This is a genomic window from Nocardia sp. NPDC051787 (assembly GCF_040681325.1).
GTDB lineage: Bacteria > Actinomycetota > Actinomycetes > Mycobacteriales > Mycobacteriaceae > Nocardia.
Window position 1 is genome coordinate 1 of sequence record NZ_JBFAYO010000030.1, and the last position, 56,071, is coordinate 56,071.

Annotated in this window: 56 protein-coding genes and 4 pseudogenes (1 of these 60 cut by a window edge); 28 read left to right on the forward strand and 32 right to left on the reverse strand. The window is 67.5% G+C overall.

Annotation, left to right across the window (positions count from 1 at the left end):
• Positions 1-310: 310 nt before the first annotated feature.
• The 4 genes from AB0M45_RS26600 (at position 311) to AB0M45_RS26615 (ending at position 2,047) form a co-directional block, all read left to right on the forward strand.
• Positions 311-610: a hypothetical protein gene (locus tag AB0M45_RS26600; protein ID WP_364334748.1), complete on the forward strand. Its 300-nt coding sequence runs from the start codon at positions 311-313 to the stop codon at positions 608-610.
• Positions 607-930 carry a hypothetical protein gene (locus AB0M45_RS26605; protein ID WP_364334751.1) on the forward strand — a complete coding sequence of 108 codons (324 nt, stop codon included), beginning with the start codon at positions 607-609 and terminating at the stop codon, positions 928-930. The genes AB0M45_RS26600 and AB0M45_RS26605 overlap by 4 nt, the downstream gene beginning before the upstream one ends.
• A 6-nt stretch (positions 931-936) precedes the next feature.
• A complete protein-coding gene (locus tag AB0M45_RS26610; protein WP_364334754.1) occupies positions 937-1,266 on the forward strand; it encodes a hypothetical protein in 330 nt (109 codons plus the stop codon).
• Positions 1,267-1,381: 115 nt separating this feature from the next.
• Positions 1,382-2,047, forward strand: coding sequence for a hypothetical protein (locus AB0M45_RS26615; RefSeq protein WP_364334757.1), 666 nt, complete (start codon positions 1,382-1,384; stop codon positions 2,045-2,047).
• A gap of 257 nt (positions 2,048-2,304) precedes the next feature.
• On the opposite strand, the gene AB0M45_RS26620 is transcribed toward AB0M45_RS26615, so the two are convergent.
• The 3 genes from AB0M45_RS26620 to AB0M45_RS26630 are packed head-to-tail and all read right to left on the reverse strand — an operon-like array spanning position 2,305 to position 4,759.
• Complete coding sequence (locus AB0M45_RS26620; protein ID WP_364334760.1) at positions 2,305-3,414, reverse strand: crosslink repair DNA glycosylase YcaQ family protein; 1,110 nt, start codon at positions 3,412-3,414, stop codon at positions 2,305-2,307.
• 17 nt (positions 3,415-3,431) lie between these two features.
• Complete coding sequence (locus AB0M45_RS26625) at positions 3,432-4,379, reverse strand: M56 family metallopeptidase (RefSeq protein ID WP_364334763.1); 948 nt, start codon at positions 4,377-4,379, stop codon at positions 3,432-3,434.
• On the reverse strand, positions 4,376-4,759 hold the full coding sequence (locus AB0M45_RS26630) for a BlaI/MecI/CopY family transcriptional regulator (RefSeq protein ID WP_040778742.1): 384 nt from the start codon (positions 4,757-4,759) through the stop codon (positions 4,376-4,378). The genes AB0M45_RS26625 and AB0M45_RS26630 overlap by 4 nt, the downstream gene beginning before the upstream one ends.
• A 136-nt stretch (positions 4,760-4,895) precedes the next feature.
• On the opposite strand from AB0M45_RS26630, the gene dinB reads away from it, so the two are divergent.
• Positions 4,896-6,137: a DNA polymerase IV gene (gene dinB / locus AB0M45_RS26635; RefSeq protein WP_364334767.1), complete on the forward strand. Its 1,242-nt coding sequence runs from the start codon at positions 4,896-4,898 to the stop codon at positions 6,135-6,137.
• Positions 6,138-6,149: 12 nt separating this feature from the next.
• Here dinB and AB0M45_RS26640 read toward each other — a convergent pair whose 3' ends face one another.
• The 6 genes from AB0M45_RS26640 to AB0M45_RS26665 form a co-directional block, all read right to left on the reverse strand.
• Positions 6,150-6,746 (reverse strand): Uma2 family endonuclease, encoded by a 597-nt coding sequence (locus AB0M45_RS26640; RefSeq protein WP_364334770.1) that lies wholly within the window; start codon positions 6,744-6,746, stop codon positions 6,150-6,152.
• A gap of 121 nt (positions 6,747-6,867) precedes the next feature.
• Positions 6,868-7,746, reverse strand: a complete 879-nt coding sequence (locus AB0M45_RS26645; protein WP_364334773.1) for a phosphoribulokinase — start codon at positions 7,744-7,746, stop codon at positions 6,868-6,870.
• Between the two features lie 12 nt (positions 7,747-7,758).
• Positions 7,759-8,850: a class 1 fructose-bisphosphatase gene (locus AB0M45_RS26650; protein WP_364334776.1), complete on the reverse strand. Its 1,092-nt coding sequence runs from the start codon at positions 8,848-8,850 to the stop codon at positions 7,759-7,761.
• 15 nt (positions 8,851-8,865) lie between these two features.
• Complete coding sequence (locus AB0M45_RS26655) at positions 8,866-9,882, reverse strand: AAA family ATPase (protein ID WP_364334779.1); 1,017 nt, start codon at positions 9,880-9,882, stop codon at positions 8,866-8,868.
• Complete coding sequence (locus AB0M45_RS26660; protein ID WP_364334782.1) at positions 9,872-10,294, reverse strand: ribulose bisphosphate carboxylase small subunit; 423 nt, start codon at positions 10,292-10,294, stop codon at positions 9,872-9,874. Before AB0M45_RS26660 ends, AB0M45_RS26655 begins: the two co-directional genes overlap by 11 nt.
• A gap of 20 nt (positions 10,295-10,314) precedes the next feature.
• Positions 10,315-11,757 (reverse strand): form I ribulose bisphosphate carboxylase large subunit, encoded by a 1,443-nt coding sequence (locus tag AB0M45_RS26665; RefSeq protein ID WP_364334785.1) that lies wholly within the window; start codon positions 11,755-11,757, stop codon positions 10,315-10,317.
• Between the two features lie 147 nt (positions 11,758-11,904).
• Between AB0M45_RS26665 and AB0M45_RS26670 the strand changes: the two genes are divergently transcribed.
• Positions 11,905-12,774 (forward strand): LysR family transcriptional regulator, encoded by an 870-nt coding sequence (locus AB0M45_RS26670; RefSeq protein WP_364334788.1) that lies wholly within the window; start codon positions 11,905-11,907, stop codon positions 12,772-12,774.
• A 161-nt stretch (positions 12,775-12,935) separates the two neighbouring features.
• Here AB0M45_RS26670 and AB0M45_RS26675 read toward each other — a convergent pair whose 3' ends face one another.
• From AB0M45_RS26675 to AB0M45_RS26685, 3 genes are read right to left on the reverse strand one after another with little or no spacing between them, the layout of a single operon-like run.
• The gene (locus AB0M45_RS26675) at positions 12,936-14,786 is read right to left on the reverse strand and encodes an FHA domain-containing protein (protein ID WP_364334791.1); all 1,851 of its coding nucleotides are present in this window, start codon (positions 14,784-14,786) and stop codon (positions 12,936-12,938) included.
• Positions 14,783-15,226: a hypothetical protein gene (locus AB0M45_RS26680; RefSeq protein WP_364334794.1), complete on the reverse strand. Its 444-nt coding sequence runs from the start codon at positions 15,224-15,226 to the stop codon at positions 14,783-14,785. Before AB0M45_RS26680 ends, AB0M45_RS26675 begins: the two co-directional genes overlap by 4 nt.
• 3 nt (positions 15,227-15,229) lie before the next feature.
• Entirely contained in the window at positions 15,230-16,771 is a 1,542-nt protein-coding gene (locus AB0M45_RS26685; protein ID WP_364334797.1) for a hypothetical protein, read from the reverse strand.
• A 149-nt stretch (positions 16,772-16,920) separates the two neighbouring features.
• On the opposite strand from AB0M45_RS26685, the gene AB0M45_RS26690 reads away from it, so the two are divergent.
• From AB0M45_RS26690 to nuoN, 14 genes are all read left to right on the forward strand, one after another.
• Complete coding sequence (locus AB0M45_RS26690) at positions 16,921-17,340, forward strand: hypothetical protein (protein WP_364334800.1); 420 nt, start codon at positions 16,921-16,923, stop codon at positions 17,338-17,340.
• Between the two features lie 490 nt (positions 17,341-17,830).
• A complete protein-coding gene (locus AB0M45_RS26695; protein WP_364334803.1) occupies positions 17,831-18,211 on the forward strand; it encodes an NADH-quinone oxidoreductase subunit A in 381 nt (126 codons plus the stop codon).
• 51 nt (positions 18,212-18,262) lie between these two features.
• The gene (locus AB0M45_RS26700) at positions 18,263-18,817 is read left to right on the forward strand and encodes an NADH-quinone oxidoreductase subunit B family protein (protein ID WP_364334806.1); all 555 of its coding nucleotides are present in this window, start codon (positions 18,263-18,265) and stop codon (positions 18,815-18,817) included.
• Positions 18,814-19,590, forward strand: a complete 777-nt coding sequence (locus tag AB0M45_RS26705) for an NADH-quinone oxidoreductase subunit C (protein WP_364334809.1) — start codon at positions 18,814-18,816, stop codon at positions 19,588-19,590. The genes AB0M45_RS26700 and AB0M45_RS26705 overlap by 4 nt, the downstream gene beginning before the upstream one ends.
• A 53-nt stretch (positions 19,591-19,643) precedes the next feature.
• On the forward strand, positions 19,644-20,978 hold the full coding sequence (locus AB0M45_RS26710; RefSeq protein ID WP_364334989.1) for an NADH-quinone oxidoreductase subunit D: 1,335 nt from the start codon (positions 19,644-19,646) through the stop codon (positions 20,976-20,978).
• Positions 20,975-21,742 carry an NADH-quinone oxidoreductase subunit NuoE gene (nuoE, locus tag AB0M45_RS26715; RefSeq protein ID WP_364334812.1) on the forward strand — a complete coding sequence of 256 codons (768 nt, stop codon included), beginning with the start codon at positions 20,975-20,977 and terminating at the stop codon, positions 21,740-21,742. The genes AB0M45_RS26710 and nuoE overlap by 4 nt, the downstream gene beginning before the upstream one ends.
• Positions 21,742-23,064, forward strand: a complete 1,323-nt coding sequence (gene nuoF / locus AB0M45_RS26720) for an NADH-quinone oxidoreductase subunit NuoF (protein ID WP_364334815.1) — start codon at positions 21,742-21,744, stop codon at positions 23,062-23,064. The genes nuoE and nuoF overlap by 1 nt, the downstream gene beginning before the upstream one ends.
• Positions 23,061-25,595, forward strand: coding sequence for an NADH-quinone oxidoreductase subunit G (locus tag AB0M45_RS26725; protein ID WP_364334818.1), 2,535 nt, complete (start codon positions 23,061-23,063; stop codon positions 25,593-25,595). Before nuoF ends, AB0M45_RS26725 begins: the two co-directional genes overlap by 4 nt.
• Positions 25,588-27,462, forward strand: coding sequence for an NADH-quinone oxidoreductase subunit NuoH (gene nuoH, locus AB0M45_RS26730; protein WP_364334821.1), 1,875 nt, complete (start codon positions 25,588-25,590; stop codon positions 27,460-27,462). Before AB0M45_RS26725 ends, nuoH begins: the two co-directional genes overlap by 8 nt.
• Positions 27,459-28,289 carry an NADH-quinone oxidoreductase subunit J gene (locus AB0M45_RS26735; protein ID WP_364334824.1) on the forward strand — a complete coding sequence of 277 codons (831 nt, stop codon included), beginning with the start codon at positions 27,459-27,461 and terminating at the stop codon, positions 28,287-28,289. Before nuoH ends, AB0M45_RS26735 begins: the two co-directional genes overlap by 4 nt.
• Entirely contained in the window at positions 28,286-28,585 is a 300-nt protein-coding gene (nuoK, locus tag AB0M45_RS26740) for an NADH-quinone oxidoreductase subunit NuoK (RefSeq protein WP_364334827.1), read from the forward strand. Before AB0M45_RS26735 ends, nuoK begins: the two co-directional genes overlap by 4 nt.
• 1 nt (position 28,586) lies before the next feature.
• Positions 28,587-30,473, forward strand: coding sequence for an NADH-quinone oxidoreductase subunit L (nuoL, locus tag AB0M45_RS26745; protein ID WP_364334830.1), 1,887 nt, complete (start codon positions 28,587-28,589; stop codon positions 30,471-30,473).
• Positions 30,470-32,092: an NADH-quinone oxidoreductase subunit M gene (locus AB0M45_RS26750; RefSeq protein WP_364334833.1), complete on the forward strand. Its 1,623-nt coding sequence runs from the start codon at positions 30,470-30,472 to the stop codon at positions 32,090-32,092. The genes nuoL and AB0M45_RS26750 overlap by 4 nt, the downstream gene beginning before the upstream one ends.
• Positions 32,089-33,702: an NADH-quinone oxidoreductase subunit NuoN gene (gene nuoN / locus AB0M45_RS26755; RefSeq protein WP_364334836.1), complete on the forward strand. Its 1,614-nt coding sequence runs from the start codon at positions 32,089-32,091 to the stop codon at positions 33,700-33,702. The genes AB0M45_RS26750 and nuoN overlap by 4 nt, the downstream gene beginning before the upstream one ends.
• 63 nt (positions 33,703-33,765) lie before the next feature.
• Here the strand turns inward: nuoN and AB0M45_RS26760 are convergent, their stop codons facing one another.
• The 3 genes from AB0M45_RS26760 to AB0M45_RS26770 are packed head-to-tail and all read right to left on the reverse strand — an operon-like array spanning position 33,766 to position 35,431.
• Positions 33,766-34,602: a helix-turn-helix transcriptional regulator gene (locus AB0M45_RS26760; protein WP_364334839.1), complete on the reverse strand. Its 837-nt coding sequence runs from the start codon at positions 34,600-34,602 to the stop codon at positions 33,766-33,768.
• Positions 34,599-35,147, reverse strand: coding sequence for a DUF6879 family protein (locus tag AB0M45_RS26765; RefSeq protein WP_364334842.1), 549 nt, complete (start codon positions 35,145-35,147; stop codon positions 34,599-34,601). Before AB0M45_RS26765 ends, AB0M45_RS26760 begins: the two co-directional genes overlap by 4 nt.
• Positions 35,147-35,431 (reverse strand): hypothetical protein, encoded by a 285-nt coding sequence (locus AB0M45_RS26770; protein ID WP_364334845.1) that lies wholly within the window; start codon positions 35,429-35,431, stop codon positions 35,147-35,149. The genes AB0M45_RS26765 and AB0M45_RS26770 overlap by 1 nt, the downstream gene beginning before the upstream one ends.
• 199 nt (positions 35,432-35,630) lie before the next feature.
• Between AB0M45_RS26770 and AB0M45_RS26775 the strand changes: the two genes are divergently transcribed.
• A complete protein-coding gene (locus AB0M45_RS26775) occupies positions 35,631-35,873 on the forward strand; it encodes a helix-turn-helix domain-containing protein (RefSeq protein WP_364334848.1) in 243 nt (80 codons plus the stop codon).
• Between the two features lie 61 nt (positions 35,874-35,934).
• On the opposite strand, the gene AB0M45_RS26780 is transcribed toward AB0M45_RS26775, so the two are convergent.
• Entirely contained in the window at positions 35,935-36,765 is an 831-nt protein-coding gene (locus AB0M45_RS26780) for an alpha/beta hydrolase (RefSeq protein ID WP_364334851.1), read from the reverse strand.
• Positions 36,766-36,973: 208 nt separating this feature from the next.
• On the opposite strand from AB0M45_RS26780, the gene AB0M45_RS26785 reads away from it, so the two are divergent.
• Positions 36,974-37,561, forward strand: coding sequence for a WHG domain-containing protein (locus AB0M45_RS26785; RefSeq protein WP_364334854.1), 588 nt, complete (start codon positions 36,974-36,976; stop codon positions 37,559-37,561).
• Positions 37,558-38,397, forward strand: coding sequence for an alpha/beta hydrolase (locus tag AB0M45_RS26790; RefSeq protein WP_364334857.1), 840 nt, complete (start codon positions 37,558-37,560; stop codon positions 38,395-38,397). Before AB0M45_RS26785 ends, AB0M45_RS26790 begins: the two co-directional genes overlap by 4 nt.
• Before the next feature lie 133 nt (positions 38,398-38,530).
• Here AB0M45_RS26790 and AB0M45_RS26795 read toward each other — a convergent pair whose 3' ends face one another.
• Entirely contained in the window at positions 38,531-38,929 is a 399-nt protein-coding gene (locus AB0M45_RS26795; RefSeq protein ID WP_364334860.1) for a helix-turn-helix domain-containing protein, read from the reverse strand.
• Between the two features lie 69 nt (positions 38,930-38,998).
• On the opposite strand from AB0M45_RS26795, the gene AB0M45_RS26800 reads away from it, so the two are divergent.
• Positions 38,999-39,640, forward strand: a complete 642-nt coding sequence (locus AB0M45_RS26800) for a nitroreductase family protein (protein WP_364334863.1) — start codon at positions 38,999-39,001, stop codon at positions 39,638-39,640.
• A gap of 236 nt (positions 39,641-39,876) precedes the next feature.
• Here AB0M45_RS26800 and AB0M45_RS26805 read toward each other — a convergent pair whose 3' ends face one another.
• The 7 genes and pseudogenes from AB0M45_RS26805 to AB0M45_RS26835 all read right to left on the reverse strand — a co-directional run bounded on the left by AB0M45_RS26805 (position 39,877) and on the right by AB0M45_RS26835 (position 46,010).
• Positions 39,877-40,797, reverse strand: a complete 921-nt coding sequence (locus tag AB0M45_RS26805; RefSeq protein ID WP_364334866.1) for a hypothetical protein — start codon at positions 40,795-40,797, stop codon at positions 39,877-39,879.
• Positions 40,755-41,435 (reverse strand): DUF308 domain-containing protein, encoded by a 681-nt coding sequence (locus tag AB0M45_RS26810; RefSeq protein WP_364334869.1) that lies wholly within the window; start codon positions 41,433-41,435, stop codon positions 40,755-40,757. The genes AB0M45_RS26805 and AB0M45_RS26810 overlap by 43 nt, the downstream gene beginning before the upstream one ends.
• A gap of 332 nt (positions 41,436-41,767) precedes the next feature.
• A complete protein-coding gene (locus tag AB0M45_RS26815) occupies positions 41,768-42,721 on the reverse strand; it encodes a hypothetical protein (protein WP_364334872.1) in 954 nt (317 codons plus the stop codon).
• A 323-nt stretch (positions 42,722-43,044) separates the two neighbouring features.
• Positions 43,045-43,599, reverse strand: a complete 555-nt coding sequence (locus tag AB0M45_RS26820; protein ID WP_364334875.1) for a nuclear transport factor 2 family protein — start codon at positions 43,597-43,599, stop codon at positions 43,045-43,047.
• Between the two features lie 695 nt (positions 43,600-44,294).
• On the reverse strand, positions 44,295-44,459 hold the full coding sequence (locus tag AB0M45_RS26825) for a Tn3 family transposase (RefSeq protein WP_364334878.1): 165 nt from the start codon (positions 44,457-44,459) through the stop codon (positions 44,295-44,297).
• 125 nt (positions 44,460-44,584) lie between these two features.
• Positions 44,585-44,847, reverse strand: a pseudogene (locus AB0M45_RS26830) (hypothetical protein); the annotation flags it as partial.
• A gap of 167 nt (positions 44,848-45,014) precedes the next feature.
• Complete coding sequence (locus AB0M45_RS26835; protein ID WP_364334881.1) at positions 45,015-46,010, reverse strand: YafY family protein; 996 nt, start codon at positions 46,008-46,010, stop codon at positions 45,015-45,017.
• Positions 46,011-46,113: 103 nt separating this feature from the next.
• On the opposite strand from AB0M45_RS26835, the gene AB0M45_RS26840 reads away from it, so the two are divergent.
• Complete coding sequence (locus tag AB0M45_RS26840; protein WP_364334884.1) at positions 46,114-46,512, forward strand: VOC family protein; 399 nt, start codon at positions 46,114-46,116, stop codon at positions 46,510-46,512.
• Positions 46,513-47,251: 739 nt separating this feature from the next.
• Positions 47,252-48,166 (forward strand): hypothetical protein, encoded by a 915-nt coding sequence (locus AB0M45_RS26845; RefSeq protein ID WP_364334887.1) that lies wholly within the window; start codon positions 47,252-47,254, stop codon positions 48,164-48,166.
• Between the two features lie 149 nt (positions 48,167-48,315).
• On the opposite strand, the pseudogene AB0M45_RS26850 reads toward AB0M45_RS26845, so the two are convergent.
• The 4 genes and pseudogenes from AB0M45_RS26850 to AB0M45_RS26865 all read right to left on the reverse strand — a co-directional run.
• Positions 48,316-48,636 (reverse strand): annotated as a pseudogene (locus tag AB0M45_RS26850) (transposase); the annotation flags it as partial.
• 134 nt (positions 48,637-48,770) lie between these two features.
• Positions 48,771-48,977: pseudogene (locus AB0M45_RS26855) on the reverse strand (transposase); the annotation flags it as partial.
• A 24-nt stretch (positions 48,978-49,001) separates the two neighbouring features.
• Positions 49,002-49,745: a transposase gene (locus AB0M45_RS26860; RefSeq protein ID WP_364334890.1), complete on the reverse strand. Its 744-nt coding sequence runs from the start codon at positions 49,743-49,745 to the stop codon at positions 49,002-49,004.
• Positions 49,746-50,465: 720 nt separating this feature from the next.
• Positions 50,466-50,960: a hypothetical protein gene (locus tag AB0M45_RS26865; protein ID WP_364334893.1), complete on the reverse strand. Its 495-nt coding sequence runs from the start codon at positions 50,958-50,960 to the stop codon at positions 50,466-50,468.
• A gap of 982 nt (positions 50,961-51,942) precedes the next feature.
• Here AB0M45_RS26865 and AB0M45_RS26870 point away from each other — a divergent pair.
• Entirely contained in the window at positions 51,943-52,209 is a 267-nt protein-coding gene (locus AB0M45_RS26870; protein ID WP_364334896.1) for a hypothetical protein, read from the forward strand.
• A gap of 5 nt (positions 52,210-52,214) precedes the next feature.
• A complete protein-coding gene (locus tag AB0M45_RS26875; RefSeq protein ID WP_364334899.1) occupies positions 52,215-52,622 on the forward strand; it encodes a hypothetical protein in 408 nt (135 codons plus the stop codon).
• 199 nt (positions 52,623-52,821) lie between these two features.
• Here AB0M45_RS26875 and AB0M45_RS26880 read toward each other — a convergent pair.
• From AB0M45_RS26880 to AB0M45_RS26895, 4 genes and pseudogenes are all read right to left on the reverse strand, one after another.
• Positions 52,822-52,971 (reverse strand): annotated as a pseudogene (locus tag AB0M45_RS26880) (transcriptional regulator); the annotation flags it as partial.
• A 166-nt stretch (positions 52,972-53,137) separates the two neighbouring features.
• On the reverse strand, positions 53,138-54,322 hold the full coding sequence (locus tag AB0M45_RS26885) for an FAD-dependent oxidoreductase (protein WP_364334903.1): 1,185 nt from the start codon (positions 54,320-54,322) through the stop codon (positions 53,138-53,140).
• A 77-nt stretch (positions 54,323-54,399) separates the two neighbouring features.
• Positions 54,400-55,344 (reverse strand): RNA polymerase sigma factor SigJ, encoded by a 945-nt coding sequence (gene sigJ, locus AB0M45_RS26890; RefSeq protein WP_364334906.1) that lies wholly within the window; start codon positions 55,342-55,344, stop codon positions 54,400-54,402.
• Positions 55,345-55,515: 171 nt separating this feature from the next.
• A protein-coding gene (locus AB0M45_RS26895) for an RNA polymerase sigma-70 factor (protein WP_364334909.1) crosses the window boundary here: on the reverse strand, positions 55,516-56,071 show its 3' portion. 374 nt of this gene lie beyond the right edge of the window; only the last 556 of its 930 coding nucleotides appear in the window; its start codon lies off the right edge, out of view; its stop codon occupies positions 55,516-55,518.

Consider the following 56,071-nt stretch of genomic DNA (forward strand, 5'->3'; position numbering starts at 1 on the left):
AAATGCCGCGACTTCTTCTGTGCCACAAACAACTCCGTTCAGTGTTACCCAATCCTACTTTGGGCCACTGTCCGAGACCCTCCGGGCACCTCACACAAGTCTTTTGCATGCGTGTGGGCTCATCCGAGACACTGCCGGGATCGCACCGGCGCGAACCGCGTGGTGGCGGCCCGCAGCGGCACCGGTCATCGGGTCAACCATAGACCGAAAGTTCGAAGCGATGACGAATGCTCAAGTGGCAGAACTCGATACGGCATCATATCGGCCCGGTGCCGATCGATCGAAGGCCGTTGGATTGGTGCGGGGTGAGGTGTCGGGGCTGGATGCGCCCCGGCACGCGGTTGCCGTGGCACGGCATGCCCGCGCGCTGGGCTATCAGTACGTGTACACGGTGCGGCCTTCACATGGATGTGCCGATCCGGTGGGGTTCGCACTCGGTCTCGCGGCAGGGCTGGGCGTGGTGGCGCTCGTGATCTACGACCTGGCTCATGTCGACTACCGGCCCGCGCGAGTGTGCGATGACTTCGACCTGGAAACGGCATGTCCCCCGCGTACGTGGTCACGAGTTGCCGCGTCGGCGCACACTGTCGAGAGGGCGGCGGGCCAATGAGCCGGGATGTTGTTGTCACGCTTCCCACGGTTTGCGACCACGCCGATGTGCTTGTGGCGCATGAGCAGATGCGGGCGCATCGGGCCTGCCGGGTGCAGTGGTGTGCGTGGAAAGCGGCGGCGCATCAGACGTTGGTGTCAGCGGGACGGCTGACACCGCAAACAGTGAGTCCGCGTGAACGCGCTGCCGCGCGCGGCATTCGATTCCCGCCCCCCGCCGAGTCCGGTCTCGCCGACCGGCGTCCGACCGCAAGCACGCTGCGGGAGTTGCTGGAGAGGCTGTCGGAATTGGCCACCCCACCGGAACGGCTCGGGTGGTGACAACGGTTGCACAAGACCACGATCGGAACCACCCACACCGGCTGGCGATTGGCGGGGCATCGCATCGAAATCCTGTACTTGTGCGACAACGCCGACTCCACACCCGCCTACCGGCTACGGAATAACGACAACACCGTGCCGATCCCATTGGGACAGTGCGGGTTGGTCGCCTTCGACGAACGCGCATTGCCGGACCTAGCGCACGTACGCGAATGGTTCCCACGCCATTTTCGCCTCTGGGACGCCGTACGCACACAGTACTGGGAGGAGCTGCTGCCCGCAGGCGGCGCCCGCCCGCCCGCCGAGTGGCACACGGCTGCGGCAAAACGCGAGTAAGCCCCTCCATGGTGTGCCACTCGCCAGAACCGCAGACGTACCGGCCCGCATGCGCGGGCCGGATTCGCCTGGCTACACCCACGACCTTGGATGGATCATCGATTGAAGAGGGGAAATGTCCAAACGACGAAACCTGCCACGGCACAAGTCGAAAGCGTCGCAAAAACCACCGACGACCGGTTCCTCGATCCGGTGCCCACCGGACGCCGCGATCGACACGCTACTCACGACCATGATGGCCGAACGCAGCGCGGACACGACCCGCCCGAGCGTCGACACCATTCACTTCTGGGGATTCGCCAATACCGACCACCCCACCACACAAGAGACCGCCCACACCGCGATAGTCCTCGACCCCGACGCCGAGCGCTCTCCCATTCTGGATTCGGCCGAATGGCTCATCCGCCGGTTCACCGGCCGCCTCTGGGGATTCGGACTCGCCTACCGGACAGTTGGCGAAGTGTTCACCGGCCCCGAGGGCGTCCCCAACGAGGTGAAACAGGCAGCGATGGCGGGGAAGCTCCACGAACGAGACGCAGCGGATGAAATTTGCGCGGCAACCATTTTCGATGCCCGCGCACGCGCCTACACGGCACTCACCTACACCCACCTACCCGAACTCGGACCGACGCCCACCTGGGTGAATGACACCCGCGGCAACACCGACAGCTGGATCGAGCTGTTCGATCAGCGTGTCATCGCCGCGCACGCGTGGGCAGCGGCGATAACACTCGACCCGCATGCCAACCGCGACGCCATAACCCGACTCAGGACACCATGAAACGTACTGAAGAATCCGGACCGCCGCTTCGCTGCGGTGGCCGGGTTCCGGGCGGTGTCGGCGTAGCACGGCTGGTCAGCACCTGCAACCGCGCTATGACAGGACCGGTGTAGCGCAGTCGGTGCCAGCGGCCGTGGATATCCTCCAGCGCTTGGGCCGACCTGCTGTTCACGGCCGCTATGGCATGCCCGCAGGTTGTCGTTCCTCGATCTGTCCGGCTGCGCGTTTGTCGCGGGGGCGTAGCGGCTGGAGCCGAGCTACACCGCACGCGCTGTGAGCGTCTCGCGTCCCGACGCGACCGCCACGTGCGCAACCGCGGCGTGGAGTCCCTGCTTCGGCAGGGCCGCGCCGTCGAACATGGCGATCTCGACGGCGTCCTCGGCGAGTTCCCAGGTGCCGGCGATGCGTCCGCCCACCACGACGATCGGTGAGATCCACCCCGCGGTGCGGCTCACTTTCGACCGGTGCGCCGCCGGCAGCAGTATCGTGTCGCCGGTGCCCGGCCCGAGGACGTACTGATCGAAAGCGCCGAGCAGATGCACCGAGGTGTTCGGGGCGGTGGCCGCGAGCGCGTCCACCTGGTCGGTCGGCAGGAAGGCGCGGCGGCCCTCCACGTCGATCTCGGTGAGCCGGTCGCCCAGGTCGGCGAACCACCGCCGCACGGTGGTCTTGCGGAGGCTGTTGCGGCTGAGCCAGGCGTCGAACGTCTCCGGGGTCGCCGGTCCGTAGGCGCCCAGGTAGGCGAGGATCGCCAGGGGCGCCGCGACGTCCGGCTCCGGTAGGCCCGGCCAGTCGCGGACCAGATGCGCGGGGCTGGTGAACGTCACCTTGGTGCCCCGGGAGGGGCCGTGGCACAGCGCGCCCTGCCAAGCCAGCGGTTTGAGCAACGCGCCCCAGCCCGAACGCAATTCCGCACCGAGCCGGTGGAATCCGGGATCGGACACCAGGGCCTCCACCAGTTCCTCGCGGGTGAGCACCGCACCGTCGAGCACCTCGGCGACTGCCTCGGTCAGCGCGGCAACCTCCGCGGGCGAGGCACCGAAGTTCTTCTGCCAGGAAGGCTTCTCCCAGGTCCGTGCCGAGCCGATGAGCGCGAGGCAAGCGGCGGCCAGCGCAGAGGGTAGCGCGTGCAGGGTGCCGCGCATCGCCCAGGTCTTCATCAGCACGCCCTCGTCGAGTGCGCCGACCAGCGCGCCCGGCTCCGGTTTCGTACTGCGCAGCGCCACTGCCAGTTCCGCGGCGGACGTGACCTGCGCCTGCACCCCGCACAATCGCTCGGCGATCTCGACCGCGCCCTCGTCCGCACGGGACTCCACGTATTGACGGCTCAGCCGCCACGCGAAGACCTGGTCCCAGGTGACCCGCACTCGTACTCCTCTTCCATTCAGCTCAGCAGCGCACCGAAACCGGCGACGGCCACGGCCGTCAGCGCGGACCCTGCCAGCGTCATCGCGATCACGCCGATCAGCGCGGTGCTGGTCGTGACCCACCGCAGCGCACCCACGGGGTCGGCCAGTCGCTCGGCCCGTGCCAGCACCGCGGTGCCCGCGGCGGCCAGCGCGCCCGACGGCGCGGGCTCGGCGATGCCGACGATCGCCAGCAACCCGCCCAGCAGCGAGAGCGAGCCGTGCTCGTCGGCGGCCTTGTCGTCGGCGCACATCTCCAGTAGCCGGGCGATCTCGGCCGCGCCGCCGGTGAACAAACGCAGTCCGGGCACGGTGGTGGCGATCGCTCGCAGCACCGCGGTCAACGCCGCGTGCCTGCCGGACAGGTGCGCGCGTTCGTGGGCGAGAACCGCGGCGAGCTGATCCGCGCTCAGCGCGTCGAGCGCGCCGGTGGTGACGACGATGGTGTCGGGACCGGGCACGCAATATACTTGGCGCTCCGGCGAATCCAGAACGACGGCGCCGATTCCAGGCACCCTCCTACCGACCAGACGCACCGCACGCGCATGGACGCTGGTCCGCCTGCGCATCTGCACCGCCACCCGGGCCGCATGCACGACCAGCGCGACCGTGCCGGTTGCCACCAGCGCCGCCGCCGCGAAGGTGGCTGCACGGGTGGCCGCGGCGCCGTGCAGGTGCATCGGTGTCCACAGGAACGCGAAGCAGGCACGCAGCGCGTCCTTCGGATGTCCCCAGTAGGTGGCGAATTCGACGGTCACCAGCAGCACCGCGATGCCCCACGCGCTCAGCGCCCCGACGATCGCGACCAGCCAGGCGATCACGCCCAAGCGCGGTGCGATGCCGCGATGGGTCAGACTGCGCAGCACGGGCGGACCGAGGGCCGCCACGACGCTGCCGTACAGCATCAGCGTAATGACCAGGCTCACGGTACTTCTGGTGTCTTGCGCGCCGCCAGTCTGCGCAGCGCGGCACGCAACCCGGCCGACTCCTCGGCGCTGATCCGATCGACGAAATGACTGAGCACCAGGTCCGAGCGTCCGCCGGAGCCGAGCGCCTCCAGCATGAGCCGGGCGCTGTGTTCCTCTCTGGTGAGCGTCGGCCAATATCGATAGGCCTTGCCCGCGCGCTCACGCGCCAGCCAGCCCTTGCGATGGAGGTTGTCCATGGTCGACATGACAGTGGTATAGGCGATGTCCCGCTGAGCCGACAGTTCGTCGAAGATCTCGCGCACCGTTGTGTCCTCTGCGTCCTGATCCCAGATGCGGTCCATGATCACCGCCTCTAAGTCTCCGAATCCTCGCACCATACCGACTCCCTCATCCGCGCTGTGCCCTGTCGTGGGGACAGGGTACCGGCCAGGGCCGATTACTACGTAGGTAAGTAGTAGGTCCGTCCGCGGCGACACGGTAGAGTCGCCACCTGCCGGAGGCCTATGCGAACATATGTTCGTGTCCGATGCGTCCGTCTCCCGATCCGGTAGGCCCCGGATTCTCGCGCGGGCGGAGGCATCGATCCTGCATGCCGATCTCGACTCGTTCTACGCCTCGGTCGAGCAGCGCGATGACCCGCGCCTACGCGGCAGGCCGGTGATCGTCGGCGGCGGCGTGGTGCTGGCGGCCAGCTACGAAGCGAAGGCGTTCGGCGTTCGCACGCCGATGAACGGCGGTCAGGCGCGCCGGTTGTGCCCGCAGGCGATCGTGGTGCCTCCGCGCATGTCCGCCTACGCCGAGGCGAGCAAGGCGGTCTTCGAGATCTTCCGCGACACGACTCCCGTCGTGGAGGGCATCTCCATCGATGAGGCGTTCCTCGACGTCGGCGGGCTGCGCCGGATCGCGGGTGAGCCGGTAGCCATCGCGGACAAGCTGCGCGCGGAGGTTCGCGCGCGGGTCGGCTTACCCATTTCGGTGGGCATCGCGCGCACGAAGTTCCTCGCGAAGGTGGCCAGCGCCGTCGCGAAGCCCGACGGGTTGCAGCTGGTGCCGCCGGACGGCGAACTGGACTTCCTGCACCCACTGCCGGTCGAAAGGCTCTGGGGCGTCGGCGATGTCACCGCCCGCACGCTGCACGAACACGGCATCACCCGGGTCGGTCAACTGGCCGAGCTGGGCGAGAGCCCGCTGCGGGCGATCCTCGGCCCCGCCGCGGCCCGCCACCTCTACGCGCTGTCCTGGGCGCGCGACCCGCGCCGGGTGGAGACCGGCAGGCGCCGCCGCTCGATCGGCGCCCAGCGGGCTCTCGGCCGCCGCCACCGTCCGCCCGACGAGATCGAGGCCTACCTGCACGGCCTCGCCGATCGACTGGGCAGGCGGCTGCGCGCCGCCGACCGGGTGTGCCGAACGGTGGTGCTGCGCCTGCGTTTCGACGACTTCGCCCGTGCTACCCGCTCACACACCCTCGCCGAGGCCACCGATCACACCGAGACGATCCTGCGTGCGGCCCGCACCCTGCTGGCCGGGGCCATGCCGATGATCCAGGAGCGCGGCCTGACGCTGATCGGCCTCGCGCTGACCAACCTGGACGACGCCGACACCGTCCAACTGACCCTCCCCTTCGAGCGCCGCGCCATCAACACCCTCGACGCGACCCTCGACGACCTGCGCAAACGCTTCGGCTCCAGTGCTGTCACCCGCGCTGCCCTACTCGAGCGCGGCGAGGGCCTTTCGGTCCCCCTCCTGCCCGACTGAACGCTGTGCCCGCTAGCCGTCCAGGTGCGCGAATGACATCGACGCCGGGAATGGGCTTTCCAGGATCAGCAACTCCTGATGGGTGTCGACCAGCCGATAGCTCCGACTGGCCCAGTCCAGCCGGTACTCCTGAATCACTTTCACATACAGGTTTGCGTCGAGGTGGACCACAAGATAAACCGGGATGCCCTCGTAGGCGTACTCGGCGAGCTTGTCGACGGTGTCGGTGTACACCGATCCCGGAGAAACGACCTCGACGACCAGTAATGCATCACTCGTCGTCAGCTTGGCTCCACGTTCGATACAGCGGTAGACCGTGACGTCCGGGCGGCGGAACGAGAAGGCCCCCGCATGATCTCGCCGCCTGCTGAAATGCACGTCGACGTCGGTCGAAACCCGCGTGCACGGATCTGCGGGTTTCGCCGCCTCGAGCTGATTCGCCAGCCGGCGAGCGACATCGCTGTGTTCGGCGGACCCGCTCTGGCAGCGGATCACGTTACCGTCGATCACCTCGATCAGCTTGCGCAGGTCATCCGGCAGCAGGTCGTACTCCGCCTCGGACAACTCCAGTGCGCTCGGATCGTCGGCCCACGCCGGTAGAACGCTCACTGGTCGCCTCACTCGGGACTCGGCCGCTATGTCACCGGTCATGCTACGCGGTCCGACACTGCGAACCGGGTCCGTCCTGTCCGTCGCCGTTTCGCCTGATCACAGGACCCGAGTCCTGCGCTCAGTATGAGCGCTTCGGCCGCTTGTCCATCAACCGGAGGATCAACGGGGTGAAGATGAGCTGCATCGCCAGCTCCATCTTGCCGCCGGGCACTACGATGCAGTTCGTCCGCGACATGAACGAGTCGTGCAGCATCGACAGCAGATAGGGAAAGTCGATGACCTTCGGGTCCGCGAACCGGATCACCACGAAGCTCTCGTCCGCCGTGGGAATGGTGCGCGCGATGAACGGGTTCGAGGTGTCCACGGTGGGCACCCGCTGGAAGTTGACGTAGGTGCGGGAGAACTGCGGGCAGATATAGGTGACGTAGTCCGGCATCCGCCGCAGGATGGTGTCGATCACCGCCTCGCTGGAGTAGCCGCGCTCGGTCTTGTCCCGGATCACCTTCTGAATCCACTCCAGGTTGATGATCGGCACCACGCCGACCAGCAGATCGGTGTACCGGGCCACATCCACCGTCGCGGTGACCGCGGCACCGTGCAGGCCCTCGTAGTACAGCAGGTCGCTGCCCGGCGCCAACTCCTCCCACGGAGTGAAGGTTCCCGGTGGCTGCCCGTACGGCTTGGCTTCCGCCTCGTCGTGCAGGTACCGGCGCACCGTACCGACCCCGGTCTCGCCGTAGTCGCGAAACAGCGTCTCCAGTTCCTTCAGCAGGTTGGCCTCCTCACCGAAATGCGAGAACCGCAGATTGTTGTTCTGCTCCGCCTCGGCCATGGCCAGCTTCATCTCGTTGCGGTCGTAGCGGTGGAAGGAGTCGCCTTCCACGATGGCCGCGTTTATGCCCTCGCGGCGGAATATCTCCTGGAATGTCCGTGTCACGCTGGTCGTTCCGGCGCCGGAGGACCCGGTGATCGCGACGACGGGATGCTTGACCGACATGGAAACTCCTCTTCAGCGTCGCGCCGGACGAAACAGCGACCGGGTCCCGAACAGCGAGGTGTCGAAGCTTGGTCCCTCATCGGGTTCGCGGTGGTAACGCTCGATGCGCTCGACTTCGTTGCGGGAGCCGAAGATCAGCGGCACCCGCTGGTGTACGTGATCCGGCACCACCTCGAGCACCCGCTCACTGCCGGTGGTCGCCGCGCCCCCGGCCTGCTCGACGATGAACGCGATCGGATTGGCGCCATAGAGCAACGCGACCCGCCCCGGACGCGCGGGCGGCCGCGCGTCGCGCGGATACAGGTAGACCCCGCCGCGGGTGAGGATGTGAAAGGTGTCGGCGACCAGTGACGCCACCCAGCGCATGTTGAAATCCCGGCCCCGCGGACCGTCCACGCCGTCCAAGCACTCCTGCACGTAACGTCGTACGGGCCGTTCCCAGAACCGCTCATTGGCCGCGTTGATCGCGAAACCCGAGGTGTCCTCGGGGATGCGCATCCGCGGGTGGGTCAGCACGAACGCGCCGATCTCGCGATCCAGCGTGAACCCGTCCACCCCGCTGCCGGTGGTCAGCACCAGCATGGTCGCGGGACCGTACAGGGTGAACCCCGCACAGACCTGCTCGACGCCCGGCTGCAGGAAATCGTCCGCCGTGGGAGTGCTCGTGCCCTTGCCCCGTACCCGGGCGGGTGCGCGCAGCACGCTGAAGATCGTCCCCACCGGCAGGTTCACGTCGATATTCGACGATCCGTCCAACGGATCGAACGCCAGCAAGTACTTTCCGCGCCGATGGATGTCGGGCACCGGGTGGATCTCGCTGATCTGCTCCGACAGCAGGCCCGAAAGATGGCCGGTCCATTGGGTTTCGGCGACCATGATGTCATTGGTGATCGCGTCCAGTTTGCGGTGCACGGTCGGCGGCAGATTGTCCGGCTCCGACGCGCCGATCGATCCGACGATCGCACCCCTGGTGACCTGATTCGCGACGATCTTCGTCGCGGTCGCGATCACGTTCACCAGCGCGGAGAACTCACCGGAGGAGCCGGGATGCCGGTGCTCCTGCTCGATGGTGTAACGGGTGAGGGTCTTCAGTCCTTCTGGCACAGCGCCTCGTTCTCATCACCCGGGAGCTCGCGCGGCAGGCCCGTCCGGTAGTTCGGGGTCGGTGAACACGCTGCTGCCGTAGACATCCCGGTCGGTCAGCGTGATCAGGTCGGTCTTGGTGAGCGGTCTGCGCAGCTCCACCAGGCGCTTGGCCTGGCGCAACCGGCAGCGGTCCAGCGCGTTGCGCACGCTGCGGGCGTTGGAGAAGCGGGGCCTGGCCATCCGGCGCTCCAGATACTCGCTGAACGCCACGCGCGCCGCGTTGTCGAACCGGAAGTTCTCCCCGGCCACCATCAGCTCGGCGATGCCCATGAGTTCCGCATGCGTGTAGTCGGCGAACTCCAGGTGATGCGCCACCCGCGAAGACAGCCCTGGATTGGCGGAGAAGAAGCGCTCCATCCGGTCGGGGTAACCCGCGAAGATCACCACCAGGCTGGTGCGCTCGTTCTCCATTTCCTGCAGCAGGATCTCGATCACCTCCTGCCCGTAGTCGCGTTCGTTCTCCGGCCGGAACAGGTAGTAGGCCTCATCGATGAACAGCACACCGCCGGCCGCCTTGGCCAGCGCCTCCTTCGTCTTCGGCGCGGTGTGCCCGATGAACTGACCGACCAGGTCGTCGCGAGTCACGGTGTGCACCTTCGGTTTCCGGATATAACCGAGTGAGTGCAGCATCTGCGCCATACGCAGCGCCACCGTCGTCTTGCCGGTGCCGGGGCCACCGGTGAAGCTCATGTGCATGGTCGGCCGGGAGGACGTCAGCCCGAACCGCTGCCGGGCCCGATCGATCAGCAGCAGCGCCGCGATCTCCCGCACCCGCCGCTTCACCGGCGCCAATCCGATCAGTTCGGCATCCAGCCTGCGCAGTGTCTCCTCGACGTCGTAGCCTGCGATGTCGGTCGACAGATCCAACACCGCGTCCTCGTCCAGGAGCTCCGGAGCCTCCGGGTCGGCGGGCGCCGTCCGCGCCGCGCCGGGGATGGCGGCCCCCGGCCGGTGCAGACGGAATCCGGCGCCGTTGCGCTCAGCCGCCATACCGGTCTCCCGGACGGACGGTGGTCGCATACGAGTGCAGGCCGTACTTCTGCTGGCGGTCCGGGCCCTCGGTGCGGGTCAGCAGGAAGCCGGGTTCGTCGGGCGGGCGCTGCACCAGGAAGCTCAGCGCCGTCGTCTGCCTGGTGTAGCGGGCGTCGTAGGCCAGCACCCGCACGTAGTGCCGCGGGAAGGTCGCCCGGCAGGCATCGATCTCGGCGAGCACGCCGTCGGGCTCGTCCAGATCGAACAGCGGCAGCCCCCACATCTCCCAGTAGGCGTTGCGAGGATGCGGATCGTCGGTGTATTCGATCGACACCGGCCAGCCGTTGAGCAGCGCGTAGCGCACCTGGGCAGCGATCTGCTCGTCGGTCAGCGGCGGCAGGTAGGAAAACGTTCCGTGACGCAAGTACATGGCTCGTCCTTCAAGGGTTCTCAGCGGCTGGCCGTCGGCACGGCGTCCGGCGCGTCGGTGGAGCTGTAGTCGAAGGTGACGTCGCCCCAGGTCGTCAGCGCCACATCGAGCGGTCGGCAGATCTCGGCCGCCTTCCGCAACACCTCCGGTCCTTCCTTCAGCAGGTCACGGCCTTCGTTGCGGGCCTGAACGACCGCCTCGAGCGCCACCCGGTTCGCCTCCGCGCCCGCGGCGATGCCGAGCGGGTGCCCGATCGTGCCGCCGCCGAACTGCAGCACCACGTCGTCACCGAACAGGTCGAGCAGCTGGTGCATCTGGGCGGCGTGGATGCCGCCGGAGGCCACCGGCATCACGCCGGGCAGGCTCGCCCAGTGCTGGTCGAAGAAGATCCCGTTGGCCGGTTCGGTGCGAATGTGGTTCTCCCGCAATGTGTCGTAGAACCCTTTCGTGGTCGCGGGATCGCCTTCCAGCTTCCCGACCACGGTGCCGGCGTGCAGATGGTCGACGCCGATCAGCCTGCACCACTTGGCCAGCACCCGGAAGCTGACGCCGTGCGTCTTCTGCCGGGTGTAGGTGGAATGCCCCGCACGGTGCAGATGCAGCAACACGCCGTTGCGCCGCGCCCAGTGCGACATCGACTGCATCGCGGTGAATCCGACCGTGAGGTCCATCATGATCACGACGCTGCCCAGTTCCTTGGCGAACTCGGCCCGCTCGTACATCTGCTCCATCGACGCCGCGGTCACATTGAGGTAGTGCCCCTTGATCTCGCCGGTATCGGCCATTGCCCGGTTCACGCCCTCCATCGCGAACAGGTACCGGTCGCGCCAGCGCATGAACGGCTGCGAGTTGATGTTCTCATCGTCCTTGGTGAAATCCAGCCCGCCCTTACACGCCTCGTAGACCACCCGGCCGTAATTGCGCGCGGAGAGACCGAGTTTCGGTTTCACCGTCGCACCCAGCAGCGGCCTGCCGTACTTGTTCAGATATTCGCGCTCCATCACCGTGCCGTGCGGCGGCCCCTGGAACGTCTTGACATACGCCACCGGAATCCGCATGTCCTCCAGCCGCAGCGCCAGCAGCGGCTTGAAACCGAAAACATTGCCGATGATCGACGAGGTCAGATTGGTGATCGACCCCTCCTCGAACAAATCGAGATCGTAGGCGATATAGGCGAAGTACTCCCCCGGACGTCCGGGCACCTCGTCGATGCGGTAACACTTGGCTTGATACCGGGAATGCGCGGTCAGCCGGTCGGTCCACACGACCGTCCACGTCGCGGTGGAGGATTCACCGGCCACCGCGGCCGCCGCCTCGATCGGGTCGACGCCACGCTGCGGAGTCACCCGGAACACGGCGAGCACGTCGGTCTCCGACGGCTGGTAGTCGGGCGCGTAATAGCCCATGGACGCATAGGATTGGACACCCGGATCCCAGCGGTCGCGTTCAGTTTCTTCGGCCATCGTTCCTCCTGCTGCCACTGCGGACACCCGCACCCGGGCGAACGGGCGTGCCTTGGGATTTCCAGGATGACGGGCCGGATACCGACAAACAATTTGATTGTTCCTGGTCATACTCAACGTATTCATCGAGTTTGTTACCATCGTTCGATGGGTATGGTGAGCGCCGGGCGGATGGAAACATTCCTGGCCGTCGCCCGCCAAGGCAGCATCCGCCGGGCGGCGGCGCAACTGCACGTCACCGAGGCGGCCGTCTCCGCTGCCGTCGCGCACATCGAGAAACAGCTGGGCGCGAAGCTCATCGCGAAATCCGGGCGCGGCATCGCGCTCACCGAGGCCGGTCGCATCTACGCCGAGTACTGCCGCGGCATCCTCGGACTGATGCAGGAGGCGCAGGCGGCCGTCCGCCGCGCCGAGACCGGACGGCTGCGCATCGGCGTGGTCGCCACCGCAGGCGAGTACGTCTTGCTGCGTCCGCTGGCGTCGTTCCGCCGCCGGTTTCCCGATATCGAGCTGAGCCTGTCGGTGCATCCACGCGACGTGTTGTTCCTCGAATTGCAGCACCATGAAACGGATCTCGTCATCGCGGGGCGGCCGCCACGGGACACCGGACTGGTGGTGCGGGCCCGGCGGCCGAGCCGTCTGGTCGTGGTCGGCCTACCCGAACTCGACCCGCTGCACACCACCTGGCTGCTGCGCGGCCGCGGCTCCGGCACCCGCGAGGCCACCCTCGGCCTGCTCGACCGGCTGCGGATCGAACCACCCACCCTCACCCTCGGATCACACGGCGCGGTCCTGGCCGCCGCACGAGAAGGGTTGGGAGTCACCCTGATTCACAGCGACGCGATCTCTCAGGACCTCGAGAACGGCGCTTTGCGCGTCCTCCCGGTCGAGGGCACTCCGCTCGACCGCCCGTGGCACGCGATAACCACCCGCACGCCGACCCCCACCACACGCCTGTTCCTCACTCACCTACTCGACCCCGCCGAGGTCGGTCCGGACGCCTTCCATCCCCACTGATCCGCTTACGCGGGACACAGCACAGTGGTACCCGCGGGCCCGACCCGCGTAGACCCATGCGCAACCCGTGGACGGGGATCGTCCGGTCACGCCAGGCCTGAGCGCAGCGTGCGTTGTCCAGCAGGCGCGAACAATGCGATCGAGCCGGACTTGCTGCGCGCCTACAGCTGGCCGTGCGGCGAGTCGAAGGTGAGTACACGTCCGCCGAGCTGGATTTGCGCGCCGGGCAGCAAGGTGACCGGATGACCGGGAATGGCCCGGATCCAGTCCTGACGGCCGGGCTGGCGGATGTGGGTGCCGTTCGTGGAGCCACCGTCGACCACCGTGACATCCCAGTCGATGAGGCGGATCTCCGCGTGCGCCCGGGACATCCCGCCGGAGCTGTCGTCCAGCCGCACCGGGCGAGCGCCGCGCGCGACCGCCTCCGCGTACTCCGGTTCGCGGCCCAGAACGCAGTCGTTGTCCAGGACGAACGAGGTGCCATCGTCGAGCAGCAGCACCCCGAGCGGCGGGCGCACACCCTCGGACAGCACGCAAGTGAGCTGGTCCATCCGGATGCCGCAGACCGCGCAGAACGACACCCGCGGGTCGTTGTGATGCTGCCGCGCGCATTGGAAGCCCTGCACGATCACCCGGTGGCCCAGCGTGTTCGCACCGTCCGACTCGAGCGCGTCGGCGACGACCTCCGCGGCAGGCACCACCGTCTCGGCGAGATTCGTGTCGTTGGCGATCGCGTAGTCCCTCTCGTTGCCGCGCTCCGCCCGCGGCGGGATGGGCGGCGGAACGGGCTGCGCCACCGGTGGCGTCAAGCCCGGCCCGGACGCTTGCGCCTGGAGATCGACTTCCGTTGCGGCATCACCGAAATCCCCCTTCCGCAGGCTCAGCATGCGGCGCGGTGGTCCGGGTGTCCGCTCCGGACCCGGAACGTCGGGTGGGGACGATCGTGCATCAGAGATCGGCTCGGCACCATGCGCCGCCTCGCGCTCGGAGAAGGAGGGCGGTGCGGACACCGGTTCGTGTCCGGAGGCCGGGCGCCGGGTGGACACCGCTTGCTGCTCGGAGACCGCCTGCTCTGTGAACACCGGTTCGTGTCCGGAGATCGGGCGCGGTGCGGACACTTCTCCCTGTGCGGCGACCGGGTTCGGTGCAGAGGTCTCGCGCGAGGCCGCGGCCGGGCCTGGTTCCGCGATCGGTCGCCCCGCGATGGGGTCTGGTTTCGACGTGGTTCGCTCTTCGGCGGCGGTATAAGGTGGCCCGCTCGGCTGGGGTTGCGATGTCGGCTCGGGCTCGGCCGTCGATGGCGTCTCCGACCCGGCGCGGTTTTCGGACGCGCGCGCTGTGTCCGACGGCGACCGATCCTCGGCGATGCGCGGTTCCGGCTGCGCATACGACCCACCGATCGACGATGGTTCATGGACAGGCTCGGCTGCGCGCGTTCCCGCTGACGGGGTATCACCGCCCATCGCCGATCCACGGGATATCTCGACGGCACCAGCCCACAGCACAGCGCCGGACCCCGGCGCCGTCCCCGCTTGGAGCCCGAAGATCCCACGCCCCGGCAGGGAACTCGCAGCGTGCCCTGCCTCGTCCACGAACAGCCCGGCGCCGATGCCGGGTCCGGGCGTCACCACCCGGTCGACGGTGAATCCGGCATCCCTGCCGCGAAGCACTTCCGTGCGATCGGGTCCGGTCAGAATCGCGGTCACGCCGCCGTGCAGGAACACCGCGACGCCATCCTCCACCGGGGTGATCACGCCGAATTCGACCTCGTCCTCTTCCCCGTTCGACAGGTTCATCAGCCAGGACGTCGCCAGCCGTGCCACCGCGCGCCCGCTGCGGTGCCGGTCGCGCGCGATAGCCTCCCGCACGATGTCGAGCAGGGCCGCCATCGTCCGGGCCGCCATCGTGTCCGCCGTGACCGCGCCCGCGCCCCGATGCGCGACCACCAGGACCGCGCCGCCCACGCTCGCCACCAGATGGGCGCCGGGCACCACTTCGATCTGCCCGCTCATAGGAACCTGCCGCCTTGGAACCGCCACCGATGGAAGACGACCCGCATCGGCCCGTTCACGATGAGCCAGAAGAGAATCCAGGTGCTGACGAATTGGAGCAGAAAGGCCGCCGGAGACGGACGCAGATGCTCGGGCAGCACCACCGTGGTGTAGCGCACGAGGACCCAGATCAGCGCGCCCTCGTTGAGAATGGTGACGAAACCGAACAATGTCGGCCAATCCTTTTCCCAGCGGAATTGCTGCAGAAAATGGTAGAGCAATTCCCAGAGCACGCCGACCAGAACGGTCGCGAGCAGGACCGACAACGTCACCCGATACGCCTGCCCGATACTCAGCGATCCGGTCGGCAGCAATGGGGTGATGATCAGCGCGACGAAGAATCCGATCACGCTCAGTGCGAGAACACGGGTCTGAATTCGCCCGTTCAAGGTAGGAAGCATCGCTCAGATCTTCTTGTTCGTAACCCACAGCCACCATTGCCGCGTCGAGCGCAGCGGCCCCATCCTGCGGCAGAATCCCAGTGCGGCCAAATCGTCGGCGATCTCCTGGGCGGCGATCTGCAAGCCGAGGAAGGTGTCCACGCCGACGAACGGCCCGCCGAGCGTCGCGCTGCCGGACGCGTAGATCCGCCCCGTGCCGCTGCGGGTGCCGATCAACTCGAACGTGGTGTCCACATCGAGCCGCCCCATCGGATTGCGCCCGGCGCCGGTGTGGTCGAGCAGGTCGGCCAGCAACCGGTGCTCACGGATGTCGGCCTCGAGCCCGGTGCAGTCGATGATGTAGTCGACGGTCGTGTCGAACGGCTGCGTCGGCGGCGGAATCGGCAGTGCCGCAGAGGTGTCTGGAAGAATCGTCGCGACCACGCCTTGGCGTCCCTCGGCCGGGCGCGGCGCTCGCATCGTGCCCGCCATCACCTGATACCAACCCTGCATGCGGCCGCGGCGCAGCTGTTCCTGCCAATTGTTCCTGATCGGAGTGTTGGTGCCGGCGAACTCCTGGTACGCCTTAGCGCGTTCCTCGTCTTGCAGGTTGCGCACCTTCTGCTTCAGCTGACCGCCCCACACCGACTTCGGATAGTTGAAGCCCTGGTAGGCCCACCCGTCGCCGCCCTTGCGCCGATTGAAGAGGTTCTTGCCGTGCGGGCCCGCGACATAGGTGCGGAACAGGTGCAGGATCTGGGTATCGAGCCCGTGGGCGTCGCGGTCGTCGACGAGCCGTTGCAGCACACGGCTGGCCACGACCCCGCTGCCGCGGATCAGCACCGTGCCGGGCCGCCGCCGCAGCGCCTGGTAGACATGCTCGTGCGGCTCGTAGGCATTCACCACGCGGGTCGGATCGCGATGGGTCTCGCGGTATTCCTGCAGGTCCGGCAACAGCATCAAACCCGGATACCCCACCGCCACATGGACGTAGGTGCTGCGGAACGCGACCCGCTTGGTCGGCGCCGAGCCCGCGGGCGGGGTCAGAATGGTGAAATAGCCGCCGCCGTGGCGCCTGCGCACCATGCGAACGTGCCCGCGGTGCAACGAGTTCGGGTAGCCGATGCGGTGGAATTCCCGCTCCATCGCCACGAATGCCTGGCCCGCCCGCGGGGTGTAGTAGTTGGCGAAGATCGGTTCGACGAAAACGTTCCACAGCGGCACGAGCGACTTGTCCGCGATGGCCTCCCGCACCGCGTACGAGGGGAAGCCCCAGATGTTGTCCGGCGTGGAGGCCGAGTCACTGCGCAGTCGTTCCGAGCGAGGAATCTGCGAGACCCTGGTCAGGTATTCATAGGAGGCCCACGGGTGGTCCTGCGGCCCGAGCACCGCCATCGCGTGCGCGGGCACGCCGAAGATGCGGAGGGTGTCATAGGTGACGAACGATCCGATCCCACTGCCGATGGTCACGAACGGTACGTCGACCACCGGAATCCCGGCACTGTCCAGCATCGCATCGGTCCACACGTCGGTATCGACGAGGGCCTGCGTGATATCTCCCCGCATTCGCCGGACTCTACCGGCAGAGTCTTATCGGCATCTTGTCATGGACTTGCAGCGAAATGACGCCGCCGGTGACGCGCGGTGGGCCGAGGTACGACGCACGCAGACGATCTGCGCCAACCTGCCACGCGGGCGGCCTTCGCGGACGTACCATGCCGTTCGTGGCCGATTCCGTTCGTTCCACCCCACTGCGGGTTCTCGTATACAGCAGCGATGCCGACACCCGGCGCCAGGTGATGCTGGCCTTGGGCAAGCAGCCGCACTCGGAACTCCCGGCGTTCGAGTATCTCGAGGTGGCCACCGCTCCGGTGGTGATCGCCCAGATGGATGCCGGCGGCATCGATCTGGCCATTCTCGACGGCGAAGCGACCCCTGCGGGCGGGCTGGGCATCGCCAAGCAGCTGAAGGACGAGATCAGCCCCTGCCCACCGATTCTGGTGCTCACGGGCCGCGCGGACGACACCTGGCTGGCCAGCTGGTCGCGCGCGGAGGCGGCGGTCGCGCATCCCATCGACCCGATGCGTCTCACCGAGGCCGTCGTCGGCCTGCTGCGCAATCGTTCCGCGGCCTGATCGCCACCGCCCTTCAGCGGACCCCGGGGCAGTATTCATAGCGATAATGCATTAGTCTGTCGCGTCGCCCACTCGCGCGTTCCCGCGCCTGACCGGACCGGCTGCACTCCGGTCCAGGTGGCCGGAACCGGCACCGCCGCCTGTCGCGGATGCCGACTCCGAACCTGCTCGGAACCACATTTGACGTCGCGGGGACCGACACTTCGCGTCGGCGCCAGGACTTCGAGCAAACGTCACCTGACGCCAACCCGGATTACCCCCGTTTCAGTCATAAATAGTTGTACTGAATTCGATCAAACGAGCTCGCGAAACGGGCGGCGGCCGGACCGTTCGGTTGTAGGCTGTGCCCTATCTCACACGGGAACGGTCCCGGTAATGACCTATCCCGGTGAAGCCGAGGGGCGAGTCTGGCCGAGGCGGACAACGACGTCAGCCCGCCTCGGACGCTGTTGTCATCCAGCTGCAGCTCGCAAGGAGGGGAAGTGCAGTCGTGAATATCGAGGTGCCGATTCTTGTCCTCGGCGCGATCGCCGCCGCGTTCGCGCTGTTCTCCATCGTCATGGCGGCCCTGGTCGGCCCGAAGCGCTACAACCGGGCCAAGCTGGAAGCCTACGAATGCGGTATCGAACCCACTCCGCACGCCGTCGCGGGCGGGCCGGGAAACGTTACCGGGCAACGCTTTCCGGTGAAGTACTACCTCACCGCCATGCTGTTCATCATCTTCGATATCGAGATCGTGTTCCTCTATCCGTGGGCAGTCCACTTCGATGCGCTCGGTCTCTTCGGCCTCGCCGCGATGGCGTTGTTCATCGTCAACGTCTCCGTGGCCTACGCCTACGAATGGCGGCGCGGCGGGCTCAGCTGGGAGTGAGCACCGCGCAACCGAATTCGTAGCCGACGAGTGGAAGCGAGTCAAAAGAACATGGGTCTCGAGGAAAAACTGCCCAGCGGCTTCCTGCTGAGCACGGTCGAGGATTTCGCCGGATACCTGCGCAAGGGCTCGGTGTGGCCGGCCACCTTCGGCCTGGCCTGCTGCGCCATCGAGATGATGGCCACCGGCGCGGGGCGTTTCGACATCGCCCGCTTCGGCATGGAGGCCTTCCGCGCCTCGCCGCGGCAGGCAGACCTGATGATCGTCGCCGGCCGGGTGAGCCAGAAGATGGCCCCGGTGCTGCGCCAGGTCTACGACCAGATGACCGAACCGAAGTGGGTGCTCGCGATGGGCGTCTGCGCCTCCTCCGGCGGGATGTTCAACAACTACGCCATCGTGCAGGGCGTCGACCATGTGGTGCCGGTGGACATCTACCTGCCCGGCTGCCCGCCCCGCCCGGAGATGCTGCTCAACGCGATCCTGGCGCTACACGCGAAGATTCAACAGATGCCGCTCGGCGTCAACCGCGAGGAGGCCATCCGCGCCGCCGAAGAGGCCGCGCTCGCCTCGACGCCGACCATCCGGATGGAGGGTCTGCTGCGATGACCTTCGACGCCCCCGACAACACCGGCACCCCGCCCGCGCACGACCCGATCGACGCCGCGGCCACCGCCGGCCCCGAAGGCACACTGCCCGAAGAGGATTCCGCGCAGACCGCCGCCGACGTGATCGCCGTGCGGCGCGGCATGTTCGGCGTCGCAGGCACCGGCGACACCTCCGGCTACGGTGGCCTGGTCCGCCCGGTCACCTTGCCCGGCGGCACGCCACCCCCCTACGGCGGCTACTTCGACGAAGTGGTCGACGCGCTGCGCGCCGCGCTGGCGACCGGTGGCACACGCTTGGACGCGGCCCTGGAGAAGGTGATCGTCTTCCGTGGCGAGCTCACCCTGCACGTGCGCCGCGAACACCTGCTCGCCGTCGCGCAAGCGTTGCGCGACGATCCCGCACTGCGTTTCGAGCTCTGCCTCGGCGTCAACGGCGTGCACTACCCGGACGATTCCGGCCGCGAACTGCATGCCGCCTACCACCTCATGTCGATCACGCACAACCGCCGCCTGCGCGTGGAGGTGTCCGCGCCGGACGCGGACCCGCACATCCCTTCGCTCTACGAGGTGTATCCGACCACCGACTGGCACGAACGCGAGACCTACGACTTCTTCGGCATCCGGTTCGACGGTCACCCCTCGCTCACCCGCATCACCATGCCGGACGACTGGCGAGGCCACCCCCAGCGCAAGGACTACCCGCTCGGCGGGATCCCGGTCGAATACAAGGGCGCGCGTATCCCGCCGCCCGACGAGCGGAGGGCATACAGCTGATGAAAGCATCGCGAAGCGATTCCGTGCGGGGTGGCGGTCGGGCGACAGCTGGGCTGAACGACACCGACACCAGGTCCGGCGTCACCGGTGACGCCGGACCGGAGCCCGCCACGGTCACCGTCGCCGGCCAGGACTGGGAGCAGGTGGCCGAGACGCTGGCCGGCGCGGGTGAGGAGCGCATCGTCGTCAACATGGGCCCGCAGCATCCGTCCACGCACGGCGTGCTGCGGCTGATCCTGGAGATCGAAGGCGAGACGGTCACCGAGGCCCGCTGCGGAATCGGCTACCTGCACACCGGCATCGAGAAGAACCTCGAGTTCCGCAACTGGACCCAAGGCGTCACCTTCGTCACCCGCATGGACTACCTGGCGCCGTTCTTCAACGAGACGGCGTACTGCCTGGGCGTGGAGCAACTGCTCGACATCACCGAACAGATTCCCGAGCGCGCCACGATCATCCGAGTGCTGCTCATGGAGCTCAACCGCATCTCGTCGCACCTGGTCGCCCTGGCCACCGGCGGCATGGAACTGGGCGCGCTGACGCCGATGCTGTTCGGGTTCCGCGAGCGCGAGCTGATCCTCGACATCTTCGAGACCATCACCGGGTTGCGGATGAACCATGCGTACATCCGGCCCGGCGGCCTGGTCCAGGACCTGCCCGACGACGGAGTGAGCAAGGTGCGCGAACTGCTCGCGCTGCTGCCCAAGCGGCTGCGCGACATGGAACATCTGCTCACCGCGAACCCGATCTGGAAGGCCCGCACCCAGAACATCGGCTATCTCGACCTGCAGGGGTGTATGGCACTCGGCATCACCGGCCCGGTGCTCCGTGCCACCGGCCTGCCGCACGACCTGCGCAAAGCACAGCCCTACTGCGGCTACGAGAACTACGAATTCGACGTCCCGATCACCACCGGATGCGACTGCTACGGCCGTTACGCCATCCGGGTGGAGGAAATGAAGGAGTCGCTGAAGATCGTGGAGCAATGCCTCGACCGGCTGCGCCCCGGCCCGGTCATGGTGGAGGACAAGAAGATCGCCTGGCCCGCCGACCTGCAGCTCGGCGCGGACGGGCTGGGCAACTCCCCCGCGCACATCGGCAAGATCATGGGCAGGTCCATGGAGGGGCTCATCCACCACTTCAAACTGGTCACCGAGGGCATCCGGGTCCCCGCCGGCCAGGTGTACGTGGCGGTGGAGTCGCCGCGCGGCGAACTGGGCGTACACATGGTCAGCGACGGCGGCACCCGGCCCTATCGGGTGCACTATCGCGACCCCTCGTTCACCAATCTGCAAGCGGTCGCGGCGATGTGCGAGGGCGGCATGGTCGCCGACGTCATCGCCTCGGTCGCCAGCATCGACCCGGTCATGGGCGGAGTGGACCGATGAACACAGCATCGCACAGCGATTCCACGGGGGGTGGTGGCCGGGTGACGGGAGGGCAAGAAATCCTGCTGCGGCTCGGCACCCGGCCCGAGCCGTACCAACCCTTCGTGCGCGAGCGGCTGGAAACCGACGCCAAGGAGATCATCTCCCGCTACCCGCACCCGCGGTCGGCGCTGCTTCCCCTGCTGCACCTGGTGCAGTCCGAGGAGGGCTACGTCACCGGCACCGGCATCGACTTCTGCGCCGAACAGCTCGGCCTCACCGGCGCCGAGGTCACCGCGGTCGCCACGTTCTACTCGATGTTCCGGCGCACCCCGACCGGCGACTACCACGTCGGCGTGTGCACCAACACGCTGTGCGCGGTGATGGGCGGCGACGCCATCCTCGCCGCGCTCGAGCGCCACCTCGGCATCGCACACGGCGAGACCACGGCGGACGGAGCAATCACACTCGAACACATCGAGTGCAACGCCGCATGCGACTTCGCCCCGGTGGTCATGGTCAACTGGGAGTTCTTCGACAACCAGACTCCGGAATCGGCACGCGCCCTGGTGGACGCCCTGCGGGCCGGACAACAGGTCACGCCGACCCGCGGCGCGCCGCTGTGTACGTTCAAACAGACCGCGCGCATTCTCGCCGGATTCCCGGACGAACGCGAGGGCGTCCTCGACGGCGCCGCGGGCGAGGCGACGCTCGCCGGCCTGCGGATCGCCCGCGAGCAGGGCATGCAAGCCCCTGCGCCACAAGACGGTTCGGAGGGCCTCTGATGACCCTCACACCGGTATTGACCGAGTACTGGGACGATCCGCGGTCCTGGACGCTGGACACCTACCTGCGCCACGACGGCTACCAGGCGCTGCGCGCCACACTGCGGATGGACCCCGACCAGGTCATCCAGACCGTCAAGGACGCGGGCCTGCGCGGCCGCGGCGGCGCGGGCTTCCCCACCGGCATGAAGTGGAGTTTCATCCCGCAGGGCCCCGGCCCCGACGGCGTCACCAAACCGCACTACCTCGTGGTGAACGCCGACGAGTCGGAACCCGGCACCTGCAAGGACATTCCGCTCATGCTGGCCACGCCGCACGCCTTGATCGAAGGCGTCGTCATCGCCTCCTATGCCATCCGCGCGGCGCACGCGTTCATCTACGTTCGCGGCGAAGTGGTTCCGGTGCTGCGACGGCTGCAAGCCGCGGTGGCGCAAGCCTACGAAGCGGGCTTCCTCGGCCACGACATCCTCGGCTCCGGCTACGACCTCGAACTGATCGTGCACGCGGGCGCGGGCGCCTACATCTGCGGCGAAGAGACCGCGCTGCTGGATTCGCTGGAAGGCCGCCGCGGACAGCCCCGCCTGCGTCCGCCCTTCCCCGCTGTCGCCGGCCTGTACGCCTGCCCCACGGTGGTGAACAACGTCGAATCCATCGCCAGCGTGCCACCCATCATCCGCAACGGCATCGCCTGGTTCCGCTCGATGGGCAGCGAGAAATCCCCTGGCTTCACCCTCTACTCGCTGTCAGGTCACGTCGCCCGCCCCGGACAGTACGAGGCGCCGCTCGGCGTCACGCTGCGGGAACTGCTCGACTACGCCGGAGGCGTGCGCGCCGGGCACCGAGTGAAGTTCTGGACGCCGGGCGGCTCGTCCACGCCACTGTTCACCGACGAACACCTCGACGTCCCCTTGGACTACGAGGCCGTCGCCGGCGCCGGATCCATGCTGGGCACCAAGGCGCTGCAGATCTTCGACGACACCACCTGCGTGGTGCGGGCGGTGCTGCGCTGGACCGAGTTCTACGCACACGAGTCCTGCGGCAAGTGCACCCCCTGCCGGGAGGGCACCTACTGGCTCGTCCAGCTGCTGCGCCGCATCGAGTCCGGCGACGGTGACGAATCCGACCTGGACAAGCTGCTCGACATCAGCGACACCATCAACGGCAAGTCGTTCTGCGCCCTCGGCGACGGCGCGGCCAGCCCGATCATCTCCTCGCTGAAGCACTTCCGCGCGGAGTACGCCGACCACCTGAGGCTCGGCGGATGCCCATTCGACCCGGCGCGCTGCACCGCATGGGCCGAGTCAGGAGAAGGGGTGCGATGAATCCAGTACCGCGTAGCGATTCGGTCCGGGGCGGCCGGGCGACCGGTAGTCCCGCCATCGTCACTGGCCCCACCAGCGGCCCGGCTCCCGCCGACCTGGTGACCGTGACCATCGACGACACCACCGTCAGCGTGCCGCCCGGCACCCTGCTGATCCGGGCCGCCGAACTGATCGGCATCCAGATCCCCCGCTTCTGCGACCATCCGCTGCTCGACCCGGTGGGCGCCTGCCGCCAGTGCCTCGTCGAGGTGGAGGGCCAACGCAAACCCGTCGCCTCCTGCACCATGGCCGTCACCGACGGCATGGTGGCCCGCACCCAGCTCACCTCCGCGGTCGCCGACAAGGCGCAGGAGGGCGTGATGGAGCTGCTGCTGATCAACCATCCGCTCGACTGCCCGGTGTGCGACAAGGGCGGCGAATGCCCGCTGCAGAACCAGGCGATGTCCACCGGCCGCGCCGAATCCCGCTTCGACGGGCACAAACGCACCTACCCGAAACCGATCCCACTGTCCACGGCCGTGCTGCTGGACCGGGAACGCTGTGTGCTCTGCGCCCGCTGCACGCGCTTCTCCCAGCAGATCGCCGGTGACCCGTTCATCGAGCTGATGGATCGCGGTGCGCTGCAACAGGTCGGCACCGCACAGGCCGAGCCGCTCGACTCCTACTTCTCCGGCAACACGGTGCAGATCTGCCCGGTCGGCGCGCTCACCGGCACCACCTACCGGTTCCGCGCACGCCCCTTCGACCTGGTGTCCAGCCCGAATGTGTGCGAGCACTGCGCCTCCGGCTGCGCGCAGCGCACCGACCACCGGCGCGGCAAGGTACTGCGCCGGCTGGCCGGTGACGACCCGCAGGTCAACGAGGAATGGAACTGCGACAAGGGACGCTGGGCCTTCGCGTACGCCACCGAACCCGACCGGATCACCACCCCGCTCGTGCGCGGCTGGGACGGCAACCTCGCCCCCGCCTCCTGGTCGGAGGCACTGGCCGCGGCCGCGGCGGGTCTTGCCGCGTCCTTCGGCAACGCGGGCGTGCTCGTCGGCGGCCGGGTCACCGAAGAGGACGCCTACGCCTACGCCAAGTTCGCGCGAATCGCCCTCGGCACCAACGACATCGACTTCCGCTCCCGCGCCCACTCGGCGGAGGAGGCGGACTTCCTCGCCGCTCGCGTCGCGGGGCGGGCCACCACGGTGACCTACGAGAGCATGGAAGCCGCGCCGGTCGTCCTGCTGGTCGGGTTCGAGCCGGAAGAGGAGTCGCCGATCGTCTACCTGCGTCTGCGCAAAGCCGCCCGCAAGCGCGGCCTGCCGGTCTACGTGCTGGCGCCGTACACCTCCCGCGGACTCGACCGCATGTCCGGCCGCCTGCTGCGCACCGTACCGGGCGCTGAACCACAGCTGCTCGACGCCATCCGCACCAGTGAGATCACCACCCCCGGCGCGGATCCCGCCCGGCTGGCCGAGCTGGCGCGGCTGCTGCGCGAACCCGGCGCGGTGATCATGGTCGGCGAACGGATGGCCGCTGTCGCGGGCGCGCTGTCGTCGGTCGTCCGGCTCGCCGACGAGACCGGAGCCGCCCTCGCCTGGGTGCCACGCCGGGCAGGTGAACGCGGCGCGGTCGAAGCGGGCGCGCTTCCCGGCCTGCTCCCCGGTGGCCGCCCGGTCGCGGATCCCCGTGCCAGGCAACAGGTCCGGGCGGTCTGGAACGCGGCGGAGCTGCCGATCGGCGCCGGCCGCGACACCACGGCCATCCTGGAGGCCGCACCCGGCCTCGGCGCGCTGGTGATCGGCGGCGTCGACGTCGCCGACCTGCCCGACCCGGCCGCCGCGCTGGCCGCCATCGACGCGGCCCGGTTCGTGGTCAGCCTGGAACTGCGGCACAGTCCGATCACCGAGCGCGCCGACGTGGTCTTCCCAGTGGCCTCGGCGATGGAGAAGTCCGGCACCTTCCGCACTTGGGAGGGCAGGCCGCGTCCGTTCGCCGCCGCGCTCGGCGACGACATGGTGCGCCGCCAGACCGCGCCGCTGTCGGATCAGCGGGTGCTGCACGCCATCGCCGACGAGATGTCGGTGCGCTTGGGCTTGCCCGACACCGAATCCGCACGCGCCGAACTCGCCGAACTCGGCGCCTGGGACGGCGTACCGGTCGCCGCGCCCACGCACCCGCCGCACGAGCCGGCCCAACCTCAACCGGGCACCGCGGTCCTCGCCAGCTGGCGAATGCTGCTCGACGAGGGACGCATGCAGGACGGCGAACCGAACCTGGCGGGCATCGCCCGGCCCCCGGTAGTACGTCTGTCGGCGGCCACCGCCGCGGAGATCGGCGTGGCCGAGCACGATCCGGTCACCGTCGCCACCGGCCACGGCGCTGTCACGCTGCCGCTGATGATCAGCGACCTGCCCGATCGCGTGGTCTGGGTGCCACAGCACTCGCCCGGCTGCTCCGTCGCCGGGCAACTCGCCGTCCAGCCCGGCGCCATCGTCCAGCTGCGGCGCGCCGACGAGAGGATGAAGGAACACCGTCATGAGTGATCCGGCTCTGCTCATCGCGTCGACCGCGGCGCCGTACGCACCGGTCGGCTTCGGCCACGACCCGCTGTGGCTCGTGGTCGCGAAAGCACTCGCCATCTTCGTCTACCTGATGCTGATCCCACTGGTCGCGGTGCTGGCGGAACGAAAGATCGTGGCGCGCATGCAGATGCGGATCGGCCCGAACCGGACCGGGCCGTTCGGATCGCTGCAGAGCATCGCCGATGGCGTGAAGATGGCCCTCAAAGAGGACATCGTCCCAGCGATCGTGGACAAGCCGATCTACATTCTGGCGCCGATCATCTCGGTGGTGCCCGCCTTCATGGCGTTCGCGGTCATCCCGCTCGGGCCGCAGGTGTCGATCTTCGGCGTCACCACCGCGCTGCAGCTCACCGATCTGCCGGTCGCGGTGCTCTACATCCTGGCGATCACCTCCATCGGCGTTTACGGCATCGTGCTGGCCGGGTGGTCGTCCGGCTCGACCTATCCGCTGCTGGGCGGCCTGCGCTCGACCGCGCAAGTCATCTCCTACGAGATCGCGATGGCGCTGTGCTTCGCCGCCGTGTTCCTGCTCGGCGGCACCATGGCGACCTCGGGCATCGTGTCCGCGCAGGAAGGCACCTGGTATGTCTTCCTGCTGCTGCCGTCGTTCCTGATCTACTGCGTCTCGATGGTCGGCGAGACCAACCGGGCGCCGTTCGACCTGCCGGAGGCCGAGGGCGAGCTGGTCGGCGGCTTCCATACCGAGTACTCCTCGCTCAAGTTCGCCATGTTCATGCTGGCCGAATACGTGAACATGGCCACGGTTTCCGCGCTGGCCACCACGCTGTTCCTGGGCGGCTGGCGCGCGCCGTGGCCGCTGAACATGTGGGACGGCGCGAACTCCGGCTGGTGGCCGGTGCTGTGGTTCACCGCCAAGGTCTGGACGTTCCTGTTCGTGTTCATCTGGCTGCGCGGCACGCTGCCGCGGCTGCGCTACGACCAGTTCATGAATCTCGGATGGAAACTGCTGATTCCGGCCTCCTTGGGCTGGGTCATGGTGGTGGCCACGGCCCGGGTGTTGCAGGCCGAGGGCTACCGCGTGCAGACCCCGATCCTGGTGATCGGTGGCCTGGTGGTCACCGGCTTGCTGGTGCTGCAGTTCCTGCGGGCGGGCCGGGCGAAGGCGGCACCGCCACCGGTCGAGGAACCCGCCGCCGATTCCACTGTCTTCCTCGGCTTCCCGGTGCCGCCGCTGCCCGACGACGCCCACGCCCGCGATGCCACCCGCGCCAAGGGCGGTCTGCTCGAACCGCTGTCCGGATTCGCGGTCACCGCGGCGACCATGTTCAAGAAGCCGAACACCGAGTTCTATCCCGAGCAGAAGACGCCAACCGCGCCGCGCTATCACGGCAGGCACCAGCTCAACCGTCATCCCGACGGCTTGGAGAAGTGCATCGGTTGCGAGCTGTGCGCCTGGGCCTGCCCCGCCGACGCGATCTACGTCGAAGGCGCGGACAACACCGAAAGCGAACGCTATTCGCCCGGTGAGCGCTACGGCCGCGTCTACCAGATCAACTACCTGCGCTGCATCGGCTGCGGATTGTGCATCGAGGCCTGCCCCACCCGCGCGCTCACCATGACCAACGACTACGAGATGGCCGACGACAACCGGGCCGACCTCATCTACGAAAAAGACCGGTTGCTCGCCCCGCTGCAGCCCGGTATGACCGCGCCGCCGCACGCGATGCAGCCCGGCACCGACGAGGCCGACTACTACCTCGGCAAGGTGCCCGGCAGCCCGCAGGACACCGGCGCCGCCACGGGCAATGGCCCGGTCGAGTCGCTCGGGCAACCGGCCGTCGCGGGTGCGGAAGGAGTAGCACGGTGACCGATTTGATCCTGGCCGCGGAGCCGCTGGCCCGCACCTCCACCGGCGAGGCCGTCCAGTTCTGGATCCTGGCCCCGCTGGCGGTGCTCGGCGCGCTCGGCATGGTCTTCGCCCGCAAGGCAGTGCATTCCGCGATCTGCCTGGCCGCGACGATGATCGCGCTGGCGGCCTTCTACATCGCCCAGGACGCGCTGTTCCTCGGCGTCGTGCAGATCGTGGTCTACACCGGCGCGGTGATGATGCTGTTCCTGTTCGTGCTGATGCTCGTCGGCGTCGACTCCGCCGAGTCGCTGACCGAAACGATCCGCGGCCAGCGCCTCGCGGCAGCCGGCGTCGGCCTCGGCTTCGGCCTGCTGCTCAGCAGCGGCATCGCGCGCGGTGTGCGCGAATCCGGAATCAGCTTCCCCACGTCCGGTTTCGCGGGCCGCGACGTGATCGCCGAGCTGGCCGAGCTGATCTTCCTGCGCTACGTGTGGGCCTTCGAACTCACCGGTGCCCTGCTGATCGCCGCCACCATCGGCGCCATGGTGCTGGCACACCGCGAGCAGTTCGGTCCCCGCACCAGTCAGCGCGAGCTCTCCCGCCGCAGGTTCCGCGAGGCCGGACACCGTGCGACGCCGCTACCCACCCCCGGCGTCTACGCCCGGCACAACGCGGTGGACGTCCCAGCGCGGCTGCCCGACGGCTCGTTCGAAGAACTGTCGGTCAGCACCATCCTGCGGCACCGCCGCACCAGGGCGCTCACCGAAGCGGCCGTCATCTCGGTCGGCACCGCACCCGTATCGGACACAACCGACACCACCAGCGACGAGGAAGGCAACCGGTGAACCCTGAGAACTACCTGTTCCTGTCCGCCCTGCTGTTCACCATCGGCGCGGCCGGCGTGCTGCTGCGGCGCAACGCCATTGTGGTGTTCATGTGCATCGAACTGATGCTCAACGCGGTGAACCTCGCGTTCGTCACCTTCGCCAGGATGCACCACAACCTGGACGGACAGGTGTTCGCGTTCTTCACGATGGTGGTCGCCGCGGCCGAGGTCGTCGTCGGTTTGGCCATCATCATGACCATCTTCCGCGCCCGCCGCTCGACCTCGGTCGACGACGCCAACCTGCTGAAGTTCTGACGTGGACACCGCAACGCTCTGGCTGCTGCCCGCCCTCCCCCTGGCGGGCGCGCTCGTCCTGCTGCTGACCGGACGCTACGGCGACAAGTGGGGCCACCTGCTCGGTACCGCGATGGCGCTGGCCTCGTTCGGGGTCGCCGCGAACGCGTTCGTCGCCATGCTCGGCCGCGACACCGCCGAACGGCCGATCCACGAGGATCTGTTCAGCTGGGTCCCGGTCGCCGGACTCCAGGTCGACTTCGCGCTCCAATTGGACCAGCTGTCGATGTGTTTCGCGCTGCTGATCACCGGCGTCGGCTCGCTCATCCACATCTACTCGATCGGCTACATGAGCCACGACCCGGGGCGGCGGCGGTTCTTCGCCTACCTCAACCTGTTTCTCGCGGCCATGCTGCTGCTGGTGCTGGCGAACAACTACCTCGTGCTCTACCTCGGCTGGGAAGGCGTCGGCCTGGCCTCCTACCTGCTGATCGGGTTCTGGTACCACAAGCCTTCGGCGGCAACGGCGGCCAAGAAGGCCTTCGTGGTCAACCGGGTCGGCGACATGGGCTTGGCGATCGCCATGATGGTGATGTTTGCGACGTTCGGCTCGGTCGACTTCGACGCCGTGTTCGGCGCCGCGCCCGCCGCCGACGAGGGCACGCTCACCGCGATCGGCCTGTTGCTGCTGCTCGCCGCGTGCGGCAAGTCCGCGCAGGTGCCACTGCAATCCTGGCTCGGCGACGCGATGGAAGGCCCCACCCCCGTGTCGGCGCTCATCCACGCGGCCACCATGGTGACCGCGGGCGTCTACCTGATCGCGCGGTCGAACCCCATCTACGATCTCGCGCCGAACGCCCGGCTCGGGGTGGTGCTGGTCGGCGCGGTCACACTGCTGTTCGGCGCCATCGTCGGCTGCGCCAAGGACGACATCAAGAAGGCGCTGGCCGCCTCCACGATGAGTCAGATCGGCTACATGGTGCTGGCCGCCGGTCTCGGCCCGGCCGGATACGCCGTCGCCATCATGCACCTGCTCACCCACGGCTTCTTCAAGGCCGGACTGTTCCTCGGCGCCGGCTCGGTGATGCACGCGATGAACGACGAGACCGACATGCGCCGCTACGGCGGCCTGCGCACCCTGCTGCCGATCACCTACGTCACCTTCGGCCTCGGCTACCTCGCCATCATCGGGGTACCGCCGTTCGCCGGGTTCTTCTCCAAGGACCGGATCATCGAGGCGGCGTTCAACCAAGGCGGTTTCGGTGGCATCGCGCTTGGTCTGGCCGCACTGCTCGGCGCCGGCCTGACCGCGTTCTACATGACGCGGGTCATGCTGATGACATTCTTCGGTGAGCGCCGCTGGAAACCGGACACCCATCCGCACGAAGCGCCCGCGGTGATGACCGGTCCGATGATCCTGCTCGCGGTGGGCTCGGCGGGGGCGGGCGGGGCGTTCGTCTTCGGCTCGTCGCTGCAGAACTGGCTCGAACCGGTGGTCGGCGCCCACCACGGCACCGAAACCATCCCCGCGACACTGGTCACCGTCCTCGCGCTCGGCGTGGTCGCCGTCGGCGTCGGCCTCGCCTACTCCCAGTACGCGCGGCGCGATATCCCCGAGACCGCACCCGCTCCCGTGTCCGCGCTGACCGTCGCGGCACGCAAAGATCTCTACGGCGACGCGGTCAACGAAGCGGCGTTCATGCGTCCCGGCCGGCATCTGACCCGGGCGCTGGTCTTCCTCGACAACCGCGGCATCGACGGCATCGTCAACGGCACCGCGGCGCTGATCGGCGGCTTGTCCGCGCGGGCCCGGCGGGTGCAGTCCGGGTTCGTGCGCTCGTATGCCCTGTCCATGTTCACCGGCGCGGCCCTGGTGGCCGCCGCCCTGCTGGCGGTGAGGTTGTGGTGAGCGAGTTCCCCTTGTTGACGACGCTGTGGCTGGTTCCGGTCGTCGGTGCGGCGATCGTGCTCATGCTGCCCGCGACCCGGCGCACCCTCGCACGCGTTGTGGCGCTGAGCTTCTCGCTGCTCGTGCTGGCCACCGGCATCGTGCTCGCCGTGCGCTTCGACCCCGGTGGAGCGCAATACCAGTTCGTCGAATCCCACCAATGGATTCCGGCGTTCGGCGCCGGATACACCCTGGGCCTGGACGGCATCGCACTGGTGCTGGTGTTGTTGACCGCCGCTCTGGTTCCGCTGCTGATCCTGGCGGGCTGGCACGACGAACGCGAAGTGGGCAGCGGTAAGCGGGTGGCGCACACCTACGTCGCGCTCACCCTGCTCGTCGAGGCGATGGTGCTGATCTCTTTCGTCGCCCTGGACATCCTGCTGTTCTACGTGTTCTTCGAGGCGATGCTCATCCCGATGTACTTCCTCATCGGCGGGTTCGGGCCACGCACCGGGGATGTGCGGCTGCGCCAGCAGCGCTCACGTGCTGCGGTGAAGTTCCTGCTGTACAACCTGTTCGGCGGGCTGATCATGCTGGCGGCGGTCATCGGGTTGTACGTGCTCACCGCCCGCGAAGGGCTCGGCGAGGGCTCGGCGGGGACATTCGATTTCCGCACCGTCGTCGCAGCGGCCAACGCGGGCCAGCTCGGCGCCGGGCCCGCGGTGCTCAACGCTTTGTTCCTCGGGTTCATGTTCGCCTTCGCGGTGAAGGCGCCGCTGTGGCCGCTGCACACCTGGCTGCCGGACGCCGCCGTCGCGGCGACTCCCTCCAGCGCGGTGCTGATGATGGCCGTGGTGGACAAGGTGGGCACCTTCGGCATGCTGCGCTACTGCCTGCCACTGTTTCCCGGTGCGTCGGAAACCTATGCGCCGCTGGTGATCACGCTCGCGGTGGTGGGCATCGTCTACGGCGCCCTGCTGGCCATCGGGCAGACCGACCTGATGCGCCTGATCGCCTACACGTCGATCTCGCACTTCGGCTTCATCATCCTCGGCGTCTTCGCCATGACCAGCCAGGGCCAGACCGGCGCGACGCTGTACATGGTCAACCACGGCATCTCCACCGCCGCGCTGTTCCTGGTGGCCGGGTTCCTGGTATCACGGCGGGGCACCCGCTTGATCGCGGAATTCGGTGGCGTGCAGAAGGTCGCCCCCGTGCTGGCCGGAACCTTCCTCATCTCTGGGCTGGCGACCCTGTCGCTACCCGGGCTCGCCCCATTCGTGAGTGAATTCCTCGTGCTGATCGGCACCTTCACCCGCTACCAGTTCGCGGCCGTGGTGGCCGCCAGCGCGCTGGTGCTGGCCGCACTGTACGTGCTGTGGGTCTACCAGCGGATGATGACCGGTCCGGTGAAGGAAGGCAACGAGCGGATCTACGACTTGGCGCCCCGCGAGATCACCGTGGTGGTCCCGTTGATCATCGCGCTGCTGTTCCTCGGTGTCTACCCGAAAGTCCTGACCGACTTCATCAATCCCGCGGTGAGTCAAACCCTCACCACCATCGGCCGCAGCGATCCCGCACCGTCGACACCCCCGTTGCCTGAAGCGGGGCCGGCCCAACACACCGGAGGTGCCAAGTGAGCGCGTCAACGCTCGCCGCGAGCGTCCCCGCGCCGAGTATCGAATACGGCGCTCTCTCCCCCATGCTGATCGTGTTCGGCGCCGCGGTCTTCGGTGTGCTCGCCGAGGCATTCGTCGCCCGCCGCTTGCGCTATGCGACGCACTTGGTGCTGAGCCTGGTCGGCTTGGCCGCGGCGCTGGTCGCCGTGGTGGCGCTGGCCGGCACCGAGTCCACCGCCGTCGCCGGAGCGGTGGCGATCGACGGTGTCACGCTGTTCCTGCAAGGAACGATCCTGGTGGTGTCGATCCTCGGTGTCTTGTTCATCGCCGAGCGCGGCGCCGAGCCTCGCGAGCAGGCACGGTCAGGGCCGGGAACCTGGAGTCTGGCCGCCGCGACCCTCGGCCGCGGCGTGGACGCGTTCACGCCGCAGGCTTCGGCGGTGCCCGGCAGCGCGGCCGAAACCGCCGCGGTGCGAGCGGGCGTCGCGACCACCGAGGTGTTCCCGCTGACGTTGCTGGCCGTCGGTGGCCTGCTGCTGTTCCCGGCGTCCAACGACCTGCTCACCATGTTCGTCGCGCTCGAGGTGCTGTCGCTACCGCTGTACCTGCTGTGCGGGCTGGCGCGGCACAAGCGGCTGCTCTCCCAGGAGGCGGCGCTGAAGTACTTCCTGCTCGGCGCATTCTCCTCGGCATTCTTCCTCTACGGTGTCGCGCTGCTGTACGGGCAGGCGGGCACGGTGCGGCTCGGCGGCATCGCGGACGCCATCGCCGGGCATCCGCAGGACACGACGCTGGCACTGCTCGGCATCGCGATGCTGGCGGTGGGGCTGCTGTTCAAGATCGGCGCGGTGCCGTTCCAGTCCTGGGTGCCGGACGTGTACCAGGGTGCCCCCACCGCGATCACCGGTTTCATGGCGGCGGCCACCAAGATCGCCGCGGTCGGCGCGCTGGTGCGCGTGCTGCAGGTCGCGGTGCCCGGCCTGCGCGACGATTGGCGTCCGATCATCGCCGCCGTCGCGATCGCCACCATGGCGGTCGGCGCGGTCATGGCGATCACGCAGACCGATGTGAAGCGTATGCTCGCGTACTCCTCGGTGGCCCATGCCGGTTTCCTGCTCACCGGCCCGGTGGCGGCCGACGACCGTGGCGTCGCCGCGGTGCTGTTCTACCTGGCGGCCTACGGTATCGGCACGCTCGGTGCGTTCGCCGTGGTCAGCCTGGTCCGCGAACCGGCCGGTGAGGAGGCCACCGGCCTGCCCCGGTGGGCTGGTCTCGGCCGCCGCTCCCCTTGGCTGGCAACGGTTTTCGCGCTGTTTCTGCTTTCGTTCGCCGGCTTGCCGCTCACCAGCGGCTTCGTCGGCAAGTTCGCCGTCTTCGAGGCCGCGGCCTCGGGCGGCGCGAGCGCACTGGTGATCGTCGGTGTGATCTGCAGCGCCATCGCGGCGTTCTTCTACCTGCGGGTCATCGTGCTGATGTTCTTCACCGACCCGCCGGCCGAGGCTCCCGTGCTGGTCAGCCCGCCGCTGACCACCTCCATCGTGGCGATCACCGCGGCGGTCACGTTCGTGCTCGGCGTCTTCCCGCAGCCGCTGCTCGACTTGGCCGACCGGGCAGCGACATTCGTCCGCTGAGGCGCCTCGGGTGATACCGCCGCGTCCGGCGACGGCGGCATCATCCACGTAGTGATCCGAATGCTAGGCGCCGCGCCGGCGGTCCAGCACGTTGGTAATCAGCAAACGGGCACGTTCGCCGGATTCGGCCTGGTCCGCCAGGATGGCGAAGGTCTTCTCGTGCAAGGCGATCTCGGAGGGACGGGTGATGGTCAGCTCGGCCGAAACCGTCTCGGTCAGCACCTGCGAGCGGTCGTATATGACGAAGTTCGTCGCGGGAGCGCGATAGTCGGCGCAGGCCGGGATGATGCCCAGCCGGACTCTCGGATTGGACATCACCGCGAGCAGATAGGCGAGCTGCTCGGCCATGGTGGCCGCGTCGCCGACCACGCGCCAGAGCGCGGCCTCGTTGATCACGAAGTGGAACCGGTGCTTGGCCCGATGGAGCACCTGCTTGCGCGCCATCCGCGCGGCCACGGCGTCTTCGAGGTCGTCGCGTCCGCCGGTGACCGCGATGCACGCTGCGAGGATTGCGCGGGCGTAGCCCTCGGTTTGCAGCAGTCCCGGCAACGTATCGGGGGCATACCAGCGGATCTGGGTGGTCTGCGCCTCCCGATCGATCGACTGCCGCTGCCTGCGCGCATGACCGGAGGCGACAGTGCGTTGCCATTCCAGATACATCGACTGCAGATTGCGCGCGTTGGCAACCAGGTCGTCCAGCACGGCGGTGTTGTCACACGCCTCACACCAGGCGGCGAGGTCGGCTTCCGACGGCGTCTGTTTGCCGCCCTCGATCCGGGAGACCTTGCTCGAATGCCAGCCACATCTGGCCGCCAGCTCCAGGCCGGTCAGGTGGGCGGCGCGCCGCAGTTCGCGCAGGCGCGCACCCAGCGCCGCGCGTGCGTCCGACACACCGTTCACTCGCCCACGTGCTCGCTCTCGTAATACCGTTGATGATCAATGCCTTTGGGCCACAGCCGGTCCCGCACCTGCAGGCAGCGGTCGACCAGGGCCGGGTCGGTGGTGATCGACAGACCCGTGAACCGCCCGTCCGCGGCGAAGGTGTTGAACGCGACCGTGTCCATGTCGAACAACCAGTAGTCGTCGTGCGGCACGTCTCCGGGATCGGCCAAGTGCCGCGGCAGCCAGCGCACCATCTCACCGGTGGCGATATTGTCGTCGGTCGCCGACAACAACCACCGGGTGTAGTCGGAGTGCGGGACCGTCACGACCCGGAGGCGTTCCAGCGTGACTCCGCGACCGGCTGACTCCACCATCAGAGCGTCCCAGGCTTTCCATGACTCCGGCTGTTCCTCTCGCTCGTACGCTACTCCGGCATCGAAGCGGCGCAATGCTTCCTGCTCGTCCTCCAGTACGTAGAAGTCCCTCACCTCCAGGTGGAAGGCGCGGAATCGAGCCGCCCGGAACAGCGGCTCGAAACAGCGGTCGCCACCGACGTGCAGCATCAGCGCACCACCACGGCGGTTTCGTGGCCGGCGAGGGTCAACTGCGCGAGCAGCTCGGGGTCGGTGACCGGTTCACCGGCGACCAGCACCGAACCGCATGTTCCGGTCGCCTCCACCGGTAGCCGCATACCCGGCTCCAGCCAGTCCAGCAACTGGTGTGGCACCAGGACCGTGCCCGTGCGCTCGGTGGCGTCGCCCTGCACCACGAGCACGCCGGTGTCGGTCGCGTACACGGCGGGACAGGCTCCATGATCGGATCCGGATCCGAGGAGTCGCAGGTTCATAGCTGATCCTTTGCGAGAGCGGAGAGGCGATGTTGTGCAATCGTCCCCACCGGAAGGCTTGCCGGTCAACGCACGTCGCAAAGTCGCGCAAAGCCGTGGCGGCGGAACAGGTTCGCTCTTACCTTCGATTGGGCACCTCGGGTACCACCGCGGCGAGTTCGATCCCGAGTTGCCTTTTCCCAAAGGAAAGGGCTCCGACATGATGAGACGACCCAGGACTGCCGCCGATTTCGCGGTGCTGGGTGTGCTGGCGCCAGGCGGATTACTCACCGTCGAGCAGCTGGCTCAGCAGGCGCGACTGACCGCATGGGCGGTGCGCGGTGCGTTGTTGCGCCTGCAGTCGCGTGGCTTGATCATGGACGCCAACAACCGCGGCCGCTGGGCGATCACGCCACGGGGCCGCGGCGAGTGGGCCGCGAAGGGACGCCGATTCACCCTATGAGCCGATCAGTCGCCCCCATCACGGTGTTCGACCCGCTTCGGCGTATCGGAGCCGAGGCGGATCACGGTGTGGTCAGGATTTCCCGCAGCCGGACGACGAATGCGGCCGGATCGTCCACGAAACCGATATGGCCGCCGGGGAAGAGCGTCGGCGTCAGGTCGAGAGCCGCGGCGAGCGCGCGTGAGGTGCGATCGCAGAACTGCCCGGCGGAGTCGGCGCCGATGCCGACGACGAGCCGGGCGCGCGCGTCGAGCAGGGTGACGATGTCTGGCTCCCAGTTGGCGGTGCCGCGGATCTCGTGGGCGAACCAGTAGCGTTCGCTGGCTATCTGCCGCGGGTCGCGCCCGGGCCCGAACATCTGCGCGAGCACCGGTTCCGGCATCGGAATGTTCGCGGCGGACATGAACTTTCGCCACGCGCCGAGCACATCGCCCTCGGCGTAGGTCGCGATCATGTCCTCCGTGGCGGCACGGTGGGCGTCGCGGTCGGCGATCAGCGCGTTGATCGGCGGCTCGTGCGCGATCACTGTCGTGACGAGGTCGGGTCGAGCCTGCGCCAGCGCCAGAGCGGTCACCGCACCGCCACTGGATCCGAGGACAACGGCGGGTCCGGCGTCCACGTGGGTGATCAGCCGGGCGAGGTCGTCGGCGCGCAGTTCCGGGGTGGAGTCCTGGCCGGGGTCGTCCAGCGTGCTGTTCTGGTGTCCGCGCGGGTCGGTGGTCAGCACCGTGTGGTCGGCGGCGAGCAGGTCGGCCAGCGGCGCGAACGCGGCGGCGTCCATCGGCGCGCCGACCAGCACGACCAGCGGCCCCGCACCGCGCAGTTCGTAATAGAGATGTGCGCCGGGAACGTCGAGAGTCCGCGCTGTGACCGCTGATGGGGTCTGGGTCATGAGTCCTCGTGGGTGTCTTGGTGGGCGCTGTCGGACGTAGTCCGTCCGCAACCCACGCACGGCCGGAGCGAAGGCGGAGGTACGCCTTCGTGTCCGCCTATAGGGACGGTGCAGGCGAACGGAATTCATCGCCGGCCGTTGCAACGGTTGCAAAACTTAGGGATATTAGGGTAAAAGCTTAGTGTCCTCGTTTTTGGGGAGGTGGCCGATGATGGCACGCGCGGGGCTGACCGCGGATCGAATCACGCTGGCCGCGGCCGATCTCGCCGACGAGATCGGGCTCGGCAACCTCACCATGTCGGCCGTGGCCAGGAAGTTCGGCGTCCAGGACGCCAGCCTGTATTCCCACGTCAAGAACCTTCAGGACCTGCGCACCCGGGTAGCCGTCATGGCGGCCACGGAGAAGACCGACCTGATCGCCGCCGCGATCGCCGGACGCGCCGGACGCGACGCGCTCGCCGCGTACGCCCACGCCTGGCGCGACTACGCGCTGCGTCATCCCGGGCGATACGCGGCCACCCAGCTGCCGATGAACCCGGAAGTGGCGAAGACCGCGACCGGCGCGCTGCGCGCTGTCGAACTGACCTACGGCATGCTGCGCGGCTACGGCTTGACCGAACCCGACCGCACCGACGCGGTTCGATTGCTGCGCAGCACCTTTCACGGATACAGCGTCTTGGAAGCCACGGGCGGTTTCGGGCACGCGCGCTCCACCGCGGACTCCTGGGAACGCATCATCGACGCACTGCACGTCGCTCTCGGGCAGTGGCCGTCCGGTCACAAGGAGAAGTCATGAGATCCGACACCCTGAAAGTACCCGAAGCGACCCTGCATTACGAAGTGCGCGGCGCCGGGCCGGTACTGCTGCTGCTGTGCGGCAGCGGCGGCGACGGGGCCGTCTTCGACCCGATCGCCGAACCTCTCGCCGAGCACTTCACCGTGGTCACCCCCGATCCTCGCGGCTACTCGCGCAGCGTGCTCGACCCCGGCGCCGCGGACGACGTTGCGGTCGAAGTGCAGAGCGACGACGCCCACCGGCTGCTCGAACACCTCACGCCCGCGGGCGAAGACGCCTACGTCTTCGGTGGCAGCGGCGGCGCGGTGGTGGCGCTGGAGTTGCTCGCCCGGCAACCGCAACGCTTGCGGCTGGTGGTCGCGCACGAACCGCCGTGTTTCGCGGTGCTTCCCGACGCTGCCGTGCACAAGGCGTTCGTCGACGAGGTGCACGAACTCTTCGTGACCGAAGGCCTTGCCGCCGCGGGCGCGCGTTTCCTCGACGGCATCGGCGGCGGAATGAAAGCCATGCCCGATCCGTCCGAACTCCCGCCCCGTGCGGCCGCGATGATCGAACGCATACACGTCAACACGCCGCGGATGATGGCGCACGAATTGCGCGTGGTCACGTCTTATCGCCCTGATGTGGCGGCCTTGGCGGCCGTCTCCGACCGGCTGGTGCTCTGCGCGGGCCGCGAGAGCAGGGGCAAGCTCCCTTACCGCCCGGCCGACACACTCGCGGCGCAACTGAGCATCCCGTTGACCGAGTTCCCTGGCGGACACAGCGGTTTCACCGACGCGCCCGCCGAATTCGGTCAGCTTCTGCTCGATCTGCTGCTAGCTGCTCGCGCGCGCTGACTGTCGCATCGGTCTGCGCAATGATCACGATCCCGCTGGGTGGATGTGCGCACTTCGGAACCCCACGCGGACCGAGTGCCACGGCTGTCGGTCGTCGTACTCGACGGCCGACACCATGCCCGCCCTGTGAGGTTCACACCGATCCCTCGGCGTGCTGAATGCCTTTGGCGCGGCGTTCCGCTTCGATGCGGTTGATGTTGCTTTCGATCCACTCCCGCAGCGCCGCTATGGGAACTCGCAGGCTGTGGCCGAGATCGGTGAGCGTGTATTCGACCCGCGGCGGCACGGTGGGGTGCACGGTACGGGTCACGAAACCGTCGGCCTCCAACCGGCGCAACGTCTGGGTCAGCATTTTCTGCGATATGCCCTCGATGCGGTGCTGCAGGTCGGTGTACCGCATCGTGCCCTCGGCCAGGGCGTCCACGATCAGCACGGTCCACTTGCCGGCGATGTGATCGAGCATCTGCCGGGTGGGGCATTTCGCGGAATAGACATCGGCGGGCAGGCCCGAGGACTCGACATATGTACGCACCTTTTAGAGCGTAGCGAACTGTAAGGTGCCGTCTTCCCATTGGGCTGTAACGAACCGATAGTTAGAAATGTGGAGCAACAAGCACTTTCCGTTTCCGAAACCATCCGCCTCCGGCGCACCGTGCGCCACTACCGTCCTGATCCGGTTCCGGCCCCGGTTCTCGACGAACTGTTGGACCTGACCATGCAGGCACCCAGCGCCTGGAATATGCAGGACCGCTCGATCGTCGTCGTAACCAGCGAATCCGGCCGCAGAGAACTGTCCGCGGCCGCCTACGGCCAGCCTCAGCCACTCGAGGCGCCGGCCACGCTCGTCTTCGTCGCCGACAGCACGGCGTGGGAATCCCCCAACACCGACATCGCGGACCAGGCCCGCCACAACGGTGCTTGGAACGCCGAGTTCACCGCCCTCTTCGACAGCCGCGCGGAGTTCCATGAGCTACGCCGACGCGATCTGCTGCGGGAAAACGCAGTCAAGAACGCCATGATCGCGGCCACCTACACCATGCTGGCCGCCACCGCGCTCGGGTTGGCATCCGCGCCGATGAACGGATGGGATCCCGACCTGGTCAAAGCGGCGATCGGCATCGAGGGCCGCGCCGAACTCGCCATCGCCGTGCTGGTGACAGTCGGTTACAGCGACGCCATACCGCCTCATCCGGGACGCCGCGCCGTCGAACGCACAGTCTTCCGTGAGCGATTCGCCGCCTGAAGGGCCGGTGGGCAGGCGTTCGTCGCCTGCCCGCCACCCTCGATGCCGCTGCGCGGCTGCCATCGCCCCTCCGCGCTGAGGAGCGAGCTCAGGGGTGGCGATTGCCGATCGCGCGACCTCGGCGTGTGCCAGGATGAAACTGGTTGTCGTAGAAAGAATCCCATTGATTCCTGATGACGCAACAATGTCGATGACTGATTCCGCTGAGCGCAATCGCGGAGTGGCCCACCGCCCTATCACGGCCCGAGCAGCGACCTCAGGTCCGGTAGGGTGCCGATTCGCTGGGTGGCCGGCCGTGCCGGTGCGTCGGTCTGCGGCGAGCCGGTTTCGCGCAACCGGGTCCGCACCTCCCCGGGTGTCTTACGTCCGGCAGCGGCCCCGCTCATGCCCTGATAGCTCGCGACCGCGCCGGTCACGATCGGGGACGCGCTCGAGGTTCCGCTGAATACGTCGGTGTACCAAAGGTCCTCGTCGGAGCCGCCCTGCAGGTCGCCGTAGCCGGTTGTGGTGACTTCCAGTCCCCACCCCTGCGCGTCGACGCGCTTGCCGTAGTTGGAAAACGCCAGCCGGGAGCGGGCGGGGCCGTGGTCGCGGCCGTGGAACCCCGGTGGTGGCGTGCCCGCGCCGACGATGATCGCCCCCGAGTCGGCCGCGCCGCCACGAAACGGGTTGTGCCATGTGGCCGGGAACTCCGGGGGCGGGATGTCATACAGCGCGGCGTCCAGATATCCCTGGCGCTCTAAGAAGTCCGGGGTAACCGGCGGTGCGTCGGCCACGGAACCAGCTGTGACCGTCACGATGCCGTGCGGCGCGATCGGCGGTTCGGCGGGCGGCTTCACGTACGCTGCCGCCACGGCGTCGTCGTCGCGCAGCCGAACAGCGAGCTCGTCGAGCTCGCTGTCGACGCCGCGGACATAGAAGTAATTGAGGTATTCCGTGCCGGTTCGCTCGCGTGCCGTGCCGCTGAGGCGGCCCTGCAATCGGTTGGCCGGTCCGAAGATCCGTACCAGTTCACCACCCTCAGGAAGCCGCGTGCCCACGTGTGACTGCACGCTGCGGCTCTCGCGGAGGGCGATGGGTGTGATCGTGGCGTCGGCGGCGTAGGTGACGACGATCAGTTCGGCGGGCGATCGGAGCTTCGGATGCTGGGATGCCATGGTGCATAGTCAACCTGCAGGGCGCGCCCGTCGCCACCGCGCTCACCCATCCAAGGCGCGGTCGGCATCATCCCGGGCGGCATGTCCGCACGGGGGCTGCCGGCCGTGACGATGAGGACCTCCACCGCGCCGATCGCGATCAGGCACAGTCCGACGACCCAGCCGACCGCGTCGAGTGAATCGAACGGCAACGCACCGACAACCACGCCGATCGTCAGCGTGACCAAGCCGAACACCTCGTGCCGTCCCCGCCCGGACAGGTCGTCGACCCATACCGCCACGGTGGCGTGGCAGATTCCGCGAATCGCCCAGGCGAGCCCGATCCAGAACGACAGCAACAGCGCCGAATTGCCGCCCGCGAAGCACAGCATCGCCAGCAGGGCCGACATGACGCCGCTGATCAGCACCAGCGCGCGCAGGGCTGTGGCGAACCGGGCGTTCACCGCGAGGATCATCTGGAATACACCGTTGAGCAGAAGATAGCTGCCGCATAGCAATTCCGCTGTCGGTAGCGACTTGTGCGGCCACACCGCGATTGCCACACCCACGATCATCGAGCAGGCGCCGACCACCAGTACCGACTGCCGGGCGCCGCCGGCCAGTGGTTCCGTACGCCCTTGCACCACAGTTTCGGGCATAGCTACATGATATGACCGATGTTGGTAGCGGATCGTTTGCCCCGCTGGTGCAACGGCATTCGTTCCTGTCGTCTGCACCGAGCACGCCGACGCCGCTCGCGTATCGCCGATGACCGAGGGGCGCTGCCCGCTGGGATGGGTGGTGAACGTTGCTGTCGCAGACGGTGAATGCTGGCTGATCCGCACCGAACCTCAGTCCGAATTACCCGCCGGACCGAATACCCCGTGGCCGGTAGGCGTCGTCATCGCGCCGGTAACGCCGGCCTGCTACCGGGATGTCGGCGCAGGAACGGAACCCTGTGTGGAGATGGACGTGTCACCGACTCGCGTGGTCACGTGCCTTCGTGGTCCACCGATTCAGTAGCGTGCGATTTGCGACGTGCTTCTGCGAGGAGTTCGTCGAGTTGGGTTTCGGCGCGTTCGGCGCGCGCGAGGGTTTGGGCGCGTGCTTCGTCGAGTGCCGCTAGGCGCTGGGCGGCTTCGGTGCGGACCTTGTCGATCGCGGCGGCCGCTTCTGCGCGGGCCGCGGCGAGGTCCGCGGCCGCGGTGCGGCGGGTCTCGGCCAGTTCGGCGCGGGTGGCGTCGAGTTCGGCACGTACCCTGCGCCATTCGGCGCGCGCTTCGTCGGCGGCGTCGGCTCGTTCGGCGGCGACCTGTTCGGCGCGCTCGGTCGCGCGCTCGGCGTCGGCCGCGCGCTGGACGGCGAGGTCACGTTCGGAGTGGGCCGCCCTTACCTCTGTGGCTGCTTCGCGCTGAGCTTGCGCGATTTCGGTTTCGGCGCGGCGCTGCGCGCGCTGGACCTGTTCGGCCGCATCGTGTTTGACGCGCTCGACTTCTTCGGCGGCCTCCTGGCGCACGGCGCGGATTTCGGCCTCGGCATCGCTGCGCGCGACGAACACGTCGTCCGCCGCCTGCTTGGTGACTCGTCCCACTTCGAGCAGCGCGTCGTCGCGTGCCGCGTTCGCCTGGGCGATGAGCTCTTCGGCCCGTTCGGCGGCATTCGCGGCGTCGTCGGCCGCCGACTCGGCGAGGGCCCGCGCTTCCTGCGCCTCCCTACGTGCCTGCTCCGCCGCCACCGCGGCGGCCTCCGCCTCGGCGATCCGCCGTGCCGCGTCCGCCTGCACCGCCTGGACCTGCGCCTCGGCAATGGATGGGTCGGCGAGCGTGGACAATTCCGCGACAGCGGCGTTCAATGTGGTGTTCAACTGTCCGGCGAGCGACCGGAACTGCGTGAGCAGCTCATCAGCACGCAACCGTGCGGCTGTCACCGGCCCCTGTTGCGTCACAGTGACAGCAGCGGCGGGTGCCTCCGACTCTTGTTGCCGCCGTTGCCGCTCCCGCCATGCGCGCCACCGCGTGTGATCCGGATGGTCACAGTACTCCGACGGCCGACCGGGCCCACCTCCCCGCGTGAGGGGACGAGAGCAGCCCGGGTAGTTACATAGGTTCGACACGCCGGAATCGTAGCGTTGGTTTCGTCATCCCCAGCGGATCGACACGAACGAAATCTGTCCTGGCTCAAGGAAACTGGCCAACGGCATCGCGCGCAACGGGCCGGGTCCATGGCGGCGGTCGCGTCGGTCGGGAGTCCGGGAACGGTGCGACCGGATCAGGACGGCAGGGCGCCTGTGGTCCAGACGGGTGCGGTTTCCACGCCCGAGAATCGCCAATCTTCGGGAGTGCGGACAGCGTCGAATCGGTAGGTCCCTCCCGCTGCGAACGGGGGTTCCGGGGCTATCCTGCCGTCCACGGTGGATGTCGGAACGATCGCGGTTACCGCGTTCGCCCGCACCGCCGCGCGGTCGCCCGCCAAGTCGATCTGCACGTTGCTGATGTAGTGCGGCTGTCGCCGTTCGTTCGAATGGTTCCGGCTGACCAGCGCGATCACGGCGTCCCGTCCTTGCGCCTCACCGCCAGGGGACTTGGCCTTCACATCGGCGGTGTAGATCGTGTCGAATCGACCTTCGTCGAGTGCGGTTGCGAGACGGTCGACCAAGGCGTGGATCTCGTGACGGTCCAGCAGTTCTCGCAGGTGACGCCGGGTGGAGTCATCCTCGGTCGCGGTGGCTCCGGTCGAGCACGCGGTAGCCAGCAGCGCCAACGGCAGCGCAAGGATCGGGAGTGTGTGCGGCGGAGCTTGTTCATCGGACGACCCTTTCTGCATTTTGGTTGGTCACCCCAACGTGGGTGCAACCAACGATAATAGTTGTGGGTGACACCAACAACTAAGGGTCCACTCCTTATGACCTCCGATAAGTGAACCTTATCGGAGGTCAGATTCCGTCGCGGCACCGAATCTCGCCGTCAGAAATACGTTTACGTTTGGTTGGTGTCAACGAAACATAACCATGACGAAACGGGTCGAAAACTGTGCACCCTTCCCCGATGTGGTTTCTCGTGTCAGTTCTCCTGTGGTCTGCCGGAAACGATCGCGTCGTCGGTGCGAGCTGGCGAGGATGTATCGGTGCTGATGGAAGGTCATCGCGCGGCAGACCGGCACCGCGCGGCTGTTGCCTCGGATGCTGGCAGGCCGCAAGAGCGATCCGTTGTTCCTCACCGACCGCAAGGCCCGTCCATCGATGGACCACCAATGACCTCGACCCGACGACGGGGCGGGCACGGCCCTACCGCCGCGCGGCCGAGCTGTTCGAGGCCCACACCGAGCGCTACGACGACGGGCCGTCACGCGCTGCACCAGCTGCGGTATTCGCGGCTGACGCACGCGGCCGAGGAGGGCACGTCGACGCCGGTGTTGATGGAAGCTGTCGGGTCAGACATCGGTGCGAAGCCTCGCGAAGTACGCGCGGGTGTCCGACAAAGGACTTCGGCGCTATCAAGGCAGTGCCGCATTCACCGGCACTACCGTCTACAGATCCGCCGTGCCAGGTCGCGGCGGCCCTCTCCGAGATTGGCCTGTAGTTTGACGTCCCGGCGATGCGGTTCGTCGTCGGCCGGGCGCAGCATGTGCAGGGTTTTGATGATCCACCCGTAGAGCGCGATGACCTTATCCAGGGGGTAATCCACCACCCCAGACCTTCGCCAGCTCGATCTGGGCTCGAGCCTTGACCAGCTCGACGTTGGCCGCGGACCTCCTCGGCTGTGTGGACGACCAGGAAGAGGTCGGGGTGGCCGAGCAGCCGGAGCGCTTCGTAAGTCAGTTCGATCTCGCCGACCAGCGGATGCCGGTACCGGTGGCTGCCGTGCTCGGGGCCTTGATGTGGTGCTCGGCGCAGATGTGGCGGAACTCGGGGCTTGCTCGTGCCCACCCGTCGACGTACAGCTCGCGCCTGTCGTCGTCGAGGAATACCAGCTTGACCATGTTGCGCTGCGCGGCGGGGAGTTCCCCGAAATCGGCCATGAACGTCGCCGCCAGCCGGTTCCATGCTCGCACGTCGCATGTGCGGTCGGTCACGTATGCGGGGCCACCGATGAGAACTGTAGGCTGCGCCCCTGCTCCAGCCGCACGTAGTAATCCGCGCTCACCCCGGCGAGCAGGGCCGACTCTGCACTCCTATGACCTGGAGCAGCCCGCGCGATCAGCGGCATTACCGTGCGTTCGCGCCATGTGGCGGTGTGGGTCTACCTGTGGGTTTGGAATCGGCCGTTGGCGGCCGCGGTAAGTCGGCGAGCCAGGGCGCGTACGGCGTCATTGAGTATGTCGGGGTGTTCGATGACGAATGGACGGTTCAGGCCGGCGAGGACGGGGGGAATCCAGTCGAGTTGTTCGGCCCGGATTCGGACCCGGACCCACGGGCGGGTGTCAGGGGGCGGCGAGTCAATCTCGTGCATGGTCGCGATCGTCTCGGGGAGCAGCGGGCGGACCTGGGTGAGCGTGCCCTGAACTCGGATCGATACCTCGTGCCGATAGGGCGCCGTGGCAAGTGCGGACAGCAGATGAGCGGCCGGCTCGAATCCTGTGGGCGGAGCGAACGTTCCGGGCAGTGTGATCACTGCGGTGATGCGGTCCAGCCGGAACTGGCGTAGTTCGTCGCTGTTGCTGTCCTTCCCTGTCAGGTACCACCGGCCGGAGTGGTCGACGAGCCCGTAGGGTTGCACGGTCCGCTCGCTGGGTCGCCCGTTTCGGTCGGTGTAACCGATCGCGATCGGTCGGTGCTCGCGTGTGGCCTCGGCGATCCGGAGGAGCACGGCGGTCTCGACAGCGACTCCCGGGCGCGTGTCGGCGGTGAATTCGACGGTGTTGATCAGTGCGTCGAGCCGGGCCGTCAGACGTGGGGGCAGGACGCGGCGAAGTTTGGCCGTCACGCTGTCGGCTGCGCGGGCAGAAGCTGTCGACCGGTCTGCGCCGCGGCTGGTGAGGAGCCCGAGTAACACGGCCACCGCCTCGTCGTCGTTCAGCATCAGCGGCGGCATCCGGTAGCTGGGGGCGAGCCGGTACCCGCCATAGCGGCCTCGCACCGATCGGACGGGGATGTCCAGGTCGGTGAGATGGGTGACGTATCGCCTGACGGTGCGTTCATCTACGCCGAGCCGTCCGGCGAGTTCGCCGACGGTATGCGTACCGCCGGTCTGCAGCAGCTCGAGCAAGGCCAGTACTCGGGCGGTGGGGCGCGTCATCGGGAAATTCTCGCATCTATACCGGGCGGAAACTGTCCGGTATCGACTCTACCGTGGCATGCGGCGGCGGGACCGCCGCCTCATCCGACAGCAGGAGCACACAATGAAGCTCGTCTCGATCCGTCTGATCACCGACGACATCCAACGGCTGGTCAGCTTCTATCAGCACGTGACCGGCGTCGAAGCAATCTGGGCTACACCGGATTTCGCCGAAATCGCCACTCCCGCCGGTGCACTCGCGATCGGAAGCGCCCGTACCGTGGCGCTGTTCGCGGCGGGCAGCGCCCCCCCAGCCGACAATCACACCGCGATCATCGAATTCCTGGTCCCCGACGTCGATGCCGATTACCGGCGGTTGCGGGATACGGTCGAGGATTTCGTCAACGAGCCCACGACGATGCCGTGGGGTAACCGATCGTTGCTGTTTCGCGATCCCGACGGCAACCTGATCAACCTCTTCACCCCGGTCACCGTGCAGGCCGTCGCAAAATTCGCCGGTTGACATCGCTCATCGACATCTCAGGATGCTGCCGACTTGGTGGTAGCGATGTGGTCGAAGACCGATCTGGGGACATCCGTCCGCGCCTGTCCCGGGTCCGCGGACCGGCGGCAGCGGTTCCACCACTGCCTAACCGATCCATCAGGATTCGTGCTCCCGCCGCGCCGAATCACGGGGCTGCTGTAGGGAGAGGTGACATCGTCGTCTCCTCCCGCGAGCGGGCATATGAGGAGTGCGTAACGAATATGTCACCCCGGTGAGTTGGGCCGACTCTGCATCCCCAAGGCCCGGAGCAGCCCGCGCGATCAGCGGCATTACAGTGCGATGGCATGAGTGGGCCCGCCGCGTGGTTGGATCCTGTGGCGGCGGGCCGACTGTGGGGCTGGGTCACGGGCCAGCTCCTCGACGCCACCGGACCCTGCTCTTGCGGCCGCGGCCATTCCCGACGCGGGCCAGGACGAATCCGGCTCGGTGGATGGTGGCGAGTTCGTGGTATCGCCGCCGCCGTGGCCGCGCCGGGTCGGGCCGGTCGGCCACCACCTTTGCAGTGTCGCTGGCAAATGATCCGACCAACGTCATGACCAAAATCCGCTAGCGTCGCCTGGCATCCCGGACGCCAGAATGAAACGTTATGCGCTTAACCACCCCCGCCGTCATATTGATGATGGCGGCAGTCCTGCTGACCGGATGTTCTATACCGACACAAGGACCCGACCAGGCCGAGCGTGACAGCTGGTCACGCGTGATCGAAACTGCCATCCGGGCTCTTCCCGGGGTGGTCGATGCGTCACATTGGTTCGATTACGAGGGCAAGTCCCGCACGTACCATTCCCGGCTCGATGTGCGGCTCGAGGATGGCGCCACACCGGACGAGGCCGCGTCCGTGGTGCGTGCCATAGGCGCCCAGCAGCTTCCGCCGCGCTACCAAGGCGACCAGACCGAGGTCAACATCGACCGGATGACGGACTCTTACTATGCGAATTGGCGGTTCGGTCGGGACGTGAGCAGGGAAGCGAACTCTGCACACACCTGGGCGAGAGTCTCGGCCCCCGGCACACAGGTGGGCTGGAGGTCACGCGGCATCGACGTAGACAAGATGAACAACGCCATCGGCGTTGCAGCGGGCTCCGAGGCCGAACCCCACCGTGCCACCGCGGCGATGCGCCGAATCATCCAGGACTTCCCCGAACTGGCATCCAACTACTGGACGGTATCCACCGTTCATGAGGAGAGCGGGTTCAAGAATCACTCGAGCCTGGAACCCGGGTGGCTCCACACGGACCGCCCATTCCGCTTCCCGTACAGCCGACCCCGCTTCCCGTCCAATGGTGAACTCGAGATGTGGGAGTGGTTCCTGACCGATCAACCCACCCCATTCTTCGTCGAGATTTCCGTATACGACCCGCCCGGCAAAGCAGGCCGCACCCTGGACGTCGCGATATACCCTCCTGTCGGAAAGCAATTCACCGCTGCGCAGGCCACACAACTCGCCGAACGGCATCTCCCCTACTTGGCCCAGCCCGGTGCCGTGGTCGACTACACGATCGAAACACGCAACGGCCCCGTTTTCGAGGTCTTCGTCGGCGGTTGCCAGGAATTCTGGCGCGATGTCTTACCGGAGTCGGAGGCCTACGCGCGTCAGTACGAACGCTGCTAGGTGACTGGTGTCGAACGGACCCTTGTGCGGGCCCCGGCGAGATCGCCGGGCCCACATAAGGGTGTTGGGCTGGCTGGGCGGTCTCGGCGGCTGAGAGTTGTTTCCGGTTGCGCCGATGGCGATTTGGCGTTTCGGGGTGTTGCCGGTTGTCAGGCGGTGGCGGCGGTCCAGTTGCCGGTGGTGTGGGTGATTCCGAGAACTGCCATGCGTGCGAGATTGACCGCGGCGGCGAGCAGGGCGAAGTCGGCGTTGACCTTATCCCGACCCCGCACGCGAGCGCGGCGTCCGCCGTGCCGGCGGCGCATCAGGTGGGCGATCTTGCGTTCCACCTTGGGGCGGGTGGCTCGATAGTCGGCCTTCCAGACTGGGTCGTGCTGACGCTCACGGCCGGTGACGAGGTATTTCTCGTGGGCACCGATGGTGATCGTGCGCCCACCGGCCGCGCTGGTGCACTGCCCGCGCAGCGGGCAGTATGTGCAGGCGTCACTGCCGCGGCTTCGGCTTCGGCTCCGGCTCCGGCTCCGGCTCCGGCTCCGGCTCCGGCTCCGGCTCCGGCTCCGGCTCCGGCTCCGGCTCCGGCTCCGGCTCCGGAGGGCAGGATGTCGGCGAGCAGATACCCGGCGGTGTCGGCGTCGCCGGTGTTGCCGGGCGTGACCGTGGTGGCGGTGACGATCTCGCTGTCGGGATCGACCGCGATGTGCGCCTTGTAGCCGTCGAACCCGCGAGCGGAGGTCTTGTGCCCGTGGCGGGTCTCGGGATCGACCGTCGAGATCACCCGATCCGCAGCGGTGCCCCGCACGATCCGGAACACCCCGTCATCGCCTTCGGTGATGTCCTACCCGACCACGGTCGCCAGCAGCTGCGCGGCCTTACCGACCGCCGCGTCGACCTCGCGGCCGTCCACCACCGCCAGCATCGCCATCGCGTCACGGCTGCGGGAGTCGATGAGCTGCTCACGGGCGGTCTCCTCATCCCAGTCGATGACAGGTTTGGCCGCGCCGGCGTAGTCGTCGCCACTGCTGATCTGCGCCCGCAACGCCGCCGTCAGCTCGGCGCCGGCGGCGGTGAGCAGGCCGCGGATCGCCGACCGGACCAAGGTGATGGTGTCCATCGTGGCCACCGCGTCATACAACGGGGTCGAGTCCAGGACCCGGCGACGGCCCACCAGCCCGGCCCGCCATGCGACCTCGAGCACGACGCCGAAAATACGGTCGGGCCGATCCGAGCGGGCCAACCGGGCCCGCATATCCACCAGCACGGTGTGCACGAACCCCGGATAGTCGAAATCCAGACCACCAGCGGCGTACTTCCAGCGGGCGTCAAACGCGAAGCGTTCCACCGCTTCCCGATCCGACAGGCCTTCGATCCGCTGCAGCACCATCACCACCGCCACGATCATCGGCGGTACGCTACGCCGCCCGACATCGGTGAACAGATCGGCGAACATCTCGTCCGGAAACAACCGGCCGCATTCCCGATGCAGCACACCGTAAATCGAGTCCTCACCCACCCGCCCCGCACAGAACTCCACCGTCGACCGCAGCAGATCACCCTGGCTCGGCACACGCCCCAACGTCACCCCAGCATTCTGCTCGAGACCCAGCCGTCACCACACGAAAAACACCAGTTACCTAGGCCGTGTCTCAGTAGTGGTTTGTGTTGCAAGGCGCTGGGAAGCGGCGTCCGGCCAGGGTAGCAACTGTACGTGGATGCAGCGGTAGGTACCCAACATCAGTCGTGAGCTTGCGGCCATACTCGCCGGACTGTCGGCGCTCACGGAAATCCCCCGGTGAGCTGGTTTTGTAAAGGCGGACCCAGTGTCCCGGGTCCGCGGACCGGTGGCGGCGGTTCTACCACTGCCTAACCGATCAACCACGATCCGCGCTCTCGCCGCGCCGAATCATGGGGCTGCTGTTTGGAGAGGTGACACCGTCGTCTACCTCCCCGGATGCGGGTATTTAAGGAGTGTGTAACCGACATCTCATCCCGGTGAGTGGTACCACCTCCGCACTCCCTATGGCCTGAGCTGCGGTCAATTCTCTATCGGACCAACATGATCCCGCGCCTGCAAACCTCTGCCGCGCAGGTCTGGTGTTCGTAGCTCTACCCGGAGACCGGACCGGCTCGGTCACGCCTTCAGTCCACCACACCAAAACCCGCGCGGCAGTTACTATTCGAATCAGCTTCCCTTGTACGTGGCAGAGATGCCCAGTTCCCAGGCATGGTTGCGATGGGGCGCCACCGACAAACCGGTGACGAATCGCATGGGGCCGAACGGCCGAGTCTGCGTGCTCGGACTTTAGGTCAGCTGGGCGGTTATCGTTTTCATGTAGGCGACGAAAGCATCGATTGCGGGCTGCTTATACTCCGCCTCCCGACCACCGCCGCGATCGATGGTGGCGATAGTGATGGTGATGTCGACCCGAGCGCCAGCGGTCGAAGCCTCGAAATTGTAGTAGTAGATGTAGCCGGTAGTTCCGTCTTGGCAACCGTCCGCATGCTGGCAATCGAACTCGGTATCGGCGGCACCGCTGTGGATGTGCTCGAGGAAGTCCGTCGGCTCGCGGCCTTCCGCGAACTCTGCCACACCGGACAGCACGGACGGCACAGCATTCGGGATGATGGTGTGCCTGCTGCTGCTATACCCCCCCGTTGCAGCTGCCACTGCTTCGGCCTCGTCGACCGGCTTGATCCAGCAGTCGTACCCAGGGCCGTGGAAGTTCCGGCTCCACATGGCCATATCCACGCTGTAACCCGAATTTTCCCAGTTGGGGAGCACCTTGTCCGTCAGCAACGCCGCACAGAACACGGACGGGTCGATAGGCGGCCCGCCTACTGCAGTCGTCGTTGTCGGCGGCGCGGTAGACGTGGACGGCATGGACGAAGCTGTGGTTATCGGTGTGGTTCGATCCGCTTCTGCCCCACAGCCCGACAGCGCCGAAAACGCCAGCACCCCGACAAGCGCTCGTCTCGACCTCATACGCACCCCGCAACATCGTTGCCCGGGTGAGCATAAATTGCCTCCGAGGGCCCAGGAACGATTGATCATCAGCTGCCAACAGTACAACACTGGGCACTGTCAAGCTGACCAGTGAGTGATTGCAGTGCAGCTGCTCGTGCTGCGGTGAGGCGCCTGTCCAAGGTCACGCCGAAGGCGTTCCGAGTACGATGCCTCTCTGGGCTGTGTGTGCGCCGTTCCGTACCGCACCACTGCACCAGCCGGAGCTGACATCGGCACGCAAGGAGTGCATAACCGCTGACCCCAGCGAGTAGTACCACCTCTGCACTCCATATAGCAGGAGTTGCGGACGATCCGCTTAATACTGCAACGACACTCGGGTGAGTCAGTGGCCGGCGGCGTCGGGTTTGCGAAACTCGCTGCCATCCGGCATTGTCACCAGCGGTGTGCCGGGAAGTCTGGTCGGCGGCGTGATTCGAAGACAGGTCGCGTGTTTCGACTGGACCGACTGGTAGGGGAATTGCTGATGCCTGGGGCTGCCGGTGCTGGACCGAAGCGAGCGTCGGCGTCCCCGGCGGAACGATGGTTCGCGGTAGCCCTGGCGCTGGTGTGCGTGGCTGCCGGGTGCTTCTTCCTCCGAGCCCTCGTCGACCTGCCGGGGCATGCCGCCCGTGGGCTGGCCGCATCATGGGCTGGGCGGGGGGACGGCGCGGGAACGGTTTCGGTCACGGAGAAGAAGCGCAGCAGCGGGCGTAGTGGCGAGATCATCTGCCGGGGCGACTTCGCTCCTGATGATGGTGGGCCGGTTCGGTCGAGGATGCGGGTCTTCGTCGACTCCTGCGTGCCGGGTCGGCAAGTCCGTGCCGAACTGGTGAAAGGCGATCCGGGCAACTGGAATTCGGCGAATCACGCCGACACCGCCTTTGAGCGTGGGGAAGGTGTGGGAGGTCTGCTTTTCGTCACCGTCTTCATCGGTGCCTTCTGTCTGGTGCTCGGTCTGCTGTTCGGCCTCGGCGGGGTAGCGGTATTGATCGGCGCGCTGCGTCCCACTCCAGATGCGGCTTCCAATCCGAAGGAGGACTGAACAAGATGGCGTATCAACCTGTTTTGGTCACTATCGATGCCTCGGAGGCGATCAACACCCGGCCGGCCGGTGGCCGCCCCTGGTATCTGCCGATGCGGGTGGAGTTCGCGTCCGGTCTCCGGTTCGAGTTGCGGCCCGGCCGGAATCAGGTGTTCGTTCCGCCCGGTCGCTACCGCGTACAGCTCTGGTCGCAGTTCACGCTCGGCAAGGTCGGCAAGGCGACGCTCGACATAGACACCACTCGCGGCCCGGTCTGGTTCCACTACGCCACCCCGCATAGCATCTACTCCGCCGGTGCCGCCGGCTTCCACCCGCAGGACCGCCCTGGCTCCACGGTCTTGCTGATGGTGTCCGCCGGTGCCGTGCTGATCACGGTTCTAGCAGTGGTCATGGCTGTTGTTCTCACACAATGAGATCTGGTGGTGCTTCGGCTTCCCGAACAGCTGAGACGCGCCACTGTTGTCTTCATCGTCAATTCCGTATTGGCCGATTCTCGGAGAGCGTCTACAGAATCACAGGCCGAGGTGCCGAGCACACTGGCCGGACTGGACCCTGATGTCATCGAACACCGGGCAACAACGCTGCGGACGCAGGAGTGTTCAACCGAGATCTCACCCCGGCCAACCGCGCCAGCTCCTCGCGACGCAGTCCGGGAACCCAGCGCTGCCGTCCGTAGGGGGTCAGTCCGAATGCCGCGGGAAGGAGCCGGGCGCCACGTGATGGGAGGAACTCACCCAGTTCGGTACGTCGATCAAAGATCATTTGTCTCTTCTATTTTCTTCGTCTCGCTTGATGGTTCGGAGCTACTGGGGGTGACGAACGGTAGACGGTCGAGTCCAGGGTCCCGGTCCGCCGGGTCGGCTCACCTGCGGGCATCGCGGGCCGTGCCGGACCGGCTGACCGGCACGGCCCGCGCGGGGCCGCCGCCTCAACCGGCATTCACAGTGGTCTGCTGAGCCACGGTGACGCGACGGCGGCGCGATGGGAGCATCGACGTCGGATGCGAGATGCTCCAGGCCGCGCTCGTGCAGATCAGTTCCTTGAGGCGCGCGGCTGACCTGCCGGTGAGGGCCGACGACTTGGGCTGGTCGTCAGGGGTAACCCACTGCATGATGGCGTCGCGGCGACCGAGACTGATGCACTGGCCGGTGTAGCCGATGGCATTGCGGGGCACCCCGCGGCCGGTCAGACGCGCGGCGATGGCGTCGGCGGCCTGGTAGGCCGCGGGAACGCCGGAGGCGCAGGACATCCGCAACGGTTCTCCGCTCGCCCCGGGTGCGAGTGCGGCGTCGCCAACGGCGTACACGCCGGGATGCGACACCGACCGCATCGTGTCGTCGACGATGATCTGCCCGGACGGTGCGACCTGCAGGGTTGTGGCCGCGGCGATGGGATGCACGGCGAAACCGGCCGTCCACACGACCACCTGGGCCGGGATCGTGCGCCCCTCGGCGGTAACGACGCCGGTGGGCTGGACGCGCGCGACGTCGGTGTTCTCGTGCACGGTGATGCCGAGCCGGTCGAACGCACGGCGCAGATGCCGCTGAGCCTTCTCGCTCAGCCAGTCGCCGACGCCGCCGCGGGCAGCGAGTGTGACGTGCAAGTCCGGCCGGGCTTCGGCGATCTCGGTGGCGGCCTCGATGCCGGTGAGGCCACCGCCGACGACCAGTACGGTTGCGTCCGCGGCGAGTTTGGTCAGACGGTCCCGCATCCGCAGCGCGGACTGCTTGCCGGCGATGTCGTAGGCGTGCTCGGCCACGCCGGGGACACCGCAGTCGGCGGCGGCGCTGCCGAGGGCGTAGACGAGAGTGTCGTAGGCGATCTCGCCGGGGCCGTCGGCGTCGATGATGCCGACGGTCTTGCGTTCGGCGTCGACGGCGGTGATCCGCGCCAGCCGTACCCGCACCCCCGTCCCTGCGAAAACGTCGGCCAGCAGGCGGCGCTTCAGGTTCTGACCGGTCGCGAGCTGGTGCATGCGGACCCGCTCGACGAACTCGGGATCGGCGTTGACCAGCGTGATCTCGGTGTCGGTGGGGTGCAGCCGCTTGGCCAGGCGACCGGCGGCGTTGGCTCCGGCGTATCCGGCCCCGAGGACGACGATGCGGTGGGTCATGGTCTCGCTCCTGTCTGGGTGGTGTTCGCTTCCTGAACCGGGCAGCGGCTCGAAACCTGACAGAAGTGAGCTGTGATCTACCAATTTTCGATGAGGGGGCCACCGTGCTCGAACGTGGCCCACCGGCGCGTGGCGCGGGCGAGCTTGGCGGGGTTGGCCTGGGTGTGGACGGCCGCGATGCCGTCGGTCGTCACCTCGAGGGTGATGACGCCGACGACCCGGCGACCGACCACGATCACCAGCGCGGGCATGCCATTGGTCATCGCGGCGAACAGGGCAGCGCGGCCGCCGATGCTCTCCCATTTGGCGGCGGTGGGCTCGAAGAGTCGCCGCAGGAACCGCGCCACCCGCAGCGCGCCCGTAATCGGCTGCGGCAGAGACACGACCACGCCGCCGCCGTCGCCCACGCTGATCGCATCATCGGTCAGCAGCCCCACCAGCGAGTCGGTGTTGCCGCTCAGCGCCGCGGCGAGGAACTCCTCGACGATCCTGCGGGCGGTGGCCTCGTCGACCTCCACGCGGATTCGGTCGGTAGCCACGTGCTGCTTTGCGCGCCGATAGATCTGCTGACAGTTCGCCTCGGTGAGCTCGAGGATTTCGGCGATCTCGCCGTGCGCGTATCCGAATGCTTCGCGCAGCACGTAGACGACGCGTTCCTTGGCCGTCAGCCGCTCCATGAGCGTGAGCATCGCGATCGAGACCGATTCGCGCTGCTCGACGGTGTCGGCCGGGCCGAGCATACGGTCCGTGGCGAAGACCGGTTCTGGTAGCCACTGGCCCACATAGGTCTCCCGCCGGGACCGGGCCGAGGCGAGCTGGTTGAGACAGATATTGGTGAGCACCTTGGTCAACCACGCCAGCGGCGTCTCGACAAACTCGCGGTCGGCGGCCTGCCAGCGCAGGAATGTCTCCTGCACCGTGTCCTCGGCGTCGCTGGCCGAACCCAACAGGCGATACGCGATCGCTTCCAGACGCGCCCTGGCGTTCTCGAACACCTCGACCTCATGCGTACCGACGAGCATGGACCGATGTTAACCATGGAATGTGGCAGACCGCCGACACATGGAATCGACCACACCAGTGCCATCGCGCGACGCGTGGCCGGCCACGGGTGTGATTCCGGTGCGGGAGAATTCTCGTCGGGACCGTTATTGGTGGGGCGATTCGCCGAGTTCGACTGTCTGCACGTGCGTTCATGACGCCGATAGCCCGCGCAGCTTATCCGGGTTGACCTGGAAGCGCAGGTTCTCGATGCGGTCGTCGACGACGTCGTAGGTGATCGCGCCGACCGGGTTGCCCCCCAGCACACCGATCACACCGAGTTCGCCATTGACGACGGCCGTCTCGAGCTGGATGCCTGTGAGCATCGGCTTGGCCAGCACGCCCAGTAGCCAGCGGGCCACATGATCGGGGCCGTGCAGCGGCCGACGCGCCGCGGTGATCTTGCCTCCGCCGTCATTCCACAGCGTGACCTCGGGTGCGAGCAGTTCCATCAGGGCGTTCACATCGCCGCCGCGGCATGCGGCCAGGAACTTGCCGGTGATCTCGGTGCGGGCGGCGCTGTCGGTTTCGAAACGGGGCCGACGGGACTGGACATGGGAACGAGCACGGTGGGAGATCTGGCGGATTGTGGCCTCGGGTCGATCGAGGAATCCGGCGATCTCGGCGTGTGTGAAACCGAATACCTCGCGCAGCACGAAAACCGCACGTTCCACCGGTTTCAGGGTTTCCAGGATGACCAGCATCGCG

Bases quoted from the DNA above. Each gene is read 5' to 3' on its own strand.
- AB0M45_RS26655 (WP_364334779.1), bottom strand. From the start codon at position 9,882: ATGGCGGCTGAGCGCAACGGCGCCGGATTCCGTCTGCACCGGCCGGGG.
- AB0M45_RS26675 (WP_364334791.1), bottom strand. From the start codon at position 14,786: ATGAGCGGGCAGATCGAAGTGGTGCCCGGCGCCCATCTGGTGGCGAGC.
- AB0M45_RS26820 (WP_364334875.1), bottom strand. From the start codon at position 43,599: ATGCAGAAAGGGTCGTCCGATGAACAAGCTCCGCCGCACACACTCCCG.
- AB0M45_RS26885 (WP_364334903.1), bottom strand. From the start codon at position 54,322: ATGACCCACCGCATCGTCGTCCTCGGGGCCGGATACGCCGGAGCCAAC.
- AB0M45_RS26685 (WP_364334797.1), bottom strand. From the start codon at position 16,771: ATGCGGGGAGATATCACGCAGGCCCTCGTCGATACCGACGTGTGGACC.
- AB0M45_RS26875 (WP_364334899.1), top strand. From the start codon at position 52,215: ATGGCGTATCAACCTGTTTTGGTCACTATCGATGCCTCGGAGGCGATC.
- AB0M45_RS26670 (WP_364334788.1), top strand. From the start codon at position 11,905: ATGGGTATGGTGAGCGCCGGGCGGATGGAAACATTCCTGGCCGTCGCC.
- AB0M45_RS26605 (WP_364334751.1), top strand. From the start codon at position 607: ATGAGCCGGGATGTTGTTGTCACGCTTCCCACGGTTTGCGACCACGCC.
- AB0M45_RS26645 (WP_364334773.1), bottom strand. From the start codon at position 7,746: ATGTCGGTCAAGCATCCCGTCGTCGCGATCACCGGGTCCTCCGGCGCC.
- AB0M45_RS26725 (WP_364334818.1), top strand. From the start codon at position 23,061: ATGAATCCAGTACCGCGTAGCGATTCGGTCCGGGGCGGCCGGGCGACC.
- AB0M45_RS26785 (WP_364334854.1), top strand. From the start codon at position 36,974: ATGATGGCACGCGCGGGGCTGACCGCGGATCGAATCACGCTGGCCGCG.
- AB0M45_RS26765 (WP_364334842.1), bottom strand. From the start codon at position 35,147: ATGCTGCACGTCGGTGGCGACCGCTGTTTCGAGCCGCTGTTCCGGGCG.
- nuoE (WP_364334812.1), top strand. From the start codon at position 20,975: ATGAACACAGCATCGCACAGCGATTCCACGGGGGGTGGTGGCCGGGTG.
- AB0M45_RS26700 (WP_364334806.1), top strand. From the start codon at position 18,263: ATGGGTCTCGAGGAAAAACTGCCCAGCGGCTTCCTGCTGAGCACGGTC.
- nuoH (WP_364334821.1), top strand. From the start codon at position 25,588: ATGAGTGATCCGGCTCTGCTCATCGCGTCGACCGCGGCGCCGTACGCA.
- AB0M45_RS26810 (WP_364334869.1), bottom strand. From the start codon at position 41,435: ATGCCCGAAACTGTGGTGCAAGGGCGTACGGAACCACTGGCCGGCGGC.
- AB0M45_RS26780 (WP_364334851.1), bottom strand. From the start codon at position 36,765: ATGACCCAGACCCCATCAGCGGTCACAGCGCGGACTCTCGACGTTCCC.
- AB0M45_RS26790 (WP_364334857.1), top strand. From the start codon at position 37,558: ATGAGATCCGACACCCTGAAAGTACCCGAAGCGACCCTGCATTACGAA.
- AB0M45_RS26680 (WP_364334794.1), bottom strand. From the start codon at position 15,226: ATGCTTCCTACCTTGAACGGGCGAATTCAGACCCGTGTTCTCGCACTG.
- AB0M45_RS26705 (WP_364334809.1), top strand. From the start codon at position 18,814: ATGACCTTCGACGCCCCCGACAACACCGGCACCCCGCCCGCGCACGAC.
- AB0M45_RS26615 (WP_364334757.1), top strand. From the start codon at position 1,382: ATGTCCAAACGACGAAACCTGCCACGGCACAAGTCGAAAGCGTCGCAA.
- AB0M45_RS26660 (WP_364334782.1), bottom strand. From the start codon at position 10,294: ATGTACTTGCGTCACGGAACGTTTTCCTACCTGCCGCCGCTGACCGAC.
- AB0M45_RS26835 (WP_364334881.1), bottom strand. From the start codon at position 46,010: ATGACGCGCCCCACCGCCCGAGTACTGGCCTTGCTCGAGCTGCTGCAG.
- AB0M45_RS26840 (WP_364334884.1), top strand. From the start codon at position 46,114: ATGAAGCTCGTCTCGATCCGTCTGATCACCGACGACATCCAACGGCTG.
- AB0M45_RS26805 (WP_364334866.1), bottom strand. From the start codon at position 40,797: ATGGCATCCCAGCATCCGAAGCTCCGATCGCCCGCCGAACTGATCGTC.
- AB0M45_RS26665 (WP_364334785.1), bottom strand. From the start codon at position 11,757: ATGGCCGAAGAAACTGAACGCGACCGCTGGGATCCGGGTGTCCAATCC.
- AB0M45_RS26690 (WP_364334800.1), top strand. From the start codon at position 16,921: ATGCCGTTCGTGGCCGATTCCGTTCGTTCCACCCCACTGCGGGTTCTC.
- AB0M45_RS26775 (WP_364334848.1), top strand. From the start codon at position 35,631: ATGATGAGACGACCCAGGACTGCCGCCGATTTCGCGGTGCTGGGTGTG.
- sigJ (WP_364334906.1), bottom strand. From the start codon at position 55,344: ATGCTCGTCGGTACGCATGAGGTCGAGGTGTTCGAGAACGCCAGGGCG.
- dinB (WP_364334767.1), top strand. From the start codon at position 4,896: ATGTTCGTGTCCGATGCGTCCGTCTCCCGATCCGGTAGGCCCCGGATT.
- nuoF (WP_364334815.1), top strand. From the start codon at position 21,742: ATGACCCTCACACCGGTATTGACCGAGTACTGGGACGATCCGCGGTCC.
- AB0M45_RS26870 (WP_364334896.1), top strand. From the start codon at position 51,943: ATGCGGGTCTTCGTCGACTCCTGCGTGCCGGGTCGGCAAGTCCGTGCC.
- AB0M45_RS26770 (WP_364334845.1), bottom strand. From the start codon at position 35,431: ATGAACCTGCGACTCCTCGGATCCGGATCCGATCATGGAGCCTGTCCC.
- AB0M45_RS26630 (WP_040778742.1), bottom strand. From the start codon at position 4,759: ATGGTGCGAGGATTCGGAGACTTAGAGGCGGTGATCATGGACCGCATC.